This window comes from Oribacterium sinus, from assembly GCF_963553175.1.
Classification (GTDB): Bacteria; Bacillota; Clostridia; order Lachnospirales; family Lachnospiraceae; genus Oribacterium; species Oribacterium sinus_B.
The window spans coordinates 1-41,085 of sequence record NZ_CAUVME010000023.1 but is presented as its reverse complement, the minus strand read 5'-3'; the positions used below and the strand labels follow the sequence as shown (position 1 = coordinate 41,085).

Sequence of the window (41,085 nt, the reverse complement as noted above, 5' to 3'; positions counted from 1 at the left end):
AAATCCATTTTCATTATCTTGGAGGGTTCCAAACCTCTCGACAAATCGGGCTTTAATAAGTTCATTAAGTCTATCAAGTTCCATTTCTCTATTACGTATAACGTTCTGTAACAAATCTAAGGCCTTAATAACTTTGTCTTGATGATTAAAAGGTGGAATTCTATCAATTTTTATGCCTGAAATATAAGCTTTGTTTGTATGCTTTAATCCCGCGCCCTTAAATCCTGCTTCAAGAATATTTATATTGGCTTTTAAAAAGTAATACAAATACTTACATCTTATTTTACTATTTGTTTGTAAAACAACACAGTCAGTAGACGTGCTAAATTTACCAGAATAATAGTGTATAGTAGCTCGTCCACCAGTCCCCATTATTATTCCTTCTCCATCTATTTGATAGTCATCATATTTTTTATCTACTTCCATACTGGATGTGAAAAACATGTATTTTGCATTCTCTTTCGCCTCACCTGCTTTAATCTGCGATTTTGGCGCGTAGCTACAAATATCTCCTATTTTCATACATTATCCTTTTAAATCTAAATATTTCTATTGATTCTAAAAATACTACAATTATAAGTTTAACAATCTTTCCAACTCATCCATTTCCATTGCTATCTGCTTTTCTATCTCTCTAATATCCGCCATAATCTCCGAAGTTGGGGGATACTCCACTGCCTTATATTCCACCTCTTTATATTTATTAATAGAGAGATCGTAATCATTTTCTTCTATCTCTTTTTTGGAAACCATAAAGGATTTATCCGTACGTTTTCTATTCTTCTCCTGTTCCAAGTTTTTAAATCTACTAATTATATCCGGAATATCATTATCTTTGATAGCACTTCGTTTATCATCAAGGCTAAATCCATCCGCAGTCATATCATAGAACCAAACATTATCTGTTCCACCATGATTTGTTTTTGTAAAGATCAAAATTCCGGTGGAAACTCCTGCATAAGGCTTAAATACTCCGGAAGGCATGGAAATCACTGCTTCCAGTCTTTGGTTCTCTACTATTTCTTTTCTAATGGCCTTATGTGCATTGGAAGATCCAAAAAGCACTCCATCCGGTACGATACAGGCACATCTACCACCTATTTTCAGCATCCGAACAAACAATGCTATAAACAATAGTTCCGTTTTCTTTGTTTTGCACATTTTTTGAAGGTCTGTAGAGATTGTATCTGCATCCAGATTCCCCTTAAAAGGCGGATTTGCAAGAATCAGAGAATAGAGTTCTTTGTCCGGATTTTGATCCGATAAACTATCACGATATTCTATAGATGGATTTTCCACACCATGGGTCATCATATTCATGGCGCCAATGCGAAGCATAGTTCTGTCCATGTCATAGCCATGGAACATATCATTCATAAAATGATTTCTGTTCTGCTTATCAAGAAGAACTTCCTTCTTATATCTTTCTCTAAGATAGTCTCCGCTGGCAACCAAAAATCCGGAGGTACCACACGCAGGATCACAAATACTGTCCTTGGGATTCGGATCCATGAGCTCCACCATCATTCGAATAATGTGACGAGGAGTTCTAAACTGTCCATTTACGCCGGATTGCGCAATTTTAGAAAGAAGGTACTCATAGACATCTCCACGAATATCTGTCTGATGTAATTCTTCCATCATGGAATAAATCTCATCCATGGCATCTACAATCTTGGACAACATTAATGGCGTATTGATCTTAAAAATAGCATCATCCATATATTTGCTATAGGCAGAGTTCTTATCGCCATGGAGATTTTTGATAAAAGGAAAAACCCATTCCTGTACAATGGAGTACATTTTATCGGCAGGAAAATCATGGAATGTAGACCACTTAAGTTGTGATCCATCAACCACTCGACCTCCAATATCTACATCTTCTGAAAATATACTCTGAAAAGGAAGCCCCAGCATTGCTGCTTCCTTGGCTCTCAGGTTATCTGTATCATCCAAGTCCTTGATAAACATCAAATAGGTCATCTGCTCAATTACATCGAGCGGATTGGTAATCCCCCCATTCCAAAAGATTTCCCATAAGCCATCTATCTTGTTGCCAAGCTCACCTGTCATAATAAGTATTCTCCTTATTGTCTTGCTTTTTTTAATTGAATCCTATATTCCTATGTTAAATCGATTCATTCTCTTTTTCAGCATGTATTTTTTCAAACTTATTCTTAATTATATAAAATCTTCATCAATTAATCTATTCAACAATTCTATGAAATTAGACTTTGTAATTTTAACTTCGCTGTTACTGCTTAATACTTCGACTCGGGGATATCCTTCATGACTTTTCATTTCAGCAATAACACTACTACTTTCATTTTTCCCTGTACTACTATGTGGTACAGCGCCGAAAATGACAAGCCTATAATTAGGGTTATATTGCAGCTTTTTATAAGTGTAAGTTTTGGCCTTTGTGTAATCGAGACAGAACTCAAATCGTTCCTGATTCAATCCACAGCTTTTAATAATTCCATTCAAAATGTTTTCTTTAACCTCTGAAGCACCAATAACAACTATTTTTCCGTTTTTATCTGTTTCATAAATAGATGAGCTAGGTAGGAATTTTTCTAATCCCCATTGTTTAAGTAAAATTTCCAAGCTACCGGTACGATTAGCAAGTGTAATTCTCGATGTAACTTCTTCTATAATTTCATCTAATTCTTCATAATTAAGCAAGACTACACCTCCTCATCATAGATTTGCTTCATCTTAACTAGAATTTTCTCCATTCTTCTTCTAGTTATAATTAGCTCATCCATAGAAGCGGAGTACTTATCCGCAATAGTTTTTTGTTCTTCTAATGGAGGCAGGGGAATTATGAGTTCATTCAGCTTACTCAATGATATTGTAGGCAAGATGCTACCAGTACAAATACTTTTCAGTGAAAGTTGGCCTGTTTCACTTGCAAAAAAAGCCTGCAAGTAATACGGATTGACTTTAAATTCATCGAGCTCAATTATGAATAAATTTCCAGTTACTAATACGTTAGTATTATCTCCCATTGACATAACTGCTGATTTTATTTCTGGAGTTCCTGTCTTAGTAATAATTATCGAATTGTTTTTGGCACAAAACTTTGTAAAATTCTGTGGAACTTCTTTCAAATACTGTTCATCTATAGAGATTATTCCATCACTAACATTAGATATAGTTAAATACTTATTTAAAGTTGGCTCGCTACTTCTGATTCCTTCTAATTCGCTTGCTTTTATTTGAGCTCCCCTGCTGATAAATTTCGCCACAGAACCTAGCTGAACACCATGCTTCACCTCTGGAATAATCTCAAGATAGCTAGCCGCATTTAGTACATAGTCATTTTTCGCTAAGTCTTCAGTTTTTTTTGTTATAGAATTATCACCATCTCTCTTAAGATAGTCTAGAATATATAAAATACATTCTTTTGTTAGAATATTCTGTTTATGCTCTCTGACAAAACATTTTCTCGCATCTACTAATTTAACATCTTTATTATTATGACTAAATACAACTAATGTAGTTGAAATATTAGTGCTGCTAAATATTTTTTCAGGTAATGTGATGGCAGCCTCAACAAGTCCTTTTTCGATAAAAAACTTGCGCATATTCCTATCTAAAGAATTCCAAGTAGCCCCGGTAGTCATTATTGCAACAGCTTTACCTGTATCCTTCATTTGTTCAATAAGAGTCGCATTAAATATCCAATCAGATGAAGCACGTTGAATAATGTCTATAGGGCAATCCAGTGAATTACTTAATTGTTCTTTATATGTACTCATATATGAGCTTTTTAGCATAAAGGGATAGTTGGAAAATAGTTTATCCATTTTCACTTTACTTCTATATTCAAGTGCATCATTTAGTATAAGCTTAATGTTGCCCTGCAGTAACGAAGCGCGAATATCTGCTATTTGATTACTTTTATAATTTAGCTCTATACCTAAATATTCAAAATGATCATTTATCAAAGATAATTCAGTAAAAAAATTGCCTTTACCGGAACATAACTCTAAGACATTCTCATTTTCCTGAATATTTAGGATGGAAATTACCAGTTGAATTAATCCACTGGGTGTTGAACATTCAGCAGAGTTTATATCTTCCAAATCATTATTAAACAAAATAAATGATAATAATTGATCAGAGGTAAATTTATCCATTAATGCAATAGCAATATCCCATACCTCGTCAATATTTTCTTTAACTATTTGATTGACGTTATCTGGAGTAATTTTGATTCTTTTAAAATCATCAATGCTACTTAATCCCACTTTTTCTGTAGAAGCTACATATAAAATATAAGCAATAATTACTCCTTTTAGATGTAAGTTATTAATAATACGATTTCTTGTTAATTCACTTGCAATTGACGTCGCAACATCACTTGAGTCTAAACTTCTCAATTTATTCAAACTATTCTTATCCAAATTAATACCTCCTGTAATAACAGCCAATCTTGTTTTAAGGTTATTATAAACCTTTTATTTTGGAAATCAAGTGTTGTTTTAGGTTTTTTGAAACCTTTCAAAAAGTATTAATCTATGTGCAATCCCTTTATTCTATTTAATGTTATTAAAATAAGTATCGTATTATTATTTATTACACTACAAATAAAACCTCCTGATACTTAAAACCATAGGTATTTATCATTAATGATTCGGAATATGTTTTTGTACCTAACCCCTCTGCATACACAGAAATAATCTTTCGGTCACTATCAGAAATATCTTTTTGACGTTTTTTTACTACTTGAGGTTCAAACTCAGATAAACAAGCCTGTGGAACTTCAATATCCATGCTGCCAAAGCTGGAATTAACTTGCTTGGTCTTATAGCCATATCGGTAGTCTCATACCTCGTCCGTTGAATCAGTACGTTCAGATTTTTCATATCCAATATGGTGATCCATTTCCGCTTCCATCATTTCTTTGATGGTTCCACCCAATAAATCCTTTAATGCATCCTGAATATCGTATTCTTGCAAAAGTTATTGGATGATTACACGTTTACCATCAGTCATTTGAACGTGATGTACCGGTTTTCTTTCTCTTTTTGCCATAATTAAAGGCCATCCATGATTTTTCATTGTATCATAGAAGACCTTATGATTACTTACAGACTTTTATCATACCCTCGACCTAAAGTTTGCTTATACAAACTACAGGAAATTAATTAATACTTAGGTCTTTTAACTTTCTTTTTTGACAGAAAGATAAAATTTCTTTAGATGTTATAGGAAATTCAACTAATAACTCATAAACACTATTTATCCATTCAGCCTGTTTAGAAAAATCATATTCTTTTACAATTGATAATAGAACTGGTAACATTTTATCATATAAACATAAAATATCATTTGAATTTACATAATAACAATCATCTGAAATTTGATTTTTAGTATCGTAATCTTGTATAATATCAACATTACTAATAAATACTTTATATACATTACATTCAGAGAATAATTCTAAATCATAGCTGTTATTTTTTACATAATCATTATGTGTGTTAATTTGTCTAAAATCTTTTAATTTGATTTTTTGGTTCTCATTTTTAATTTTACACTCAGTAACAATGCAGTTCATACGATCAATAGTTAATATTGGATCCGGAGCTCCTGTGCTTCTAAAATTATAAACATCATGACCGAGCCATGTACCAAATTGAACTAGAAAGTCTTCAAATTCTGTACCTCTTTTTGAATCATCAATATTCATTAATTCAATAAATTTGTTTTTCATGTTTTTCAGTTCATTTATCAAAATAGTTTTATCGTTATTATTTTTTAACAAATTATCTTCAATTTTCGCTTTGATTTTATGAATTTGCGGCAATAAAACATCAAATTTATTTGCTTGCACCTGAGCTTGAGGTATTTTATTAAACCAATTTACTGTTTTAGAGTATTGGGCAGCTTTCTTTAATTTAATAATATATAAATCATTACTATCGCATCGTAAATATTCTGCGTAAGCAGATAAATAATACCAAAAGGCTAAGTATCCATTCATTTGAGTTTCAGTTTTCAATAGCTCAATCGCTTCTTCTGACTCCGTTATAGCCAAACACCAATCATTTTTCCACAAGGCATTGCTAAAATTAATTTCATATTTAGATACTTCCTCCAATATTTTATTTGTTTGAAATACTGTCGTTTTTTCTTTTTTATACTTCTCAGAAAGTGTTTGTATAAAATGATCTGCTTTTTTCCAATCATCATTTTTTGCCAAAAATGATTTAACCATTTCAATCATAGCAGAAGCACAATTTTCAGAGTTATTTTTACGTTGATGATTAGAAAATTCTAATTCTGCTCTCAATTCTGGTACAAAATCACACAAAATATTGGGTTGTAAAACAAATCTACTTAAATTATCATCCAAAATACAGATAACTGCATAATCGGTATAGCTTCTTGTACACCGACCAATTGCTTGTATGAATTTTATTTTTTTACTTTCTAAAAATAGAACATCTGCAAGCATCCTATAGCTAATAAAAAACTCTTGTAAATCTGTATTTTCTTGTAATCCATCTAAAAAAAGTATTCTACATTCATCATCCGGAAAATTTAAACCGTCTGTTCTATTGGATATAATAGCTATAGCATTTTCATCAACAATAAACTTACTTTTATCTAATTCTAAATCTCTTCCACTATAAACAATTTTTTTTAAGTTTCGCCAATATTCTGTATATTGTTTTTCAACTTTATTATTTTCAACCAATAGTAAGCTTCGTTTATCTAAATCCATTAATTGTTTAATAAAATCTAAACCTAACTCACTATCATTAATAAAAAGAGACGGAAATAAAAAAAAACGTCTTCCAATAGTATTATTTTGAAATTTATCATTTGTAACTTTAACAATTGATTCTACTCCAAATATTCTATTTAATTCACCACTTATTCCCGAAGTAGCTGACATATATATTCTTTGCTTTGCATTTTCAAATGGCTTGAAAAATTTAGTTGGAGCCACTAGAGGCTTTATCAAAAATTGATTTTCAGACAAAAAAACATTGCATGCTAATAGTTTATTCTTAATTAACTCCCAAGCAAATAGAAAATCAATATTTTTATCTTTGTTTTCTTCTATATATAAATCAATAGTTTCTTTAAATACTTTAATGATTTGAATAAATAAAATATTTGGAATTTTGTCAGCATCTTTAAATCTTGAAGACCGTTCAACGCACGTTTCATAAGTCTCACTATTGATATGAGGTCTCGATATATCTAACAACCTATTATACAAATCACTATGCTCTTCTCTATCAATGTTTACAGACCAATTTCCATCAACATAACTTTTTGCTGAATGAGCGTCATCAAATATTATAACATCAGGATCTTGAAAATATGGGTTCGAATTAAAAAATGCACTGTAGGATGTAATAGCAATGCCTTCTCGATCTTCATAACAATTCTTATCATGTAAACTATAGGATTTTTTGGAACCAATAAATTTATTAGCACTAATTCCATACTTAGATATTGCTAATTCATAAGTTTGTTCTACTAATTGATTAGTTAAGCAAAGGTATAAAACTTTTAATTTTTTTTCCTTTCTTAAAAAGTCTGCTATTAATATTCCAACTAGGCTCTTTCCAGAACCTGTTGGCAGTTCGATTAGTACATCTTTTTTATCTATTTTATCCATAAATTTATTTATTACATCACTTTGATAATCATACAAGCTTGTTATTGTTTTATTCTTATAACTATCAAATAAATTAATTGGTGAATCAAAAGATATTTCTTCATCCATGTCTAAATTAAACAAATTCATAAAAATTCCTTTCATACATTGCATTTTTTATAAAAGAATGCATAAATTAATTAAACAATTTCTCTATAATAATATAATAATAGAGAATCTCTAACCTTTATTATTCCATCTCAATAGTTCCTGGTGGCTTAGAAGTCAGATCATAGAACACCCTATTCACTCCCTTTACCTCATTCACGATTCGATTCATTACTCTCTGAAGTACTCTAAAGGGGATATCCGCACATTCTGCGGTCATAAAGTCATCCGTAATCACCGCACGAAGAGCCACCGCATAGTCATAGGTACGGAAGTCTCCCATAACCCCTACGGAGCGCATATTGGTGAGGGCGGCAAAGTACTGGCTGTAGGAACGGGAAAGTCCCGCCTTCTCGATTTCTTCTCGGTAAATGAAGTCCGCATCCTGTACCATGCGAACCTTCTCGGGAGTCACTTCTCCGATAATTCTTACTCCAAGTCCCGGTCCCGGGAAGGGCTGACGATAAACCAAATGCTCCGGAAGCCCAAGCTCCAGTCCGACCTTACGCACCTCGTCCTTAAAGAGCAGGCGCAGAGGCTCTACGATTTCCTTAAAAGAAATGTTCTTCGGAAGTCCGCCTACATTGTGGTGGGACTTGATCACTGCGCCCTTTCCAAGGCCGGATTCCACCACGTCTGCGTAAATGGTTCCCTGAGCAAGAAAGTCCACTGCCCCGATTTTATTTGCCTCACGCTCAAAGATACGGATAAACTGCTCTCCGATAATCTTTCTCTTCTTCTCCGGATCTTCCACTCCGGCTAATTTCTCAAAATACTCCTCTCCAGCATTGACACGGACGAAGTTTAACTCGAAATCTCCCTTGTCTCCGAAGATTTCCTCCACCTGATCACCTTCATTTTTCCGAAGAAGACCGTGATCTACGAATACACAGTATAGCTGCTTTCCGATGGCTCTGGAAAGAAGCCCTGCTGCAACAGAACTGTCCACACCGCCGGAAAGGGCTAAAAGCACCTTGCCGGAACCAATTTTATTTTTCAAAAGGGAAACCTGCTCCTCCACGAAGGACGCCATTTTCCAGTCTCCGGTACATTTGCAAACGTCATAGAGAAAATGATGAATCATCTTCTGACCTTCCACGCTATGCTGTACCTCCGGATGGAACTGCACCGCATAAATCTGTCTCTTGATGTCTTCCATTCCTGCAACAGGACAATGCTCGGTATGGGCAGTAATTGTAAAGCCCTCCGGCACCTTAGCAATATAGTCGGTGTGGGACATGAAAACGGTGGTCTCTTCCGAAACATCTGAGAAAAGCACGGAGGACTTCTCCACATGGGTTTCCGTCTTTCCATATTCGCTGACAGGGGCGGTAGCCACCTCTCCTCCAAGCTCATAGGCAATCAGCTGTGCTCCATAGCAGAAGCCGAAAATGGGGATACCCAGCTCGAAAATTTCCTTTCCGATATGCTGGCTTTCCTCCTTGTACACGGACTGAGGTCCCCCGGTAAAAATGATTCCCTTGGGACTTAATTCTTTAATCTTCTCTATGCCAATGTCGGAACTGTAAACCTCTGCATAAACCCCTTCGTCTCTTACTCTCCGGGCAATCAACTGGTTGTACTGTCCACCAAAATCCAATACGAGAATCCGCTCATGATTCATTTTTCTTTCCCCTTTTCTTCAGTTCGTCCAATGGCAACAAGATAGATAAACCGCCTTTTTTAAAGGCTCACACAGTTACTCATTATAGTGCCTAGGAAAAGACTTATGCAAGTCCTTCTTTGGTAAGCTTTATAAGTCTGCTTTAACAAGCTTTTTTGCTTTGCTTCGGCAAGTTTTTTAAGACACCTTGATACTCCTTACAAGTCCACTTCTTCTCCTAAGGAGAAGGAATAAAGGACTCTTCGCCTTACTTTTTTTCCTAAAATCTGTTCCAAGGCTTCGCTATATAAGTCGATTTGCTTTTGGTAGCGATTCCTTAGCTCTTCCCCGTCCTTTACCCGGTCGGTCTTATAGTCCACAAGGATAATGCCATCTTCCTCCATAATAAAGGCATCGATGATACCTTGAAGGATTACCTTTTCAACATTATCCCCCCCATCCTCCGGAAATAGTTTCTCATACTCCACTTCCTGCATAAAATGTTGTTCCCGATAAAGGGTATTTTCCTGATGGGCCTTGGCAAATATCTGTCCTAAGGGAGAGTCCAAGAACTTCTTAAGCTTCTCTTGATTCAGTAAGCCATATTCCTCCGGAGAGAGAAAGTCGGATAGCTGGGAAATGTCCTTGGAATAATCGTAAAAGGCTAAGGCATGGTGATAGCTGTCGCCTATTGCCGCTCCGATATTTTTCCCCTCAGCTTTCATTTTCTGAATCAGTGGGCTGTCGTGGTTTTCTTTGGCCTGCTGCTTTTCTTCAGCATTAGCATTAGCCTCATCCCATTCCGGTGCAACCGCCCTTCCTTCCTGTCCGGTTTCCGAAAGCTGTTCTCCATGCTCCTCCATGGCCTTCATTTTTAGTAAAGATACAGAGTACTTGGGACTTCTATGGGTGCTTTTCTCAAAGGGATAGACATAGGAAAAATGCTCTTCCATAAGCTTTTCCGCCTCTGTCTTTTCCCGCCCTGTTCCCAAGAACTCGTAGAGTTTTTTCTCAAGGGAAATGGCTTCTCCCATGGCTTTTCCTTCATTTTCCTCTAAATCCTCTTTGGAAATAAAGCGAAGGGCGATTTCTTCGGTCTTGGTACTTTCAAAGAAGCTCCGGGAATAAGCCATTAAAATCCAGGCAAGATAGGAGGTCGCTCCTCGGATGTCCTCCAAGGACAGCCGTTCTTGCACCGGGAATTTCTTGATTAAATCCTCTTCATTTTTGCAAACGCCGGTGAGAATCAGCTTTTCCTCTGCTCTGGTCATGGCAACATACAGTACCCGAAGCTCTTCCCCAAGACTCTCCCGCTCCCCCTTTTCCTTGATAGCGATTTTGTGGAGAGAAGGATACTTTATTCTTGTTTCCAAATCTAAGTAATCTGCGGCAAGCCCCAGCTCTGAATCCATAAGCATTTTCGCCTTGGAATCCATCTTGTTAAAGCTCTTATGCAGCTGGGAAAGAAAGACCACCTTAAACTGTAGTCCCTTGGAGTGGTGGATGGACATAATCCGAAGCAGGTCGTCCTTTTCCGAGAACACCGTTGCCTCTCCCTGATCCTGCTCCTGCTTTTTCACCTTTTCAATATAGCGGATAAAATGGAATAAGCCGCTGTAGCTTCCCTTTTCAAACTGCTTGGCATCCTCTAGGAGCTGGTCCAGATTCGCCTGCCGCTTCTCTCCCAAGGGCAGTGCCCGCACATAGTTATAGTAATCCGTTTCCTCGTAAATAAGAGTCAGTAAGGAATGAAGCCGTAAGGAACGGGATAGCCTACGGTAGCGTTCCAGCTTATTTTGGAAATTCTGCCATTTTTCTTGTAAAGCAGGGGACAATGCTTTTTCTGCCTGTAAGGATAGATTTACTACATTTTCCTTGCTCTTATCATAGGGCTTTTCGTATAGACTGCCCTTAGCCAGCACAATCTGTCCCAGCTCTTCGTCCGTAAAGGAAAATAAGGGAGAGCGTAAGACTGCTGCCATGGGGATGTCCTGTCTTGGATTGTCAATGATGGCAAGGAAGGATAGAATGGTTTCCACCTCTACCGCAGAATAATAGCCGGTTTTTAGCTCCGCGTAGGCAGGGATTCCTTCCTTTCCGAAGATGTCCACCATTTCTCTGGAAACACTGTGGGGAGAGCGAAGTAGAATCACCATGTCCTTATAGGCATAGCCCTTTTCCAAAAGCTCCCGAACCTTAGCGGCAATCATCTTACATTCCAGCTCTAACTTGCTGAGGAATTTTCCAGAGGAACTATTGGAGGTGCCATCGGAGGGGCTACTGGAGGAACTATTGCTCTCTTCTTTACTGTCTTCTCCTATACCGTCTTCTCCTACGTCCCCCTCTTCCCCTGTAGAGACAGTTTTTTCCAACTCTAAGAGAAGCAGTTCCGTTTGATCCCGCCTCTGCTTGACTGTAATTGGAGCCTCGCCCTCTGACTTTTCTTTATGCTCTTCGCCACTTTGCGCTTTATCTTCTTCGCCTTGATTCTCTCCTGAACTCTCTTCCTGCTTTGCTTCTTCCGTTCTTATCTTTCCCAGGAATAGACTATTCTCCAAATCATATTCGATTCCCCCGAAGTCCTTTTTCATAATCTTAAAGAACAGGGCATTTACCGCGGAAAGCACCCCTTCATCGGAACGGAAGTTCTTCCGAAGGAAGATCTTTGGATAGCTTTCATCATGGTATTTTTCCAAGAATAGCTCCGGTCTTGCCATACGGAAACGATAAATGCTTTGCTTTACATCCCCCACCTGAAAGACATTGGGCTTTCCGAAGCGCTCCTGAGAAAGGGCACGAACAATATATTCCTGCACAAGGTTTGAGTCCTGATACTCATCCACCAGGATTTCCCGATAGGACTTGGCCAGCTCATCCGCCAATGCACTATAACGGACTTCATCCTCTCCATCCTGATACAAAAGCTTCAAGGCAAAATGCTCCAAGTCCGAAAAGTCCAGCACCGCCCTTTCTTCCTTTTCCTTTTGATAGCGCTCTAAAAAGAGAAGGCAAAGTCGCACAAGTTCCAGGATGCGCTTCTGTCCCTTTTCCTCCACTTCCTCTTCCAGCTCTTCCGGAAGCAACCTATAGTTCTCCTGCCAGGTCTTTAGAGTCTTCTTTCCTCTTTCCCGAAGGGACTTTACCAGCTCCTTTCCCTCTGCCTTAGTGCTTTTCAGTCTGCCAAAGGAAAGATTTTCCAGTCCTCTGACCAGCTCTTCCAGCGAATCGGTATGCACAAGGGCTAGGCACTGCTCTTTTTCTTCTAAAATGCGCTCTTCATACTCTATAGGGCCGTTAGGCTCCCGGCATAGGTCTAAGGCTTCTTCATAAAGGAGAGAAAGATTTTCCAAACGACTCTTCATATCGATGTAGAGGTCCTTTTCCCATTTCTCCCTGCGAGAATTGGAGTCTTCCTCTAAAAGTCCCTGCAGATAGGCCTTGGGAAAGGGCATGGCGCTGGCCAGATTATAAAGCTTTAGAATCAACTCCTCTATCCCCTTGTCCTTCTTTCCCATGGAGAACTGGTCTACAAAGGCCAGAAAGGACTCTTCCTTCCTTTCGTACTCCTCCTCCAAAAGCTCTTCTAAAATATCCGATTGGAGCAGGGACATTTCCCCGGTATCCCCAATCCGAAAATGGGCGTCTATGGAAAGACCTGCATAATTTTCCTCGATCAGTCGTTTACAAAAGGCGTGGATGGTGCTGATATTTGCGGTAGGGAGCAGGGCAATTTCCCGAAGAATCCGCTTGTCATAGCCCTTTTGTAAATGCTCTTCCAGCCGTTTTTTGATTCTTTCCTTCATTTCCTCCGCTGCAGCCTCGGTAAAGGTCATCAAAACCAAAGAGGAAAGGGAAGCATTTTCCTCTAAAATCAGGGACAGCACGTGTTCCACCAGCACTGCCGTCTTTCCGGAACCTGCCGCCGCGGAGACCAGCAGATTTCCTTCTCTATGGGCGATTACCGCCTTTTGCTCTTCCGTCCACAATGCCATTTTACTGCCCTTTCTTCTGATACTTTTATCTGCAATGCCATCTGTTTGCCCTTTTTCCAATACTGCTGACTGCACTGTTATTGTACGATTGTCTCTTTTGAAACTTCCATACACACTACTGCTTTACGACTCTTTCTTCTGATACTTCTCTATCCACTCATCCCAAATCGCTTCTTCCTCGCCTTTTTCCAAGCTTCTATAGGAAAATCCGGGGAGGTCCGGGTCAAAGCCGCAGATGCTGTGATAGGGGCAGTAGGTGCAGGCCGTCTTATCCAGGCTCTCTCGAATAGGGGAAATATCCTTCTCTCCCTCCAGGATTCTCTTACAGTCCTCCTCCACCCTTTCCCGCACATAGGAAAGCATGGCCAGAATCTTTTCTTCTTTGGCAACAGAGCCCTTTTCCTCTACAGCGCCGTTTTTCTCCTTTACCGGAAGCAGAAGGCTGTCTCCCTTTAGCTCCCTGTCCATGCGGAAAATAATGTCCTTATCCCCGTTGATTAAGCCCTTGGGTCTTGAGGCCTTCAGCTTTTCCTGAAAAAGCTCCTCCTCAGTCTGCCCCTTAAAGCTTAGGCTTGGGTTATCCATGGTGAAATAAAACAGCCCTGCAGGATGTAATTTGTAGTCCGGATGTCTCTTTCTCTCCTCCTCCAGCAAGATGGATAGGTAGAGGGGAAGCTGAATCTGTAGTCCCGCCTTTAAAAGATCCAAGGAAAAATCCGTATTTCCGCTTTTATAGTCCAAAACCTTTAGGTAATAATTCTTCTCCTCATCCAGGTAGCTGTCCACCCGGTCCACCCTTCCCCTAAAGGACAGGGTATCGTTTTCATAGTGAAAATCCCGTTCCAGGGCTTCCACCTGAAAATCCCCGCCGGAAAGTTGCCGTTCCAGCGCCCAAAGGATGGTTTTTGCATTTTCCTTAAACTTATGGAGAAAATACTGGTTCCGACCCCCCTCTAAGAAGGGAGCAAATTCCGGATCCTCCTCACTTTCCGCTATGGCGTAATTAAGATACTCCTGAAAATGCTGGGTAAGCTCCTCTCCCTTCAGCTTTTCTTCCTTTAGCTTCTTAAAAAAGCTTTCCACCAGCTTATGGTAAAGATTTCCCAAATCAAAAGCCTGAATCTCCGCCTCTTTTCTTTCCTGCAAATGTAAGCCGTAGCGAAGGAAATGGAAAAAGGCACAACGATTCAGCCCTTCCAGTCGGCTTACGGAGCCTCTGATTTTTTCTCCGTAAAGTTCCTTAGACAGTTCTTTGCTTAGAGGCAAATGTCGATTCTCCCAAAAGATGGCTTCCAAAAGCTTTTCCAAATCCTTTTTGTACTCTTCCTTTTGCCAGAGGCTATGAAGAAGCTGAAAGGATTCCAGCTGAAAATAAGGAAGGACTTCTTCCTCCGAACGGAACAGGGCTTCCTTTTTGCATAGTTTCGGTAATTCCTTGGATAGACTGTCCTTTGCCTGGGAAAAGCTCTGCATTTCCTGTATTTCTCTTTCTAGCTTTCGAATCTTAAGCTTGGGAAAGAGTCGTAGGACTTCCTGTAAGATAGGAGAAATGCCGCCCCTGCCTTTTGGTATTCTTAAGGGATAGGACAGATACAGCTCTTCTTTTGGGCTTAGGAAGGCGTGATATAAGTAAAACTCCTGAATATAGCTTTCCTCCCATGCCAGGGGAGACAGGGTACAGTGCTCCTGCCGTAAAAAGCTTTTTTCCTCCTCGGTAAAGAGGGACTTCTTCTTAGGAGGAAGCGGAATCAGCCCTGCATTTAAGCCTAGGAACAAAAAGGCCTTGGGATTATGGAAACGGGAGCGGGTTAGGTCGCCTACCAGTACCTGATCGTTTGTGGCGGGAATCTGTCGCAATTTTTCCAAAGATAAAGCCATATCGAAAAAAGCGGAAAATTCTTTTTTGTTTACTGGAATTTCTCCCAAGCCTTCCTTCATTTTGGAAAGAAGAAGCTGAATCTGGCTAACACTTCTTTCCAAGCTTTGGGAGAGGGAGTCCATACCCTCATTTTTAAGGAATATAGCTTCCTCTTCCAGCTGAAACAGCCCCATAAGCTTTTCCGTAAAGCTTTCCAAGCTTTCAATTCTTTCCTTAAGGCTGTGGCTTCCTTCATTTTCCTCTAAAAGACTGAAGAGGACATCTGCTTCTAGTAAGCTTTCCTCTTGAAAAAGGCTTCTAAAGGCGGATTTCCCTTTAAGGCCCTTGGCTCTTGCTTCATTTTCCAAGGCATCAATCCTGTCCTCTTCCTCCATACCCCGGTAGGGAAAGGCTCGAAGATAACGAAAGAAGGAGTCGTAAAGCAGGCCCTTCTCCATCACCTCTAAGGCAGAGCGAAGAACCTTACTGAAAGGGGAGTCAAAAAGCTTAATGTCCTCCTCCAAAAAGAGGGGAATGGCGAATTTCCGCCCCTGCTGAAAAAAGGCATCCCTATACAGCTCCACATCCGGAAGCACCACCCCGATCTCCTGATAGCGATAGCCTCTTTCCTCTACCAAGTAGCGGATATGGCTACAGGCCTCCTCCACCTCTCTAGAAATATTGGCGGCTTCAATGACGGAAATGCCATGGGGGACGGAAGGATAGACTCCTCCGGTATAGGAATTACTCTTATTAAAGCTTCCTGTATGCGGGCTTTGCTCTTCTTTCGTCTCCGGTTCTTGATTTTCTCCTTGTAAAAATCCATCCACAAGGGTCTGCAAGGCAGGAATTTTTTCAAATCGGGGAAGTAGGGCACCCTCAGGCCTCGCTTCTCCGGTTCTACTGTCTATTTCATTTAGGGAAAGGGGAGCAAGAATTTCCACCCCAAGCTTCTCCCCTCTATGATAAAGCTCTTTTATCGCTTCTTCTGTAAGATAAAATAGGGATTCCCGCTTTTTCCCGTTTCCAAGGGCAGAGATATTTTTCCCGGAAAACTCCAGGGAAAAATACAGCTCTCCCGCCCTTTCCATCAAAACCTCTATGCAAAGAAGCTGGATGGGGGTAAAGCCGGTAAAGCCGTCAAAAATAAGGATGCTGTCCTTTAAAGTATTGTCCTTCCAAAGGGCGGATATTCCCTGATCCGCTAAGCCTTCCTCTGTGATTCTGCCGGTCTTGGAAAGGTAGAGCAGGAACTCTTCATAAATATAGGCCAGGTCCAAAAACTTGGCTCTTGTTATGGACCTTTTGGATTTTTCCGCGCATTTTCGTAAATCCTCCGGGCTTACCTTGTACTGCATACATTCGGAGATCTGGGACTTACATTCTTCAACAAAAGAAAGGCTTTCCGCCTCCCTTTGGTAATAGCTTAGCTGCTTTTTCTTCTTGCCCAAAATCATGCGAAGAATCATCATTTTCCCCATCTCATCCAAGGAAAGGGGGCTCTTTTGATTGGTATTCTCAAAGGCACGGTAATAGAGCCTTTGGAAGCTTAAAACATCCACATTCAAAATGCCCTTCCCTTGATTCTCCTCATGGGAAACGATTCTTTTTTGCATGGCAAGGGTATCCTGCTCCGGAACAAGATAATAAATCTGCCTATGATAATCCTTCCCGGCCTCCTGCAAAGCCTTTCGAATCAAATATTCCGTTTTTCCGGAACCGCCGGCTCCGAGGATGATTTGCAGCTTGGACATCAAAGCCTCCTTATTACGCTAAGCCTTCAAACATTTTTTCCACAAAAGCTTTACTATCCTTTAATTTGGGCAAATGAATCTGATTCCCCTCTCCTTCATTTCCCTCTATTAAATATCCCTCCTGTAAATCCGTATCCATTAGGCGAATCCAATGCAGGGAGTCTTCAAAAAGCTCCGGATAAAAATAATACAAAAGGGTGGTCATATCCCAGTTGTAAAAGCCGGGAATGCCATAGACTCTATCATTATAATGCATCCAGTCCTTTGCCTTCCCTAAAATATACTGCCCCAGGGAAGATTTTTCCAGTCTACGCTGACATTCTTCATAGGATAGGAGGAAGGCCAGACAGGCATTTCCGGTAAGGGTGTGGAGGTTCTTGCCGTTTTTTAGCACAAGCTCCGTAGCCTTATAATCAATGGAAAAGTTTAACTCCTTCATTTCTTTCTTGGCAAAAATCAGAGGCTCCGTAATTCCTCCCATAAAGTAAATGCCTTTCACATAGGAGAAAAACTCCGGGTCCAGCATATAGGCTCCGGCGATATTGGTGGTGGAGCCGGTTACCAAAATATCCACCTCTCTGGGATACTTTTTTACCACTTCTAAAATTTTTCGGGAGGCTTCGTTCTCCCACTGTCTTGGCGCATCCGCCCCGTACCAAAGAGGGATATCCTCTCTTCCTCTCTCCTTTAGCATTTTTTTCGTGTTTTCATAGACCACCACGGTTTTGTTATTGCCAAAGGAAGAGGATACTCCCAAAAGTTCAATGTCCTTTCGTCCTAAAAGATAGAGAAGGCAAAGGCCGTCATCAATATCACAGTCCGGAATTCCCATGGTGTTGTCACAGTCAAAAAGAAGCTTTCTTTTTTCCATCCTACTTTCCCTCCTTATCCATCCTACTCTCCCTCCTTAAGCAAAAACAAAATCTTTTCTTCCCCTTCTTTAAAGCAAAGGGTAGGGAATCCCCTTTCCGGAAGTTCCTCTCCCCTTTCGATTAGGCAGCTAAGGACTTGACCCTCAGGGTTCTTATAGAAGGCACGGGAAAACTCCCCTAAGTATTCTTTTTCGATAAGCTTAAAGGGGCTTAATGCTTCTGTTGTTCCGATTGTTCCGGCTACTTCCTCTTTCGATTTGCTATATCCAACCATACTATCTCCAGCTTCATCATCACCCGCTTTTTGCTCTTCGATACTTCCTTCCTTCTCTTGTAGAAGACTTTCTCCCTGCTTTTCTGCTATCTGCCTTTCCGCTATATCTTCTCTTACAAAGCTAAGCTGTCTCTCCCGAAAAAAGAAGCTGTAGTTTCCCTCTTCTTTCTCTACCGGAAAGGAAAAGTAGGGACAGGAAAATACGCCATTTTCCACTCTTCCCAAAATACTGTTTCCCTTTCCCATAAATCTTGCCACATATTCATTCACAGGAGCATAGTAGAGTTTTTCTCCCTCATCCACTTGAAGAATCTCCCCATCCTTCATAAGGGCTATACGGTGGGCAAGCCTTAGAGCCTCCTCCTGGTCATGGGTAACCAAGACCACGGTTAAATTCTCTTTCTTCTGAAGCTCTAAGAGAAAGTCTCCCATCTCTCTCCGAAGATTAGGGTCCAGAGCGGAAAAGGGCTCATCCAAAAATAAGAGTTTTTCATTCATAGCAAGAGCTCTGGCAATGGCTACTCTTTGCATTTGCCCTCCGGAAAGACTGTCAATCCGTCTTTCCGAATAGCCCTCCAGCTGCACAAGCTTTAGAAGCTCCTCCACTCTTTTTTTACGCTCTGCTTTGGGAACCTTCTGTAATTCCAGAGAAAAACCCACATTTTCCCCAACATTTAAATGCGGAAAAAGCCTTAGATCCTGAAAGACCACGGAAATACCCCGCTTATGGCTGGGGAGATTTTGAATCTCCTTTCCCTGAAAGAAGATTTTTCCTTTGGCTAGGGGATATAAGCCAAGCATTGCCTTTAGGAGACTGCTTTTTCCACAACCGCTTTCCCCAAGAAGCGCCAATATTTCTCCGGAGCGAACCTCCAGGGAAATATCCTTTAAAATCTTTTTCTTCTCCAGCTCCAGCTCTACCTTTTCACAAGATAAACGAATTTCCACCCTTAACTCCTTTTACAAAATGCTCTGTACACCCTCTTCTTACAAAGCTTAACCTTGTCTTTATGCTAGTCCAAGCCCCCACTGTTCCAACTTCGCTCTGTTCTTACTTCGCTCTGTTCCAACTTCGTTCTGTTCAGACATCACTTTTGTTAGCCCCTTTCCCTCTGTATGCCCTTCTCTAAAAAGTCCAAGAGGAAAAATAAAAGAAAGCTGCTAGATAGAAAAATCAGTCCGTAAGCACTGGCCAGATTCCTTTCTCCACTTTGGATATAGGGAACCATAATCAGGCTTAAACTTTTCACCTTTCCCCCGCCTAAAATCAAGGTCAAAATATACTGGCTCATGGACAAGATATAGGACATCATAAAAGCCGGAAAAATGTAGGGATAAAGTAAGGGCAGGCTAATCTTCCAAAAGAGTTTCCCCCCTACGGCTCCCATAACCCTTCCCTGCTCTTCATAAAGCTTCATTTTTCTACTCATTCCCTCTTGCAAAAAACTGACCGCATAGGGCAAGGCATAAAGGACATGAGCCAAAAACACGGTAAGAAATGGATTTAAAATCTTTATCTTCAAAAATAGGATCTGAGCACCCATGGCAAAAACCGTTGCGGGAATCATAATGGGGAAATTCACCAAAAAAGCAACGAGCCCCTTTCCCTTAAGCCCCTCTTCATTCTGATACTTAGCTGTACAAAAAGCCACCAGTACCGTACAGAGGGAAACCAATAAGGAAAAGACCATACTGAAAAGTGTATCCTGAAAAAGAGCCTTTCTTTGAAAAAGAATGCTTTTAAAGCTTCGAAGGGAAAAGCTTGTGGGGAAAAGCTCCGGCCAGGCATAGCGTTCCGTAAAGCTAAACAGCAACAAAAAGAAAAGGGGCAGAACTAAGCTTAGGAAAAAAAGATTCCGAAAAAGAAGATAAAAAATACCGCCAGCCCTTCCTTTTGATTTTATAGGATTCATTCTATACCCTCCTTTCTTTAGACTTTATACAGTTCATGCTGTCTCCTTACTGTGAGACTTTTTAAATTCATCCCACTCTCCATCCTCTGAGCCTTTTTAAATTCATCCCACTCTCCATCCTTTGAGCTTATTCAATTTATAGCTCGCCCCATTCTTTAGGTCTTCTTTTTCGGTAGGAATTTAAAATAAAAGTAGCTTAAGAACAGAGAAAACAAGAGAATAATCCCGTTATAGGCTAAAGCCACCGGCCGCTGTAAAAAGCCTCTTTGTAGCTCCTGGTAGGATAAAACCGATAAAGCCTTGGGACTGGTAGCTCCTAATAGATAGGGAAGATCAAAGGCTCCAAAGGAGAAGGAGAAAATGATGAAAAAGGCCGCTAAGTACTGCCGTATGGATAGGGGCAGGGTGATTTTCCAAAAGGCTTGAAAGGGAGTTGCCCCAAGGCATCTTGCCGCCTCTCCCGCCTTTTCATCCACCTGATAAGCTAGAGGCAGGGAGAAAAACAGGACAAAAGGCAGTTCCTTCCATAGGTAGGAAAGAATAATGCCTATGCCTTTCTCATCATACACCAGCGCCGGAAAGTCTGTTTGGGATGAAATCCATGAAAAGGAATAGAAAAGCCTTGCCAAAAAGCCATTGGAAGAGAGTAAAAAGAGGAAAAATAAGGCTACCAGGCTATGAGGCATCATAATGGCGATTCTGAAAAAAGCTTCCAATCTTTTCCATTTTTCCCCCATTTGCAAAAGAAAGAAGGAAAAGAGAATCGCCAGCGCCAAAGAGAGGAAGGAGGAAAGCAAGGATAAACGGAGAGTATAGAAAATAGAGGGGACAGTATCCCCTCTATGCATGATTTCCTGATAATGCTCTAAGCTTAAGCCATTTTCTCCCAAAAAACTTTTGATAAATCCATAGGAAACTCCCAAAAGGAAGATCGTGGACAATAGCAGCTGGGGTAGAATCCACAAATAGGAAATCTTCTTTTTCATCTTATTTTCCGGCCACTTCTTCCTGCCAGATTTCCTCAATGATGGGAACCAGACCTGCAGGCATTTCCGGTAAACGCTTCTCTAAAAGAACGCTCTGCTCTAAAACACCCTCTCCCAGGTCTACCTTGGCAAAGGCATCCTGTACTTCCTTGGAAAGTTTACTGTTATCCAAAACAGGAATGGTCTTTAAAGTCTCATAACGGTTTAACTGCACATCCTCGGAAAGCATGGCATTGATGGCAACTTGCGCTGCCGCATTGTGCTTTGCATTCTTGGAAATGGCAATATAGTTGGTGTTTCCGATGGTTCCCTTATCCCAGATAAAGGTCTGCATATTGTTGGAAAAAGATCCGTCTGCAATGCTGTTGGATACAAGGTAGGCAGAGTAAGTCATACCCATAATCAGCTCTCCGTCAGCCACCATATTTCTCATGGTAGGCTCCTTCTCCGGATAGGTCTTTCCTGCCTTCCAAAGATAGGGATTTAACTCCTTTAAGTATTCCATAGCAGGCTTAACCAGCTCTCTTACCGCTTCCTTATCTTCCTTTACGGTCTGGAAGGGCTCCACGCCTACAATGTCATAAATGACATTTCTGACAAAGGCGGAACCGGTAAAGTCCGGAAGGGCAGGATACGTAATCTGTCCCGGATGCTCCTTGGCATAAGCCAAGAGCTCTTCGGTATTCTTCGGGAAATCTCCCTTAGTCTTATCTCCGTAGAAAACCATCTGGGCCTTTCCATAAGGAGCTTCATAGCCCTCGATAGGATAAGCAAAGTCCTTGTTGGTCTCCGGATCCTCCTGACTTACCAAGTTGTTAAAGTTAGGAAGATTCTGTGTAAAGGGACCATAGAGAAAATCACTTTCCTTTGCTGTTTTAAAGTTCTCTCCGTTAATCCAAATCATGTCGATGTCAGACTCTTTGGCTCCCGCTTCCTTCTCTGCGGAAAGCTGGGCTAAAATATCTTCGATTCCCATGGGAACACGATTCAAAGTAATATCATAGTTTTTCTTTAAATACTCTGCATAGTAGCCGTCTAACCACTGATTTAGGCGGTCATCTCCGCCCCAGCCGTAGAAATTTACGGTCTGTCCCTTGGCTTCCGCTACCAGTGCATCAAAGTCAGCGGAACCTTCCGCCTTACTTTCCTCTGCCGCCGTATCTTTTGCTGTTGTGCTTTCCGTCTTGCTTTCTGCAGCTGTTGTCTCTGTACTTGCCTTTTGACCGCCACAAGCCAGAAGCGCCATACTCATAGACAGCGCCAGTGCTAAAAATCTTTTTTTCATACCTTCTCCTCTAATTCCTTACTATTCTTTTTACTTTGCAATATCCTAATATTCTTATTTACTTTCCAAAATCATGGAAAGAATTTTATGCTTCGTCCTCTGCTTTTACAGTTTCCCCTTTTGCCTGTTCTTTCTTTTTAGAACGCTCCTCATAAAGCTGTTTTCCAAGGGCAATCATAAAGCCAAGGGCAAACAAAATCAAAAGTCCTGTGACCAGCCATTTGGCTCCTCCGGTTAAAAAGCCTCCCACATAGGAATAGACCAAGGTTGCCGGAGTCTGCCCAAGACCTGTAGCAATAAAAAAGCCCCAGAAGGACATTCCACTCAGTCCTGCCGCATAACTCACAATGTCAAAGGAGACAAAGGGCAGGAGTCTTGCAATCAGGATACTTTGCTTCCCGTGCCGTTTAAAAAAGGCATCAATCTGATTCAAGGCACCCTTGGAGCTAAGCTTCTCCACGAACTCTCTTCCGAAGGCTCTGGCAATAAAAAAGCTTAAGGCCGCTCCTGTCATGGCGCTGGACCAGGAAAGTAAGGCTCCCTTCCAAAAGCCAAAAAGTGCAGCATTGGCAAAGGTAATCAAAAAGGCAGGCAGTGGTGCAATGATGGACTGTAATACCATCAAAAGAAAGGAAATGACCGCTGCATAGGCGCCATAGGAAGCCACAAATTCCTTTAGCTTTTGAAAGTCTCCCGTGGCAAAAACACGGAAGACTTCCTGTATAAAGCTTTGAAATGGGCTATAAAGAAAATAAGCCCCTATAAGAACAAGTCCAAGGACTATGATGAAAATTCTTTCTTTCAGAAAGGATTTTTTCTCCATTACTTATCTCCCTTAGAAAAATCATATCTGATTTCCTTGGTTCCGTCCAAGCAGTTCCAAACATTGGTATAGCCCTTGCTTGCGATATACTCGGCAGCCTTTGCGGAACGGTTTCCGGAATAGCAATGGGTAAGGATTAAGGTGTTCTTATCATCCGGAAGGATAGCATCAATAGTCTTTGTATCTTCAGGATTTACATTCACAGCGGTGGCAAAATGCCCCTTCTCAAAATCCTTCGCTTCTCTTGCATCTACCACCAAGGCATCCTTTGCCTTCTCCATCAGCTCATCCCCTCTGATATTTCCATAGGTGGTTAATTCATAGGAATGCTTCTTTACGCCCTCTGCGTTATAAACCTTGGTAAAGCCGTCATTCACCAGAATATCCGCAGCCTCTCCGGACATCTTTCCGGAATTGCAGTACAGAACAACGTCCTTATCCTTCCAATCTTTAATCTTTGATACTTCATCCTTAAAGGTATCGAGAGGCATGTTGAGGGCAAATTTGATATGCCCCTTGGCATAGTCTTCAGCGCTGCGAACATCGATCACAAGATACTTTTCCTTCTCGTCCTTATCTGAAACGATTTTAGCCAGGGCATCCCCCTTCATCTCCTTAACTTCAGCCTTCTCTGTAGCGGCAGCTGTTGTTTCCCCGGCAGCCTTGCTCTCTCCTGCCGCTTCACTTCCTGCTACGGTAGTTTCCGGCTTTTTGGCAGTCTCCGTCTTGCTTCCCTGTCCGCAAGCGGAAAGAGAAAGGGCAAATAACACTACGCCTAATCCAAATAAGTTCTTCTTCATTACTTTGCCTCCTCAAAATGTGTAATTGTCTGTGATTCCCGGTGTTTTCCTATCTTTCCTTATTTTTGCAAAAAAAATAAAGTGCTGTGCTCCGGTAAACAGAGCTTGCTCCGGTATTTTTCATAAAAAACAGTGAAAATGGAAAGCCACTCGGGGATTTTCTTAGCCATTTTATCATAGATATACAAAATTTTATATTGTAATTTCTGATAGTATAATCTTAGTTATTTTATAACTCTATATCGTAAAGCCCAAAATGAATTGTAAAACCGGATTGTTTTCTTCTTCCATTTTCGTAGTGTCAGGTCAATCTATGATATCGGAATATCCGCTATCTAAAACAGCTTCTTGCAACATTCCTCCACCTTTGTCAGGAAGGGATCCTGCAAATAGGCCTTGATTTTTTGGAAGGTATCATCATTTTGTAAATCTCTTCCCTTCTTGTATTCCGTATAGGCCATGGCACACCAGGAAAGTCCCCGGATGCAGTTATACAAGATAAAAAGAGCCGTTTGCTCCTGTAGGGCAGGAAGCTCTTTTCCTCTGCACCTTTGATAATGCTCTAAGAAATCTATTATTTCCTTTTCCGAAAGGATGTAGTCCGTCTTCCAAAAAGTGGTGGTAGGACTAAGAAAATGTCCTAAATCCTGGGCAAAATGTCCGTAAAGGGGCTTTTCCCAATCCACCAGATAATTCTTCTTTCCTTCCCCGTTAATCAGGAAGTTTCCGGAGTTTAGTTCCGTATTGATAATGCAAAACTCCTCCTGCCTTAAAAGCTTTTCTCCCCGTTCCTTTTCCTCCACCCCCTTCTTCCAAAGAGCATGAAGGCGGGAATATACGGAATCCTCCATAAAGGGGCTTAGTTCATACACCCTTTGCAGTCTTGCAGACTCGGAAAGCATTTCTTGTAAAGGATCTTTAGCAAAATACAACTTATCTTTCCCTATGTCCTCTTCTCTATTGTACGGAAGACCGTGAATATCCGCCAGAATTTCCGATCCAATCTTTAAGTCCTTGGCATAATCAAGGGCTACCCCTTCCAGAAAGTCCATCACAAGAATTCCCGGCTCCCCCGACTTTTCCCGGCAGTAATAAAGCTTGGGGGTTCTTCCGCTGGCTTCCAATAGTTTTAAAGCGTGGGCTTCATAGGAAATCTGCCTTTCCAACTGCATTTGAGAGCCATGGTTCACCCGAAGCACATATTTTTTCCCGGTATCAGGGTGGGTAAATACAAAGTTTTCGTTATACTCTCCCCTGGCCAGAAAATGATATTCCTCCCGTACTTCCTCCCCCAAGGCCAAAGCCTCCCGATAGCCGAGCTCTGCAATACGTTGTAAAAGCGCCGGTTCCTTAGCGAATGTCTCTATATTCCTTTGCCAACTGTTCAATATCTTCTCCTTTACGATACCTTGCCCGAAGCCGGTTCATTTTCCACATTAATGAGAGCTTTTGGATAAAATTTCCCTGAAAGCGTCTATCACTGGTAATGATTCGCTTCTTGGCCAAATAAGGACTAATTCCCTGCTTCTTTAGATTCAAAGAAAACTGATAGTCCTCCATTAAGGGAAGGATTGGGAATGCCCCCATGGCGAAGAAGCAGTTTCTATCCACAAAGATGCCCTGATCCCCAAACATGACTTTTCTATCCAGCACCCTGTGATTACTGATAAGGCTGCAAATGCCCATTAGAGGGGAGGGATTTTTAAAACGAATGCCAAGACAGCCTGCCAAAGAATGCTTGATTCCCTCCCGGATTTCTTTGACAAAGCCCTTGGGAAGGATGGAGTCACAGTGCAGGAAGAAAAGAATATCTCCGGAGCTTTCCTCCGCTCCAAGATTCATCTGGATTGCCCTTCCCTTTTTACTTGGAATTACCCGATACTCTCCGGAAAAATGATTTTCTCCTCCGTCCACAAACAAAATCTCCAATTCCTTTTTATAAGGACGAAGCTGTTTTTCCATCCTCCGAACCAGCCTTCCTTCCTTGTAGCAGGGGATAATGACGGAGATTTTCGCATTTTCCGCCAAAGCCTCTCCGAAGGAGGATTTCCGAAGAGCCTTATCATAAGGAAGCATGCTTCTGTATGCATTAAGGTCTTGTCCCTCATCCACATCTCTCTTCTTTTCCAAAAGGCTAAGGGGGATTTTGGACTTTTCTAAGATTTTCCGGGTATAGGAAAAGGGACTTTCTTTTGGAATAGGTCTTCTTGCTTTACCCTTAGGCATAGACCGGCTGTTCCGAAGGGAAGAAGCTGACAGTATAGTTCTGTTTTCCTGCACCGCCTGATAAGAAAAACAGGCATGAAGCAGCTCCGGCTCTATTCTTCTTTGTAAGCCAATGCCGTAATAGCCTTCGTCAAGACTTCCTCCTAAGACCTGCCTTCCCTTTCTTCCCAAAGCGAATACTCGATGAAAATGCGCTTCCTCCATAAAGGGAATATCCGCTCCCACAAGATAAGAAAACTGACTCCCCTTGGAAAAACTGTAGCGAAAGGCATTTTCCATCTTATCGAAAATATCCTTTCCCTCCTGTCTTTGAAAGCTTGCCTTGGGAAAAAGTGTTTTCAGGCAGTTTAAGGCTGTTTCCCGCTGCTCCTTTGCAATGCCCTTGGGCACATCATAAAATACGCATAGGGAAATGCTTTTTTCCTTTCTTTCCAGCTTCTTCCATAGTGCGGAAAAGTCCTTTATCATTGCCCAATGGATTTGCAGAGCTCCTTCCTCTCCGATTCTTGGAACAAGCCTTGTCTTCGTTTTTCCTAAGATGGGAAGTCTGGTAAAGAGAATCAAACTTTGTCGATCTTTGTCCTTTTCTTTTTCGATTTTGCTTTCTCTTGTCTTTTCATTATGTCTTAACTTTTCACTTTGCCTCGTAAGCTTACAGAGCTTTTTTCGATGAAACAGACCATGGGCAGCTTCCATTTCCCCTCCTCTTAATAAAACTTATGCTTAAAGCGATTCCAGAAGGAATGGCTGTAGTCCGCCTTTTCTCCCGTCTCCAAGATCAAGGGCAGGAAATGCTCCGCCTCCTGATTTCCTTCCTTGCTAAACTGTCCGATACAGGTGGAGCAATAGCTGATTAAAGGCTTCTCCCCTCCCTGGGTACTTTTTGCCATTTCCCTGGAAAGCTCAGCCTCCTGCACGAAGGCACAGCCTCCCATGCCGCAGCATTGCAGGTTCTTCTTTTCGGAAATCTCTCCGGAGATAAAGTGAGACAATCCCTCCATCCAAACCTTGTCCTCCCGATCCGGACAGGGATAGAAACAACTATACGCTCCCTCCACCTTCTTTCCCACACCCAGTTCCTTCAGCTTCTCGTAAACCGTGGTGATTTTTACATTCAGTTGATTGCCGAAATGATAATAGCAGTTGGGGCAGGCCAGCACAATCTCCTCAATACCGAATTCCTGAAAGCGTTGATTCAGTCTCCGAAAAATGGCATTGGCCTCCGCTTCCAAGCCCAGCTCCAGCACCGGCTTTCCGCAGCAATCATAGAAGGGAGGAATCCCTGCCTTTTTAAAGATGGAAAGAAGCTTCTCCAGTGTCTTAGGATAATAGGCAGGAAAATTACAGCCCGGAAAAAATACGGTCTTTGCCCCTTTTGCCTTCCTATGGTTTTTAAAGAGATAATTTTTCTTCTCCAGCAAAATCCCGCTGTAGCCCCTTTGCTTTAAGCCATATTTTCCTTCCTTCACCTGCTCCTTTCGGAAATCCAGGATAATCTCCCTTCCGTCAATGCCCTTGGGACAGACTCTGGTACATTCTCCGCAAAGATAGCAATGATAAGCCAGTTCTCTAAGCTTCTCCGTATCTCCGATGCAAATATCATACTTGGTTAAAAACTTACATTTTCTCTTGCAGGCATTACAGTGAATGCACTCCTCCACCCGCTTATGAATTTCCCGTTTTTTCTTTTCCGCCATAAACTCCCCTGAAATATACTCTAGTTAAATTGTGCTCAAACTTAGCTTCACATTCATTGCCAAAGCTTCGGAGAACGCTTGGGAAAGTCCTGAAATTTCCTAAGCCTTCTCTTCTTTCTCCATAGCCTTCTCTCTTTTTTTGAAAAAATACAGCATTCCCATCAAAAGACAAAATAAAACTCCTGCAGTCAAGAAATAAATCCAAGGATTTTTCTTTTCCTGCAAGCCGGCAAAGGCAATGGTATACATGGCTGTTCCCGGAATCATGAAGAGGAAACTGCAAACAAAGTACAAGGAAAAAGAAATGTCCGTAATCCCGTAGGCATAGTTTTGTAAATTAAAAGGAAAGACCGGAATGGTTCTTGTGATAAACAAAAGTACAAGAAGATTCTTTTTTTCCTCTCCCATGAAATACCTGGCAATGTATGGATTTTGCATAAGCTTCGGCTTGATGCTGTCCTGCAAGAAATACCTTCCCATAAGGAAGGAGATTCCTGCGGAAATGCTGGCTGCCAGAGTGCAAAGAACGGTTCCCCAAAAAGCATGAAAAACCATACCTGCCAGAAGGGCATAGCTGATTCCGGGAAGAGCCAAAAAGGCTCCCGCCAAGGCACAGAGCAAAACATAGACCAAGGCCGCCAGGAGAAAATTCTCTTCCACCAGACTTTGTAAATACCGAAGCAATTCTCCCTGAAAAATATCCTTTACCGGTACCTTCCAAAGAAGGACGAGCACTAAGATCAAGAAAATCAAAAAGCCCACTAATTTTTTCTTAGCCATACCGTCCTCCACAGATATGTTCCATAGCATAAAACGACCATAGCATTTTGCAAAAGCAGAAGCAATATACTTAGCTCATATTCCCGCATTTTCAGGGTCATGGCGATAAAGAAATAAGCATAGGAAAAGAGGAAGGAGCAAATGCTGTAAAGTATTAAGAGCTTGTATGAAAGCTTAGGTAAAAGCTCGGAAAAACCATTCTTTTTTTCCTTCTCTCTGAAGGCTTTCTTTGTGAAAGTAAGAAATAAAAGGCTTAGAACAATCATTCCCGACAGCACCTTCCATTGGTGCAAGAAAAGGGGACCGATTTGAGGTCCCCTCCATTTGCTTCGTAAATATACCATGTGTCTTGCCATGCCCATCTTATTCTCCGTGAAATAATGGACAATATACAGTCCCACAAGGGCTAAGAGACTGATAAGGCCGGATAAAACCGTAATTCCTTGAAGCAATATTCTTTTCATTATTTCTTTGCCTTATCTGTGCTTAAGTCTTTTACCAAAACTTCCTTATAGTCGCTGCTTCCCGGCTCTCCCAGCTGCACCTTGTTCTCACCATCCATCTGCCATACATACCAACCGCCGTCATAAAGGTAAGCGTTCTTATAACCATTTTCATGAGCAATCAGGAAGGGCACGGAAGCTCTCCAACCGGTTCCACAGTAGAATGCCACATCATTTTTCTCTAAGGAAACACCGCTTTCTCCTAAATAAGACTCCAGCTTATCCAAGGAAACAATGCTTCCGTCCGGATTGTTGTAGGAACCGTCATCCGTATCATGTCCCCAAACTGCACCTAAGGGCTCTCCTGCACGGTCAATATAGGAGTAGCCGGAGGTCTTTCCTAAGAACTCATCCTTGGAACGGATACTTACCAGCTTGAACTTCGGATCATCCTTCTGCTTTTCCTTCACTTCATCAATGCTTAAAATATATTCCGGATGAGCAGGAATCTTTACGCCGAAATCCTTATCGGTAGCTACAGGCTGGTTAACCTTCGTTTCCGTCTCATATCCCGCCTTGGTCCAGGCATCAATTCCGCCGCTTAAGTTCTTTACATCCTCTACACCGGCCCAAAGAAGAACTGTAGCCAGGCGATCATCCGCTGCATTTTCAGGGCTGTTTCCATAGCATACTACCTTGGTATCCTTGGTAATGCCATAGGACTTTAAAAGCTTTCCGATTTCTTCCGGAGTCCGGAAATTCCAGGTCTCCTCCTCCTCAATATCATCGGTATTGACATGGAAGGCTCCGGGAATATGTGCCTTGTTATAGGCTTCATCCTGCTCTATCTTACCCCAGGCAGCTTCCAAAACCACTACATCCTTTCCGGAATCCATTAGTTCTTTCACATACTCAGGACCAACATAAACGGTTTCGGTCTTTACTTCCGCTAAATCCTTCGCCTCTTCCTTCTTCTCTTCCGCCTTCTCGGAAGCTGCTTCAGAAGCTTTTTCGCTCTGCTTCTCGCTTTCCTTCACACTCTCCTGGGCTGTGCTTGTCTTAGTGTCTGCCGCTTTATTGCCGCAAGCTGCCAATACGGACAGCATGGAACCGCAAAGTACCAGTCTCATAAGATTCTTTTTCATTTGTTCTACTCCTTCAAGTCAACATGATAGCAACTATTGGAGTATAGCATTTCTGTAAATAAGTACAAGGAAATTGACATTTTAATATATTATAAATAAAAGTCATTTATAAGCTTTTCTGATAATTTATTGGCTTGCCGGAGAGTACCTGCTTTCATCAATAAAGATCTCACCAATAGTTTAATGATACAAAAAAATACCGCTCCAACTCAGCTTACTCCCCATGTCGGAACGGTATCTATTATTCTATCGCTAATTCGATATTTTTTTCTTAAGCTAACTTAGCCTTAGCTGCATCGCAAAGAGCCTTGAATCCATCCGGATCTGCAATAGCTACTTCGGATAACATCTTTCTGTTCATATCGATGCCTGCAGACTTTAATCCGAACATCAACTTGGAATAAGAAAGACCGTTTAATCTTGCAGCTGCATTGATTCTGGCAATCCAGAGCTGTCTGAACTGTCTCTTTCTTTCCTTACGTCCTTTATAGGACTCGGTAAGAGCACGCATAACGCTCTGCTTAGCCACTCTGTACTGCTTGGATCTGGCGCCTCTATATCCCTTAGCTAACTTTAAAACTCTATTGTGTTTCTTCTTTGCGTTCACTCCGCCTTTAATTCTCATCTTATCCTCCTATCATTCCCTTAGCCTATTACAGATAAGGAAGAATCTTCTTCATTACCTTCTCGTTAGTGTGGTCAACCACAGTATCTTTTCTCAAAGTTCTCTTTCTCTTTGTGGTCTTCTTGGTAAGGATGTGAGATTTGTTTGCCTTGTTTCTAACTAACTTTCCTGTACCGGTGAGCTTGAAACGCTTTGCTGCTGCTCTCTTCGTTTTTAGCTTTAACTTTGCCATATTTGCCTCCTGTGAATTTACTTTTTCGGGCTTAAAACCACTGCCATATTTCTACCTTCAACCTTTGCCGCCTTATCCAGTACGGCAATGTCGGAAAGCTTCTCTCCGAACTCATCCAGAATATACTTGGACTGATTCATACGAGACATTTCTCTTCCTCTGAAACGTAAGGCAATCTTTACCTTGTTCCCCTTCTCCAAGAACTTTCTCGCTGCGGAAAGCTTCGTATTCAAATCATTGGTATCAATGTTTGGCGTCATACGAATTTCTTTCAGTTCTGTTGTGTGCTGGTTCTTTCTGGCTTCCTTTTCTTTACGCAACAGTTCATAACGATATTTTCCGTAATCCGCAATACGAACTACAGGTGGCTGAGCCGTTGCTGCAATCTTAATCAGATCCAACTCCGCTTCTCTCGCCTTTTGTTGAGCTTCCTGAATGGACATAACCCCCAGCTGCTCTCCTTCTGCTCCGATGACTCTTACTTCTTTGTCCCGAATCTGCTCGTTAATTTCCAGTTCCGCATTTTTTTTAATGGCCATAAGCTCCTCTCTGCACAAACCCAATGTATCCCTTACTTTTCCGGAGATACTCGTGAAAAATAAAAATATGGTGGATTGTAAGCCAATCCACCATTGAAAATACACAAAGGTAATAATCAATATTAACCCGGGTCAGTGAACTGCCAAGGTGAGGTGGATACCTACTTTCCTGTCATAAGACTAAAGAATCTTAACACTCTAGTCTTCCTTTGTCAACAAAATCTTCTCAATTAAATCCAAACATTCTTCTCTTCCTGCCTTGGAAGTGGCGGAGAAGGGAATCATAACACATTCCGGACTGGCAGACAGGGCTTTTCGAATATCCTTTACTGCCTGCTGTTGCTGAGAACGCTTTAACTTATCCATCTTTGTGATAATCACAATGGGTTCATAGCCTGTTGCGGAACAAATCCATTGGAACATCTGTAAATCCTTCTCACCGGGAATTCTTCTACAGTCCAGAAGAAGCACCACCTCTTCGATATCCTCCCCCTGCTCCAGATAGCGACGAATCATACGATCCCATTTTTCCTGCTCTACAGGGCCTGTGGCCGCATAGCCATAACCCGGAAGATCCACCAGATAGAAGCTGTCATTTACAGAATAGAAGTTAATGGTTCTGGTTTTTCCCGGTGTGGAGGAGGTTCTGGCAAAGGACTTCCTTTGCAATAAGGTATTGATAAAGGAGGACTTTCCCACATTGGAACGGCCTGCTAAGACAAATTCCGGCTTTCCTGTCCTTGGTAAAGTAGACTTTACTCCGCAAACATAGGGAAGATCTACAGAACGAATGACCATATTATCCTCTTTTCTTAAGCTGTTTTCTCTCTTTTACATTGTCCTCTTTGTTCTGCTGAAATTCCAGCCAGCGCTCCTGTCTCTTTTCAGGATTTCTTTCCACTCTGGGCTTTGCCTGATTCTCTACCACATCCTTGGTAATCTCTACCTCGGCAATATCTTCATCGGAGGGAATCTCATACATGATTTCTGTCATCATCCCTTCCATAATGGAACGAAGTCCTCTAGCTCCGGTCTTTCTCTGTACTGCCTTCTCCGCAATGGCGGTTACCGCATCATCGCTGAAGGAAAGGCCTACACCGTCCATCTCAAAGAGCTTCTGGTACTGCTTCACAAGAGCGTTCTTCGGAGTGGTCAGAATACGCTTTAGGCTGTCCACATCATGACTGCTTAGCTCCACATCCACCGGTACTCTACCGATAAACTCGGGAATCAATCCGAACTTTGTTAAGTCCTCAGGCTGTACCTGCTTCAAAACATCATCATAGTTATCCTTATTCTTCTCTACGATTTCTGCACCAAAGCCAATGGAGCCGGAAGCAATTCTCTTCTCAATAATGTGCTCCAAGCCGTCAAAGGCTCCCCCGCAGATAAAGAGAATATTGGTGGTATCAATCTGAATCAGCTCCTGTTGAGGATGCTTTCTTCCTCCCTGAGGAGGAACGGAAGCAACGGTTCCTTCTAAAATCTTTAAAAGAGCCTGCTGTACACCCTCTCCGGAAACATCTCTGGTGATGGAAACATTTTCCGACTTCTTGGTAATCTTATCAATCTCATCGATATAGATAATACCGATCTCCGCCTTGGAAATGTCATAATCCGCTGCCTGAATCAGCTTTAAAAGAATGTTCTCCACATCCTCTCCCACATAGCCGGCTTCGGTGAGGGCTGTAGCATCCGCAATGGCAAAGGGCACGCCCAAAATCTTAGCCAGTGTCTGGGCAAGGTAGGTCTTTCCGGTTCCGGTAGGTCCGATCATCAAAATGTTGGACTTCTGCACATCAATATCTCTTACCTTGGAAGTAATTCTCTTGTAATGATTATATACCGCAACGGAAAGCACCTTCTTCGCTTCGTCCTGTCCGATGACATATTCATCCAGGAAATCTTTAATTTCCTTAGGCTTCAATAAATGGATATCGGAAACCTCGCCTCCTGCATTTTCTCCGCCCATTTCTTCATCGAAAATCTCCTGGCAAAGCTCCACACACTCATCACAGATGTAGGTGTTATTCAGGCCGGCAATCATTTTCCTAACCTGCTTTGCTGATTTTCCGCAAAAGGAACATCTTACTTTATCATCCGGTTTCATAGGCATATTTCTTCCTGCTTTCCTTATTTTTTATTTCTTTTCTAAATCTGTTCTTTTCTGGAAAATGTGGTCAACCAGACCGTAGTCCAGAGCCTGCTCAGCAGACATCCAGTAATCTCTCTCCGTATCCGCCATCACCTTCTCAAAGGGCTGATTACAATTTTCCGCCAAAATCTTGGCTAAGTTCTTCTTGGTACGGAGAATCCATTCTGCCGTAATCTGAATCTCTGTAGCCTGTCCCTGGGCACCGCCTGAAGGCTGGTGAATCATAACCTCCGCATTGGGAAGAATCATTCTCTTTCCCTTGGCTCCCCCTGCCAGTAAGAAGGCTCCCATGGATGCCGCCATACCTACACAGATGGTGGAAACGTCACACTTAATGTACTGCATGGTATCATAAATTCCCATTCCTGCGGTTACAGAGCCTCCCGGAGAATTGATATAAAGGGAAATGTCCTTGTCCGGATCCTCAGACTCCAAGAAAAGCAGCTGGGCAATAACCAGAGATGCGGTATCGCTGTTTACCTCGTCTCCCAGGAAAACGATTCTTTCGTTTAAGAGTCTGGAAAAAATGTCATAGGAACGCTCTCCCCTACTGGTAGACTGGATAACATAGGGAATGGTTGTTATATTTTGTGGATAGGAAAAATTCTTCATGGTATACCTCCTCTATTATGGATTCTTCTATAGAATACCATAGGGCAATCCTTTCCCCTATAAACCCATGGTTTAAGAAAGAAAAGGACCGGGAAGCCGAAACAGGCTTCTCAGTCCTCAGTATTCTTTATTTCGGAAGCTTTACTTCTCAGCAGCTTCTTCCTTCTCTTCCTTCTTGCTCTTCTTCTCAGGCTTTACAAGCTTAGCTTCGCTTACCAGCTTATCAATGGTAGCCTGAATATCCAGCTCTCTCTTAATGGAAAGCTTCTGAGAATCGCTGATGGTCTTTGCCAGATCTTCCTTCTTCATGCGGTACTGCTCTGCAATTCTCTCCAGTTCCTTCTCGATAGCTTCTTCAGTAACCTCAATGCCTTCCTTCTTCTGGATAGCATCCAAAACCAAAGAGGTCTTGATATTCTGAACTGCGGTCTCTCTCATCTGGCTCTTTAAGCCCTCTTCTGTAAGACCGGTAATCTGCATATACTGATCCATGGGGATGCCCTGTGCTTCCATACGTCTAGCGTAATCATAGAACATCTGATCCAGTTGCATCTCCACCATCGGCTCAGGAAGCTCTACGGAAGCATTTTCCACAACCTTTGCCACTACGTTGTTCTCTACCTGAGAAGTAGCTCTCTTCTCCTTCTCTTCCTTAATCTGCTTCTTTAAGTCTTCCTTATACTCTTTAAGAGTCTCAAACTCGGAAACTTCGGAGGCAAACTCGTCATCAGCCTTAGGAACCTGCTTCTCCTTAACAGCCTTAATATTTACCTTGAATAAAGCTTCTTTTCCTGCTAAATCCTTAGCGCCGTAGTTCTCCGGGAAGGTAACATGAACATCTACCTCTTCTCCGGCCTTTGCTCCGATCAGCTGATCCTCAAATCCGGGAATAAAGGTTCCGGAACCGATGGTAAGAGGATAATCCTCTCCTCTTCCGCCGGGGAATTCCTTACCGTCTACAGAACCTACAAAGTCGATGGTAGCGATGTCGTTCTTCTTAATGGCACGATCCACATCCACCATTCTGGAATTCTTCTCCAGTTCCTTATTCAAACGCTCGGTTACTTCCTTCGCGCTTACAGATACATCAGCCTTCTCTGCGGTAACACCGAAGTACTCTCCAAGAGTAACCTCAGGACGTACAGCAACGGTAGCGGTGAAGATGAAGTCCTTTCCCTCTCCAATCTGCTCAACGCCGATTTCAGGACGGGAAACGATGTCTAATCCGGATTCCTTGGCAGCTGCAGGATAATGAGTATCCAAAATGTTGTTAATCGCTGCATCGTAGAAAACCTGTGGGCCATAATGCTGCTCAATCATCTTCTTTGTAGCTTTTCCTTTACGGAAGCCGGGAATGTTGTAACGTGTCTTAGTCTTCTGGTAAGCCTGTTCTACAGCCTGAGCAAAGTCCTCTGCGGATACATCTACTGTAATCTTTGCCATATTCTTTTCTAGATTTTCTACCTTTACGCTCATTGCGCATACCTCCAAAACTTTTCTCTTATAATTTAAAAACCGCCTTTGCTGGGCTTTCGAGGGTAAAGTATAGCATTGAACGGACATTTCTGCAATAAAAAGAAGAAAAAGCCTGCTTTAATCCTTTAATTTAAGATTGGAAAGCTCCTTTGCAAAACTGAGTTCTGCATTGGAATAACCTCTTTCCCCGGTAAGTTCCTCGGAAAACCAGTCTAAGGGCTGAAAAGAAAGCGCCTCCTCTTCGGAAGAAAACTCCACTTCCGCATAACAAAGTCCCTCCAGCTCTCCCTGAAATATATCCAATTCTACGGTATAAGCTCCATGGGGTATGGCATACCTAAACTTTCGTATCACCCTTCCCTCTGTCTTTCCAATCAGAGTCTCATAGGCTTCCTCTGTTAAGGGCAGGTTATACTCCTCTCTGGAAAGTCTACCCTTTCCCTTGTAGCAAAAAATATACTCCTCCTGATCCTTTCCTTCGGAAATACCGGCTTTCTCATTCTTGTCAGAAATGCTGCTTCCCTCTTTTTCGCCGGAAATACTGTCCTCCTCTTCTCCACCGAAAATACTGCTTTCCTTCCGAATACGAAGGGTAGGATTTTGGCATAGATAGGCTTGTTCCAGAAGTTTACAAGGAAAATGCTTATAGTCCTTTGGAAGTTTTCGAATCCTCCATTTTCTTTCGATTTCCTGTCCCATATTACTCCTCTTCCTGTATTCATCGTCATATAACCGCTTGTTCCATACTGTATGGATTCCACATAAAGCATAGCTTTCCATCAAAAAAGCCGGGCCTAAAGCCCGGCTTTAAAGTCTTATTCTTCAGATGCCGCCTCTACATCTACGTCAGCTACATCCCCTTCTTCTTCCGGAAGAAGAGCCTTGATGGAAAGAGAAATCTTATGGTTGTCTACGTCTAAATCAACCACTCTTGCTTCGATTTCCTGTCCGGGCTCAAGAACATCGGATGGCTTGTTCACATGATCCTTAGAAATCTGAGAAACATGTAATAAAGCATCGATTCCCTTGTCTAACTCGATGAATGCACCGAAATCGGTCATTCTTGCAACTCTACCGGTAACGATTTCGCCTACGGCATACTTGCTCTCTGCATCCTTCCATGGGTTCTCGTTCGGGAACTTTCTGGTTAATGCAATTCTCTCTCCGCTAATTTCCTTAACCAGAACTTCTACTTCCTGTCCCGGCTTAAAGAGCTTCTTCGGATTCTCGATTCTTCCCCAGCTCATCTCGGAGATATGAAGAAGTCCGTCTGCACCGCCAAGGTCGATGAATGCACCGAAGTCGGTAAGATTCTTAACCACACCGGTACGGATATCGCCTTCCTTTAACTCAGAGAAGAGCTTGTCATGCTGCTCTTTCTTCATAGCAGACATAATCTGCTTTCTGTCTCCAATAATTCTTCTCTTGGCCGGATTGAACTCGGTAATAACAAACTGAATGTCCTGTCCCTGATACTTGTTTAAATCTCTCTCAAAGCTATCGGATACTAAGGAAGCGGGAACGAAAATTCTTGCTCCGTCCACTTCTACATTCAATCCGCCCTTAACAACCTGTACTACCTTACCGGTAAGAATAGCATTCTCTTCAAATGCCTTTCTTAACTCCTCGGAAGCCTTAGACTGAAGAGCATCTCTGTGGGAAAGAACGACCTGACCTTCACCGTCATTGACCTTCTTAACCTTACACTCAATCTCGTCTCCTACAGATACTACTGTAGTTAAGTCTAATTGGTTGTCTGCACTGTAATCACTTCTGGTCATAATTCCATCGGACTTGTATCCGATGTTCAGTGCGATCTCATCCGGCTTCACACTGATAACAGTTCCTGTAACGATTTCCCCCGCATGAACCGACTTTAATGATTCCTCAAGCATTTGTTCAAAACTCATTTCTGACATAAGTTAGAACCTCCTCTATTATTTCTTTTGGGGTGCTTGCCCCTGCTGTGATACCTACGTTGCGAATCGCTTCATCCGAGTTGAATTTAAGATCTTTCACCGTTTGTATCAGCTGGGTATTAGGGCATATCGCCCGGCATATCTCAAATAACTTCTTTGTGTTAGATGAACTGCTTCCACCAATCACCACCATGGCGTCGGATCGTCCAGCTAATTCCTTTGCTTCTGACTGCCTTTCGAAAGTTGCGTTGCAAATCGTATTGATAACAGAAACATGATACCCCTTTTTTTTAAAAAGCGCAAGAACTAGTTTGAATTTATCAATATGAAAAGTAGTTTGAGCCACTACAAAGATTTCCTGCCCCTCTCCATCCGGCAGTGCCTCCACCTCTTCTATGCCTTTTAGAGCCGTCACGTCTCCCTTTCCCCAGCCCAGGATTCCCTGCACTTCGGGATGCTCCGGGTCACCCATTACAATGACTCTTTCGCCCTTTTCACTGTGCTCCCGCACAAGACGCTGAATCTTTCGTACATAGGGACAGGAGCTGTCCACAATTTCGATATCTTTTCCCTGAAGCAGTTTGTAAATCTCTTCCCCTACCCCATGGGCGCGAATCACCAAAATTCCTTTTTCCAAACGGGACAGCTCTTCCTTTGTCTTTAAAAGCATAACCCCTCTGTCCTCCAGGGCTTTTACCACCTGCTCGTTATGCACTATGGCTCCATAGGTATAAATCGGTCGTCTCTCCGACTCATCCTTCTTCTCTTCCTCGGAAAGAACGCGATAGACTGCATCCACCGCCCGTTCCACACCAAAGCAAAAGCCTGCACTTTTCGCCAGGACCGCCTCCATTTTATTCCTCACTTCCCACACAATAGCTTAACATCTTATCCACAACTTCAGAAATAGACAAAGTACTGCTATCGATTTCAATGGCATCCTCCGCCTTTTTCAAGGGGGCAATGGCCCTGGTGCTGTCTCTGTGATCTCTTTCCTTTACTTCCGTAAGCACCTGTTCAAGGCTGATTTTTTCCCCCTTTTCCAAAAGCTCCTTCCAACGTCTTTCTGCCCGAATTTCGGGAGAAGCGGTTAAATAGAACTTTTTATTTGCCTTCGGCAAAACCACCGTACCGATATCTCTTCCATCCATTACACAGGAATGCTCTTTGGCTACATTTCTCTGTAAATCCAGCAGTTTTTCCCGAACACAGCCGTATTGAGAAATCATGGAGGCTCCCTGTCCCATCTCCGGAGTACGGATGTAGTCCGTACAATCCTCTTGGTTGCAAAAAACCTTTTGCTTTTCCCCTTCGTATGCCAAATCCACCTGTAGGGCGGGAAGAGCTTCTTCTATGCTTTTCTCCGATGTAAAGGGAATTCCCTTTTCCGCTATTCCATAAGCAAGGCCACGATACAGTGCCCCGGTATCTACATAATAAAAGCCCAGGCTTTTCGATAGTAATTTGGCAATGGTGGATTTGCCCGCCCCTGCCGGTCCGTCTATGGCTATTGTGTATGGCATGTATTCTTCCTTTCTAAAATCCTTTTGCTATCTTTCCTTGGGTATTTCCTTTAGGAATCTTTTTAACGAAGCTTTTCTTAACAAAGCTTTTCTTAACGAAGCTGCCCTTAACTCTTATCGCTCCTCTTTTAAAGCTCTTCCTGCGGACTGTCCCGCTAAAACACCGGTGGAAATGGCAATCTGCATATTAAAGCCTCCGGTATAGGCATCCAGATCCACCACCTCTCCCGCAAAGTAAAGTCCCGGAACCTTCTTGGCCTCCAGACTTTTCTTGGAAAGCTCCGTAGTTTCCACGCCCCCCTTGGTGACTATAGCTTCCGGAAAGCCCCCCAAGCCCTGTACGGTAAAGGGGAAGCTGTGAAAAAGATTTAAAATCTTCCTTCGTTCCTCTTTCTTCAGCTCCGAGCTTTTTTTCTCTAAAGATACGCCCTGCTTTTCCAAGCGTTTCAGGAAAATGGGATAGAGCTGTGCAGGAAGATAGGATTTTAAAAGCTGATAAAGCTTTTCCTTTCCCTTGCTTTCACAGTCCCTCAGGAAAAAGCTGTCAAACTGCTCCTGTCCCATCTCCGCCTTTAGGTCTATAGCGATTTGGTAGCTTCCCATAGGGGCTTCGGAAATCTCCGGACTTAAGGCTGCACTTGCGGATAAAACCACCGGTCCCAAAAGGCTGTTCTTTTGAAAATATAATTCTCCCGTCTTTTCGTACAGGCACTTTCCCTTTTCATTTAAAATCTTCAAGCCGATATGCTTTAGCTTCAGGCCGGAAAGAGGATACACATCCTCCTCCAAAACCTCCATTTTCACTAAGGAAGGATAGGTCTTTGTGACTCCTATGGAAAAATCTTTGGCAAAATCGTAACCGTCTCCCGTGGAGCCCGTAGAGGGATAGCTTAGTCCTCCGGTGGCGATAATAACTTTCTTCGCTTCCACTTCCGGAAAATTTCCCTTAATCAAAAAGACATCTCCCTTTTTCCGGATAAAGTCCACCTTTTTATTCAGGCAGACCTTTACCCCTTCCTTCTGTAAAGCCTTCTTCATGCCGTCCGTTAAGGAAAAGGCCTTATTGCTCTCCGGGAAAATGCGGCCTCCCCGCTCTTCCTTAAGAGCACAGCCATTTTTCTCCATAAAGGCAATGGCATCCTGATTGTTAAAGTTCCGAAAGGCCCCCATGAAAAAACGGGGATTTCGAAGGATTTTCTCCATAAAAACACTTTCCTCACAGGAGTTGGTCCAGTTTCCCCTTCCTTTTCCCGTGATAAAGAGCTTCTTTCCCAGCTTTTCATTTTTTTCGAAAAGAACCACCTCTCGATTTCCAGCCTCTTTTTTCGCATAGATGGCCGCCATCATCCCCGCCGGTCCTCCGCCTATGACAAGAATGTCCATAGCCCTCACTTTCTCTTTCCGGATTTAGGAAAGGAAGGCATTTTCCTCCCTTTCCCCTCTAAACCGGCCTTCCTGTTCCAAGAATGCTTTCCGGCTAAAACGTCTCTTATACCGATAAAACAAACATATTGTAAATCGCCTTAATCGCCGCATTGAAGTCTTCGTTTTTCACACCGATAATGATGTTGTACTCGGAAGAGCCCTGGTCGATCATCTTTATATTAATGTACTCATGAGCAAGGGCAGAGAAAATACGTCCTGCCACACCCCGAGAGGACTTCATTCCTCGTCCTACAACCGCAATCAGGGACAAATCCGCCTCCAATTCAATCAGGTCCGGATTAACTGCCCTCTGGATTCCCTGTAAAACCTTCT

Annotated in this window: 34 protein-coding genes and 1 pseudogene; all 35 read right to left on the bottom strand. The window is 42.1% G+C overall.

Annotated elements, in window-relative coordinates; translation table 11 throughout:
* A partial coding sequence (locus tag RYO92_RS07500; protein ID WP_315369985.1) for a restriction endonuclease subunit S occupies positions 1–522 on the bottom strand: 522 nt, incomplete at its 3' end.
* Positions 523–573: 51 nt separating this feature from the next.
* Positions 574–2,073: a class I SAM-dependent DNA methyltransferase gene (locus RYO92_RS07495; protein WP_331648604.1), complete on the bottom strand. Its 1,500-nt coding sequence runs from the start codon at positions 2,071–2,073 to the stop codon at positions 574–576.
* 108 nt (positions 2,074–2,181) lie between these two features.
* The gene (locus tag RYO92_RS07490; protein WP_315369984.1) at positions 2,182–2,685 is read right to left on the bottom strand and encodes a hypothetical protein; all 504 of its coding nucleotides are present in this window, start codon (positions 2,683–2,685) and stop codon (positions 2,182–2,184) included.
* A 2-nt stretch (positions 2,686–2,687) separates the two neighbouring features.
* Entirely contained in the window at positions 2,688–4,412 is a 1,725-nt protein-coding gene (locus tag RYO92_RS07485) for an N-6 DNA methylase (protein WP_315369983.1), read from the bottom strand.
* Positions 4,413–4,602: 190 nt separating this feature from the next.
* Positions 4,603–5,043, bottom strand: a pseudogene (locus RYO92_RS11175) (transposase); the annotation flags it as partial.
* 109 nt (positions 5,044–5,152) lie between these two features.
* The gene (locus tag RYO92_RS07475; protein ID WP_315369982.1) at positions 5,153–7,777 is read right to left on the bottom strand and encodes a DEAD/DEAH box helicase family protein; all 2,625 of its coding nucleotides are present in this window, start codon (positions 7,775–7,777) and stop codon (positions 5,153–5,155) included.
* Positions 7,778–7,877: 100 nt separating this feature from the next.
* A complete protein-coding gene (gene guaA / locus RYO92_RS07470) occupies positions 7,878–9,419 on the bottom strand; it encodes a glutamine-hydrolyzing GMP synthase (RefSeq protein ID WP_315369981.1) in 1,542 nt (513 codons plus the stop codon).
* Positions 9,420–9,616: 197 nt separating this feature from the next.
* Positions 9,617–13,390 carry a UvrD-helicase domain-containing protein gene (locus RYO92_RS07465; RefSeq protein ID WP_315369980.1) on the bottom strand — a complete coding sequence of 1,258 codons (3,774 nt, stop codon included), beginning with the start codon at positions 13,388–13,390 and terminating at the stop codon, positions 9,617–9,619.
* Positions 13,391–13,513: 123 nt separating this feature from the next.
* Positions 13,514–17,002: a PD-(D/E)XK nuclease family protein gene (locus RYO92_RS07460; RefSeq protein ID WP_315369979.1), complete on the bottom strand. Its 3,489-nt coding sequence runs from the start codon at positions 17,000–17,002 to the stop codon at positions 13,514–13,516.
* Between the two features lie 13 nt (positions 17,003–17,015).
* The gene (locus RYO92_RS07455) at positions 17,016–17,873 is read right to left on the bottom strand and encodes a nucleoside hydrolase (protein WP_315369978.1); all 858 of its coding nucleotides are present in this window, start codon (positions 17,871–17,873) and stop codon (positions 17,016–17,018) included.
* 23 nt (positions 17,874–17,896) lie between these two features.
* Positions 17,897–19,096, bottom strand: coding sequence for an ABC transporter ATP-binding protein (locus RYO92_RS07450; RefSeq protein WP_315369977.1), 1,200 nt, complete (start codon positions 19,094–19,096; stop codon positions 17,897–17,899).
* 149 nt (positions 19,097–19,245) lie between these two features.
* Positions 19,246–20,061, bottom strand: coding sequence for an ABC transporter permease (locus tag RYO92_RS07445; RefSeq protein ID WP_315369976.1), 816 nt, complete (start codon positions 20,059–20,061; stop codon positions 19,246–19,248).
* Positions 20,062–20,216: 155 nt separating this feature from the next.
* On the bottom strand, positions 20,217–21,047 hold the full coding sequence (locus RYO92_RS07440) for an ABC transporter permease subunit (RefSeq protein ID WP_315369975.1): 831 nt from the start codon (positions 21,045–21,047) through the stop codon (positions 20,217–20,219).
* A 1-nt stretch (position 21,048) separates the two neighbouring features.
* Positions 21,049–22,332 carry an ABC transporter substrate-binding protein gene (locus RYO92_RS07435; RefSeq protein WP_315369974.1) on the bottom strand — a complete coding sequence of 428 codons (1,284 nt, stop codon included), beginning with the start codon at positions 22,330–22,332 and terminating at the stop codon, positions 21,049–21,051.
* A gap of 85 nt (positions 22,333–22,417) precedes the next feature.
* Positions 22,418–23,155, bottom strand: coding sequence for a TVP38/TMEM64 family protein (locus RYO92_RS07430; protein WP_007155955.1), 738 nt, complete (start codon positions 23,153–23,155; stop codon positions 22,418–22,420).
* Positions 23,155–23,955, bottom strand: a complete 801-nt coding sequence (locus RYO92_RS07425; protein WP_007155954.1) for a rhodanese-like domain-containing protein — start codon at positions 23,953–23,955, stop codon at positions 23,155–23,157. Before RYO92_RS07425 ends, RYO92_RS07430 begins: the two co-directional genes overlap by 1 nt.
* 335 nt (positions 23,956–24,290) lie before the next feature.
* Complete coding sequence (locus RYO92_RS07420; RefSeq protein ID WP_007155952.1) at positions 24,291–25,343, bottom strand: aminoglycoside phosphotransferase family protein; 1,053 nt, start codon at positions 25,341–25,343, stop codon at positions 24,291–24,293.
* On the bottom strand, positions 25,306–26,877 hold the full coding sequence (locus RYO92_RS07415; RefSeq protein WP_007155951.1) for a TIGR04283 family arsenosugar biosynthesis glycosyltransferase: 1,572 nt from the start codon (positions 26,875–26,877) through the stop codon (positions 25,306–25,308). The genes RYO92_RS07420 and RYO92_RS07415 overlap by 38 nt, the downstream gene beginning before the upstream one ends.
* Positions 26,878–26,888: 11 nt before the next feature.
* A complete protein-coding gene (locus tag RYO92_RS07410) occupies positions 26,889–27,878 on the bottom strand; it encodes a (Fe-S)-binding protein (protein WP_007155950.1) in 990 nt (329 codons plus the stop codon).
* Positions 27,879–27,977: 99 nt separating this feature from the next.
* Entirely contained in the window at positions 27,978–28,658 is a 681-nt protein-coding gene (locus RYO92_RS07405; RefSeq protein ID WP_315369973.1) for a TVP38/TMEM64 family protein, read from the bottom strand.
* Positions 28,640–29,122, bottom strand: a complete 483-nt coding sequence (locus RYO92_RS07400; RefSeq protein WP_315369972.1) for a hypothetical protein — start codon at positions 29,120–29,122, stop codon at positions 28,640–28,642. The genes RYO92_RS07405 and RYO92_RS07400 overlap by 19 nt, the downstream gene beginning before the upstream one ends.
* A complete protein-coding gene (locus RYO92_RS07395; protein WP_315369971.1) occupies positions 29,122–30,246 on the bottom strand; it encodes a sulfurtransferase in 1,125 nt (374 codons plus the stop codon). Before RYO92_RS07395 ends, RYO92_RS07400 begins: the two co-directional genes overlap by 1 nt.
* 271 nt (positions 30,247–30,517) lie before the next feature.
* Entirely contained in the window at positions 30,518–30,871 is a 354-nt protein-coding gene (gene rplT, locus RYO92_RS07390) for a 50S ribosomal protein L20 (protein ID WP_007155946.1), read from the bottom strand.
* 28 nt (positions 30,872–30,899) lie between these two features.
* The gene (rpmI, locus tag RYO92_RS07385) at positions 30,900–31,103 is read right to left on the bottom strand and encodes a 50S ribosomal protein L35 (RefSeq protein WP_007155945.1); all 204 of its coding nucleotides are present in this window, start codon (positions 31,101–31,103) and stop codon (positions 30,900–30,902) included.
* Positions 31,104–31,120: 17 nt separating this feature from the next.
* A complete protein-coding gene (gene infC, locus RYO92_RS07380) occupies positions 31,121–31,642 on the bottom strand; it encodes a translation initiation factor IF-3 (RefSeq protein WP_183682066.1) in 522 nt (173 codons plus the stop codon).
* Between the two features lie 198 nt (positions 31,643–31,840).
* Complete coding sequence (gene yihA / locus RYO92_RS07375) at positions 31,841–32,440, bottom strand: ribosome biogenesis GTP-binding protein YihA/YsxC (RefSeq protein ID WP_183682063.1); 600 nt, start codon at positions 32,438–32,440, stop codon at positions 31,841–31,843.
* A gap of 1 nt (position 32,441) precedes the next feature.
* On the bottom strand, positions 32,442–33,758 hold the full coding sequence (gene clpX, locus RYO92_RS07370; RefSeq protein WP_315369970.1) for an ATP-dependent Clp protease ATP-binding subunit ClpX: 1,317 nt from the start codon (positions 33,756–33,758) through the stop codon (positions 32,442–32,444).
* 24 nt (positions 33,759–33,782) lie between these two features.
* Positions 33,783–34,409, bottom strand: coding sequence for an ATP-dependent Clp endopeptidase proteolytic subunit ClpP (gene clpP / locus RYO92_RS07365; RefSeq protein ID WP_315369969.1), 627 nt, complete (start codon positions 34,407–34,409; stop codon positions 33,783–33,785).
* A gap of 141 nt (positions 34,410–34,550) precedes the next feature.
* Entirely contained in the window at positions 34,551–35,885 is a 1,335-nt protein-coding gene (gene tig, locus RYO92_RS07360) for a trigger factor (protein WP_315369968.1), read from the bottom strand.
* Between the two features lie 117 nt (positions 35,886–36,002).
* Positions 36,003–36,584 carry an adenylate cyclase gene (locus RYO92_RS07355; RefSeq protein ID WP_315369967.1) on the bottom strand — a complete coding sequence of 194 codons (582 nt, stop codon included), beginning with the start codon at positions 36,582–36,584 and terminating at the stop codon, positions 36,003–36,005.
* 116 nt (positions 36,585–36,700) lie between these two features.
* On the bottom strand, positions 36,701–37,804 hold the full coding sequence (gene rpsA, locus RYO92_RS07350) for a 30S ribosomal protein S1 (protein ID WP_007155937.1): 1,104 nt from the start codon (positions 37,802–37,804) through the stop codon (positions 36,701–36,703).
* Positions 37,785–38,657, bottom strand: coding sequence for a 4-hydroxy-3-methylbut-2-enyl diphosphate reductase (gene ispH, locus RYO92_RS07345; protein ID WP_315364775.1), 873 nt, complete (start codon positions 38,655–38,657; stop codon positions 37,785–37,787). The genes rpsA and ispH overlap by 20 nt, the downstream gene beginning before the upstream one ends.
* A 1-nt stretch (position 38,658) precedes the next feature.
* Complete coding sequence (gene cmk / locus RYO92_RS07340) at positions 38,659–39,327, bottom strand: (d)CMP kinase (RefSeq protein ID WP_315369966.1); 669 nt, start codon at positions 39,325–39,327, stop codon at positions 38,659–38,661.
* A 114-nt stretch (positions 39,328–39,441) separates the two neighbouring features.
* Positions 39,442–40,710, bottom strand: coding sequence for an NAD(P)/FAD-dependent oxidoreductase (locus RYO92_RS07335; protein WP_007155934.1), 1,269 nt, complete (start codon positions 40,708–40,710; stop codon positions 39,442–39,444).
* A 106-nt stretch (positions 40,711–40,816) separates the two neighbouring features.
* A partial coding sequence (locus tag RYO92_RS07330) for an ACT domain-containing protein (RefSeq protein WP_315369965.1) occupies positions 40,817–41,085 on the bottom strand: 269 nt, incomplete at its 5' end.

Coding starts and splice junctions, on each gene's coding strand:
- RYO92_RS07435 (WP_315369974.1), bottom strand. CDS start 22,332: ATGAAAAAAAGATTTTTAGCACTGGCGCTGTCTATGAGTATGGCGCTT.
- cmk (WP_315369966.1), bottom strand. CDS start 39,327: ATGCCATACACAATAGCCATAGACGGACCGGCAGGGGCGGGCAAATCC.
- rpsA (WP_007155937.1), bottom strand. CDS start 37,804: ATGTCAGAAATGAGTTTTGAACAAATGCTTGAGGAATCATTAAAGTCG.
- RYO92_RS07400 (WP_315369972.1), bottom strand. CDS start 29,122: ATGAAAAGAATATTGCTTCAAGGAATTACGGTTTTATCCGGCCTTATC.
- RYO92_RS07495 (WP_331648604.1), bottom strand. CDS start 2,073: ATGACAGGTGAGCTTGGCAACAAGATAGATGGCTTATGGGAAATCTTT.
- RYO92_RS07465 (WP_315369980.1), bottom strand. CDS start 13,390: ATGGCATTGTGGACGGAAGAGCAAAAGGCGGTAATCGCCCATAGAGAA.
- RYO92_RS07445 (WP_315369976.1), bottom strand. CDS start 20,061: ATGAATCCTATAAAATCAAAAGGAAGGGCTGGCGGTATTTTTTATCTT.
- RYO92_RS07425 (WP_007155954.1), bottom strand. CDS start 23,955: ATGAAGAAGAACTTATTTGGATTAGGCGTAGTGTTATTTGCCCTTTCT.
- RYO92_RS07455 (WP_315369978.1), bottom strand. CDS start 17,873: ATGGAAAAAAGAAAGCTTCTTTTTGACTGTGACAACACCATGGGAATT.
- RYO92_RS07430 (WP_007155955.1), bottom strand. CDS start 23,155: ATGGAGAAAAAATCCTTTCTGAAAGAAAGAATTTTCATCATAGTCCTT.
- rplT (WP_007155946.1), bottom strand. CDS start 30,871: ATGAGAATTAAAGGCGGAGTGAACGCAAAGAAGAAACACAATAGAGTT.
- RYO92_RS07440 (WP_315369975.1), bottom strand. CDS start 21,047: ATGAAAAAGAAGATTTCCTATTTGTGGATTCTACCCCAGCTGCTATTG.
- guaA (WP_315369981.1), bottom strand. CDS start 9,419: ATGAATCATGAGCGGATTCTCGTATTGGATTTTGGTGGACAGTACAAC.
- yihA (WP_183682063.1), bottom strand. CDS start 32,440: ATGGTCATTCGTTCTGTAGATCTTCCCTATGTTTGCGGAGTAAAGTCT.
- ispH (WP_315364775.1), bottom strand. CDS start 38,657: ATGGAGGCGGTCCTGGCGAAAAGTGCAGGCTTTTGCTTTGGTGTGGAA.
- RYO92_RS07410 (WP_007155950.1), bottom strand. CDS start 27,878: ATGGCGGAAAAGAAAAAACGGGAAATTCATAAGCGGGTGGAGGAGTGC.
- RYO92_RS07405 (WP_315369973.1), bottom strand. CDS start 28,658: ATGGCTAAGAAAAAATTAGTGGGCTTTTTGATTTTCTTGATCTTAGTG.
- clpP (WP_315369969.1), bottom strand. CDS start 34,409: ATGAAGAATTTTTCCTATCCACAAAATATAACAACCATTCCCTATGTT.
- infC (WP_183682066.1), bottom strand. CDS start 31,642: ATGGCCATTAAAAAAAATGCGGAACTGGAAATTAACGAGCAGATTCGG.
- RYO92_RS07355 (WP_315369967.1), bottom strand. CDS start 36,584: ATGGGACAGGAAATCGAAAGAAAATGGAGGATTCGAAAACTTCCAAAG.
- rpmI (WP_007155945.1), bottom strand. CDS start 31,103: ATGGCAAAGTTAAAGCTAAAAACGAAGAGAGCAGCAGCAAAGCGTTTC.
- tig (WP_315369968.1), bottom strand. CDS start 35,885: ATGAGCGTAAAGGTAGAAAATCTAGAAAAGAATATGGCAAAGATTACA.
- clpX (WP_315369970.1), bottom strand. CDS start 33,758: ATGCCTATGAAACCGGATGATAAAGTAAGATGTTCCTTTTGCGGAAAA.
- RYO92_RS07475 (WP_315369982.1), bottom strand. CDS start 7,777: ATGAATTTGTTTAATTTAGACATGGATGAAGAAATATCTTTTGATTCA.
- RYO92_RS07460 (WP_315369979.1), bottom strand. CDS start 17,002: ATGTCCAAGCTGCAAATCATCCTCGGAGCCGGCGGTTCCGGAAAAACG.
- RYO92_RS07335 (WP_007155934.1), bottom strand. CDS start 40,710: ATGGACATTCTTGTCATAGGCGGAGGACCGGCGGGGATGATGGCGGCC.
- RYO92_RS07395 (WP_315369971.1), bottom strand. CDS start 30,246: ATGAAAAAGAATCTTATGAGACTGGTACTTTGCGGTTCCATGCTGTCC.
- RYO92_RS07415 (WP_007155951.1), bottom strand. CDS start 26,877: ATGGAAGCTGCCCATGGTCTGTTTCATCGAAAAAAGCTCTGTAAGCTT.